Origin of the sequence: Kluyvera sp. CHPC 1.2972 (assembly GCF_036759925.1) — a bacterium.
Classification (GTDB): domain Bacteria; phylum Pseudomonadota; class Gammaproteobacteria; order Enterobacterales; family Enterobacteriaceae; genus Kluyvera.
Genome location: NZ_JAPKIB010000005.1, coordinates 115343 through 172421, shown reverse-complemented (window position 1 = coordinate 172421; position 57079 = coordinate 115343). Strand labels below are relative to the sequence as shown.

Sequence of the window (57079 nt, the reverse complement as noted above, 5' to 3'; positions counted from 1 at the left end):
CTGGATAGCGAAACGCTGGACACGGCGCTGGATGCGCTGGATACGCTCAACGCCAGCGGTAAAATCATCGGCGTGATTAGCCACGTAGAGGCGATGAAAGAGCGGATCCCGGTGCAGATTAAGGTGAAGAAGATCAACGGATTGGGGTATAGCCGATTGGATAAAACGTTTAGCGTGGAGTGAGATTTCCCCTCACCCCGGCCCTCTCCCGGAGGGAGAGGGCGAAAAGCGGTCCCGAACGGTACCCTCTCCCTCTGGGAGAGGGTTAGGGTGAGGGCCAAATCACGCTGGCCACAACCACGCCGCCCCACGTACCCCGCTGGAGTCCCCGTGCAGCGCCTTGCGAATCGGTGTTTCACACTCGCCGCCGAATACCCACTCTTTCACCAGCTCCGGTACCGTCTGATATAACCGTTCAACGTTGCTCATGCCACCGCCCAACACAATCACGTCAGGGTCGAGAATATTCACCACGTGCGCCAGCGATTTTGCCAGCCGCTGTTCGTAACGGTGAAGCGCCTGCTCGGCCAGCGCGTCGCCCTCATCAACCAAGCGCATAATCTCATTTCCCTTCAGTGCCTTACCGCTTAAACGCTGGTAGTCAGTGGCAAAGCCGGTACCGGAAATAAAGGTTTCAATACAGCCCTGCTTGCCGCAATAGCACGGCACCTCTGCCCGGAAGCGCAGCTCGTCGTCGTTCATCCACGGCAGCGGATTATGCCCCCACTCGCCCGCCGTGCCATTACCGCCGATGTGCGCACGGCCTCCTAGCGCCACGCCCGCGCCACAGCCGGTACCGATGATCACCGCGAACACCGTCTGCGCCCCCGCTGCCGCACCATCCACCGCTTCAGACACCGCCAGGCAGTTAGCATCGTTCGCCAGTCGCACCTCGCGATTAAGGCGATGGCTGAGATCTTTATCAAACGGCTGGCCGTTGAGCCAGGTCGAGTTGGCGTTTTTCACCACCCCGGTATAGGGGGAAATTGAGCCGGGAATGCCCATGCCAACCGTCCCCGTTTGCCCGGTTGCCTCTTCGGCAAGAGCAACAAGATGCGCAATATTCTCAATGGTTTGCTGATAGTCACGCGGCGTGGGTAATCGGTGGCGGTAAAGCTGCTCACCCTGGTCGCTTAGCGCGATGACTTCGGTTTTCGTTCCACCCAGATCGATACCAATTCGCATTCATAACTCCTGTTTAAAACAATGCAAGGGCGAGGACAATTCGTTATCATTGCCCGCTGATTTAACGATAACACCGTGGAAATTATCATGCTGTGGTTCAAAAATTTAATGGTTTATCGTCTCAGCCGCGACATCTCCCTGCGCGCGGATGAGATGGAAAAACAGCTCGCTGAGATGACCTTCACCCCATGCGGCAGCCAGGATATGGCAAAAACCGGCTGGGTACCGCCGATGGGTTCACACAGCGATGCGCTGACGCACACAGTTAACGGTCAGATCATCATTTGCGCTCGCAAAGAAGAGAAGATCTTGCCCTCTCCGGTGATTAAACAGGCGCTGGAAGCGAAGATCCAAAAGCTCGAGGCCGATCAGGGCCGCAAACTCAAGAAAACCGAAAAAGATTCGCTGAAGGATGAAGTCCTGCACTCTCTGCTGCCGCGCGCTTTCAGCCGCTTCAGCCAGACGATGATGTGGATCGACACCGTTAACGATCTGATTATGGTCGACTGCGCCAGCGCCAAAAAGGCGGAAGACACTCTGGCGCTGCTGCGTAAAAGCCTCGGCTCGCTGCCGGTGGTGCCACTGACGCTGGAAAATCCGATCGAACTGACCCTGACCGAATGGGTGCGTTCCGGATCGGCGGCGCAAAGTTTCCAGATTCTGGATGAAGCCGAGCTGAAAGCGATCCTCGAAGACGGCGGCGTGATCCGAGCGAAGAAACAGGATCTGGTGTGCGATGAGATCGCCTGTCATATCGAAGCCGGCAAGCTGGTGACCAAGCTGGCGCTCGACTGGCAGCAGCGTATTCAGTTCGTGATGTGCGATGACGGCTCCATTAAGCGTCTGAAGTTCTGCGACGAACTGCGCGATCAGAACGAAGATATCGACCGTGACGACTATGCTCAGCGTTTCGACGCGGACTTTATTCTGATGACCGGCGAACTGGCGGCGATGATTAAAAGCCTGGTAGAAGGGTTAGGCGGCGAAGCCCAACGTTAAGCGGGAAGTCCCCTTCCTGCCTCAGCAGGAAGGGAATGCATTACAGATAGCGGCACAGATAAGAGGTTGGCTCTGCAACCTGCAGGTTAAACTCGCTGTGGCCCGGCACGTTGAACACTTCCCCAGCGGAATAGACTTTCCATTCGATTTCACCCGGTAACAGCACGTTCAGCGCGCCGCTAATCACCGTCATCTCTTCCGGCTGCGCGGTACCGAAGGTGTATTCGCCTTCCGCCATCACGCCCACGCTGGCACGACCCGTGCTGCTGCTGGTAAAGCCAATGGATTTCACTTTTCCGTCAAAGTATTCGTTGCTCTGAAGCATAAACAGGCCCTTATTATCTCGTCATCAAAAGACCAATATAGGGTTGCGAACAGAAACCTGTCACGCGAAATCATACGCTTAACACAATAATTCTGCCGCCAGTCTGGCCACCAGCACATTCGACAATAGAACCGGCACATCCAGCGCCTTTTGTAGCAGGTCACGGTGACGCTGGTGATAGCTCAACGAGTCGAGCACCAGCACGTCGGCCCCCTGATCCAGTAACGAATTCGCGGCTGAAATCAGGTGCTGGTCGGTATCACGAAGCGGGTTAGCCAGCGCGTAGTACGGCAAATTAGACAGCATCTGCCACTTCTCCTGCTGAGCGTCGAGAATGGCTTCCACGGGGACCAACACCCCGACCTGATGTCCCTCAACGATAGAGGCGACCAACGGTGGAATAATACGCTGGGGCTCCAGCAGAATCGCATTGCGCGCCACCATACTGCGTAATTTAAACGTATTCAGTAGCAGAATGACGTCATAGGATTGATTGTCCAGCACCTCAATCACGGCCTGCAGGCTGTGCTCGACTTTCAGGCGGGAAACTTCAGCAAACTGGTTATCATTCAACAGAACCAGTAAACGTTCTTCACCGGGTTCTGGTGCATACTCTTCCATGACTTCCACACGGCTCATTTTGCCTAACAGGCTAATGTGGGTGATTTGATCTTCCCTGATGTGCTCGGTCAATAGCGGCAACACTTCACTGACGGGTACCACCCCTATCGTAAGAATCGCCATCGTTGCACTCATGTTATCTACCTTCTGCTTCTCTTATGCTCGCTTTACACATAGCCACCTGGATGGATGAAAAATACCGCTCAAAAGCGTAGCAGTTCATCCGCCGGGCAGAATGTAAAGATTCCCGTTATTTCCAGTACTCTCCTGATAAAGCTTTATTTTAACGATTCTATAACATTAATAATAAGCCAAAAATGTGACTTACGCACAATATAACCACGAAATAAAAGTGGTTATATCGGCCGTCAGAAGCAAAATCTGAGGAGGAGAAAAGGAAGAATAAAGAGGGAGAGCGGACGAGCCCTGCTAGCTGACCGTGGCCAGATGCAGAGCGTCAAGAATCAATGTGACAACGCGCTCTGGCGCAGCAGAGGCATCAACAACGTAGTGGGCGGTTTCGCGGTACAGCGCATCTCGCTGCGCCAGCACTTCCGCCACTTCTTCGCTAATCGGTTTACCGGTCAGCGTCGGGCGCTGGGATTCTTCTGGAAAGGCTTCCAGACGACGCGCCAGAACCGGTACTGGAGCGTTCAAATAGATAACCACACCGTTCTGGCGCATAAATTCGCGGTTTACCGACGCAAGAATAATACCGCCGCCCGTAGCCACCACGGTACCAGGCTGGGTGACCGACATCAGCGTCTGGGTCTCTCTGGCGCGAAATCCTTCCCAACCTTCGAGGTCAACAATCTCCGCCACGCTCATGCCCGACTGCTGCTGTAACGCCAGGTCAGTATCAACAAAGTGAAAATGGCAGGCATGGGTAAGCGCTTGGCCTATTGTCGTTTTTCCGCAGCCTCGGGCTCCGATTAGAAAAATAGGCAGTGTCATGACCTGGAATTCCCCCTGATGACGCGTGAATGCGGGATGTATGAATGAAGCGACAATGATATCACCAAACTAGTACGCAAGTAAGTGTAAACCTTGTGTTACATCAAGATATAATCTGAGATCTATTTCATCGCCATGTGCTGCTGTAGGGAGTAATTCAAGCGTAAAAAAAACATGCCACAAAGCGTGTCGCTAACAGTACATGAAAGTGTCTTGCTTTGACAAGCCGGATATCGCGGCAAAAGGTAGCACATTTATGTGACAGAAATCACGTCAACCACGTTTGACCGCCAGCAGCCATTTATCCAGCTCAGCAGCAAACAGCTGGCGATCGCGCTGGGAGAGCGCTGCAGGCCCGCCGGTCTGAATACCGCTGGAGCGCATGGTGTCCATAAAATCACGCAGGGTTAAGCGCTCCTTGATGGTCGCCTCGCTGTAGCGTTCACCGCGAGGATTCAGCGCCGCGCCGCCCTTTTCCAACACCTCAGCCGCCAGCGGGATATCGGCAGTGATCACCAGATCGCCGGGCTCACAGAGGCGAACGATTTCGTTATCGGCCACGTCGAACCCTTTTGGTACCACCATCGCACGGATAAAACGCGACGGCGGCACGCGCAGATACTGGTTAGCGACCAGTACCAGCTCAATCTGCGTGCGGTCTGCGGCACGAAACAACACCTCTTTAATCACGTTCGGACAAGCGTCCGCATCAACCCAAATGGTCATCGATACTCCAGAGTGAATATTATTGCAAAGCGTGATTATACAGAGAGCCGGGGCGCGTACGTAATAATTGCCAGCTGAATGATAAAAGTAGGTTACCCATCGCCGGGAATCGCCTATAACAGTAAACTACGAAAAAAACAGACAGAGGGAGAGAGAAATGGAGAAGAAGATTGGCTTCATTGGCTGCGGCAACATGGGGAAAGCCATTCTTGGTGGCCTGATTGCCAGCGGCCAGGTACTTCCTGGGCAGATTTGGGTTTACACGCCGTCACCGGATAAAGTGGCCGCGCTGCGCGACGAGTTCGGCATAAACGCGGCACAAAGCCCGCAGGAAGTGGCTCAGGTTACCGACATCGTCTTTGGTGCCGTGAAGCCGGGCATTATGGTTAAAGTGCTGAGTGATATCGCTTCCAGCCTGAATAAAGACTCACTGGTGGTCTCCATCGCGGCGGGCGTAACCCTGGAGCAACTGGCGCGCGCGCTGGGTCACGATCGTAAAATCGTACGTGCCATGCCCAATACCCCATCGCTGGTGAATGCGGGGATGACCTCCGTCACCCCGAACGCGCTGGTGACGCCGGAAGATATCGCCGATGTGCTGAATATCTTCCGCTGCTTCGGCGCGGCTGAAGAGATTGCTGAAGCGATGATCCACCCGGTGGTAGGCGTCAGCGGCTCGGCGCCAGCCTACGTCTTTATGTTTATCGAAGCGATGGCCGATGCCGCCGTGCTGGGCGGTATGCCACGCGCTCAGGCCTATAAGTTTGCCGCACAGGCGGTCATGGGCTCAGCGAAGATGGTGCTGGAAACCGGTAAGCATCCGGGTGAGCTGAAGGATATGGTCTGCTCCCCTGGCGGCACCACCATTGAAGCCGTGCGCGTGCTGGAAGAGAAAGGCTTCCGCTCTGCGGTCATCGAAGCGATGGCCAAATGCATGGAAAAATCAGAGAAGATGAGTAAATCATAAGTAGCAGGCCCGGCATCCCGCCGGGCCTGATTTTCTTGCCATAAAAAAAGCGCCCACGGCGCCGTTAGTTATTTGTTTTTCAGACAGGTACTCATAAAGGTTTTACGTTCGTCGCCCTTTAAGGTTTTGGTGGCTGCCTGCGCGTTACAGTCCTTCATTTTTTGCTGCTGCGGGGTCAGTTTTTTGCCATCAGCGGCCGCACTTTCCCCCTTCAGACAGCTGCTCATAAAGGTTTTACGCTCATCACCTTTCAGGGTTTTTGACGCGGCTTCATGATTACACGTGCTCATGCGCTGCTGCTGCGGCGTCAGGGTTTTCTCCGGCGCAGCCGCCGTCGTTGCCGCAGACACGGCGCCCGCCGTAAACAGACCACACAGTAGGGTAACCAGTAATGTTGTTTTCATTGCACCATCCTTTTGTGAGTAGAACTCCGTAAGTCTGGTCGCTGGAAGGAATATTACCAACCCGACGACAAAATTTTGCCGTCGGGCGGGTGTCAGGGCTTAAAGCCCCAGCGCCGCTTTCATGGTGTAGTAGAGGTCCGTCTGGTCGGTCAGGCCAACCACGTTCGCCGCGTGCGGGCCGTAGGCCGCGATGCGCAGCTGGGTGCCGGTATGTTCCATCGACTCTTCTTCCGAGTTGCCGTAGCTCATCACCATCACCGAACCATCTTTGGTGTTCAGCGCCTGCGTCAGGCCAGGAGCCTTCGTTTCTGGTGGGATAATCTGGCTGGAATGGGCATGGTCAGCGGTGACGATCACCAGCGTATTGCCGTCCTTTTTCGCAAATTCCAGCGCTTTCTGTACCGCTTCATCCAGATCGACCGTTTCGCCAATCTGGCCGCACGGGTTTGCCGCGTGGTCCTGTTTATCAATCGATGCGCCTTCTACCTGCAGGAAGAACCCTTTTTCGCTGGTGCTCAGCAGAGAGATGGCTTTATCGGTCATCTGGGCGAGGGTCGGCACGCTGGCATCGCGTTTCGTATTCGGCGCACAGGTCACAACAGGTTTATCAAGATTGCCGTGGAAGGAGGCTTTCGGCCCTTCCCAGCGTACCGGCATGTTGCCGTCGGAGAACAGGCCCAGCAGCGGTTTATCCTGGTTAGCCTGGGTAATGGCCGCCAGCGTCGTGGCGTTATCAACGAGCTGATAACCTCGTGCCTGCGCCTGTTCACGCAGCGTTTTCCCCTGCCATTCTCCCGCCGTCGCGGTTTCCGCAAAGGTCTTCGCGCCGCCGCCTAGCGTCACGTCTGCACGCGCATTCAGCAGTTGTTCGGTGATGGAGCCCTTGCCGCCTTTCTCCAGCGCATTGGTTGGGCATTTTTCGCTGGTCACGCTCGGACCGTAGCATTTACGCGAAGTGACATGCGATACCAGCGCAGCAGGCGTCGCGTCCTGCAGTTCAGCGGTAGAAACGTTACCCGTTGCCAGGCCAGCCGCTTTTGCTAACTCGAGAATGGTCTGGTGATCTTTTTCGTGGATGTCCACGCCCAGCGCACCGTTATAGGTTTTCACCCCAGTACTCCAGGCCGTTGCAGACGCCGCAGAATCGGTGACATAGTCCGGCTTGCCGGTTTTTTTATTCAGTGCGTAGTGCGTGTACTGCCCTGTCAATGGCAGCGCATCGATACCTTTGAAATAGCCACCTGCCCCTTCGGCATAGTTACGCGCGGCGGTAATTTCAGAATCGCCCATCCCATCACCAATCAGCAGAATAACGTTTTTGGCCTGCTTATTATTCAAAGAGGCGCGAATGGCTTCGGTTTGATCGGCAGATAAACGACGAGCACCGCCCGGCTGGGTAATATCCCCTTGCGCGGCGCGGTTATCCAGAATGGCAGTTGATGTGTCCGCGTGTGCGGCAGATAAACCCAGCAGAGGTAATAATGCGGCAAAAATAGCACTGTATTTCACGTTAGTTTCTCCATGTAAAAAATACTTAAAAAATGAAACATGGAGACTGTAAGAAAAGTGCGTGACATTTTAATGACACCCAAAATGATGCCATTACCTACTAATTTTAGGGATGTAGAAATAACCGTTTAACGTGGTTATATAAGAGTTCGCTATTATGGTCGTCGGCGTGTTCTGCAGGCGCGAGCTTATTCAACGTCGCGGCTATTTCGTCCTCCAGCACTGGGCCAGAACCCTGCTGTACATGCTGTAAAAGCGTGGTCACTACCACCTCAAGTGCATCGACCTGAATACGTAACGCGTTTGCTTCATCTTCCTTTTCGGCCAGCTTGACCAGCAGTTCTGCAATGAAATTTTTCATCGCGCGTTTTCCTTGTATGACGGCGTGGGCAGGACTCAAGCCCTGAAAAAATAAATAGACCGCAAAACCTTACGGCGCTATTCCCCCTTCAGCAACATCGAATAGAATTACAATATATTACGTATTCTGCAATAGCCCATGGCAAAAATATAATCCCCACCAATATCATGGAATTACTTGCTCACAATATCAGCGAAACGTTTCTCTCATTAAATAACGCGAGGAGCAAAGAGGTAATACGAAGATTGTATCGCGGTCATCAGGGAATAAACGCCGCCACGTTTATTCCCTCTCATTGGCGGTATTACTGACGTACAGGTTGCGCCCGACGCAGCATCACCGCCAATTGCCATAGGTTAATCAGCACAATCACCGCGGTAACAATAAATACCCAGCGGAAACCGGCCATCGCTGAAATGGAGGCACCTATTAACGGACCCGCCACGTTACCCAGATACATAAAGGACTGGTTATAGCCAAAAATACGCCCGGTGACGCGCTCGCTAATATACTTCAGCAGCAGCGTTTGTACCGCAGGCAGCATCGCGCCATCGGCAAAGCCGAGAATAAAGCGCAGAACGCCCAATTGGAACGGCGTGGTGACAAACGACATGGCAAAGAACAGCACTACCGCAAACGTCAGCGTACCCAGCAGTATGCGACCCGTACCGATACGGTCGCCCAGCTTACCCAACCTCGGTGCCGAAATAAGCGCTGATACGCCAGGAACGGCAGCAATCATACCGCTTAAGAAGGCGATATTGTTGCTGTCCGGCGACATCGATTTAATAAACAGCGCCAGAATCGGGCTGATAGACCCGTTACATAACTGAATAACCATGGTGGTGACAAACAGGCTAATTACCAGCCCCGGATAAGGCAGCGTCGCAAATACCGCCTTCCCGCTGAGCTTCTCCCCTTTATTGAACTGCGGGCGCGGGCCCTCTTTAATCAGGAACAGCGTCACCAGGAAACTCACCAGCAGCAGAAACGCGGTGATGTAAAAGACCATTCTCAGGCCAACGTGGTCGGCCAGGAAGCCGCCAAGCAGTGGCCCGCCAATAACGCCGGTGATTTGCGCCGTGGACAGCGTACTGAGTGCCCAGCCGCTGCGCTCGCGCGGTACCTGAGAGGCCACCAGCGCCATCGCGTTAGGAATATAGCCTGAGGTTAAGCCCATTACCGCACGCAGGAAAAAGAGCTGCCAGACGTTGGTTGCAAAAGCCTGCAGCAGGATAGCAATCGCCATCCCCAACGAGGCGCGCAGCAGCATAAGCTTGCGGCCTTTACGGTCGGCCAGGCTGCCCCACATTGGCGAAACGATAGCAGAAACCAGGAAGGTGACGCTGAAGGTTAACCCGGACCACATGGAGAGAGATTCATGGGAGGTGACGCCCAACTGCGCCACGTAAAGCGGCAAAAACGGCAAGATCTGGCTGATAGCCAACCCGGTGAAAAAACAACCGAGCCAAACAGAAATAAGATTAACCTTCCAGGATTCCATAACTACACGTATTCGTTCTTTTTGTGAGGACAAGTAAACAGGTTAGCAAGTTGCGCTTTGCGCCGTATTGTCAGAGATGCTTAATGCATTATTTCAGAACAATATCAGCCACTCAGCGTTTTTGTGTGATAAATATCACGCTTCATACGCTATTACGTAGTCACTTATTCTTAAGCCTTGCCTGTGATTTACGCTGTTTGGTATGGAAAAGGCAGATGCCTCACCACGCCCGTGGTATGTTATGTGCTTTGCGTTTGGAATGGATGGAATTTGAGATGGCAAAGTTGCGGGTTGGGATTGTTTTTGGCGGCAAATCAGCGGAGCACGAAGTCTCCCTACAGTCTGCTAAAAATATCGTAGAAGCGATTGATAAGACGCGTTTTGAGGTCGTTCTGCTGGGGATCGATAAGCAGGGGCAGTGGCACATCAGCGATGCGCAAAACTACCTGTTAAATGCCCACGACCCGGCCCATATCGCGCTGCGTCCTTCCGATATCACACTGGCCCATATCCCTGGCAAAGAGCATCAACAGATGATCAATGCCGCAAGCGGTCAGCCGCTGGATGCCATTGACGTGATTTTCCCGATAGTTCATGGCACCCTGGGTGAAGATGGCTCGCTGCAGGGCATGTTGCGTATGGCAAACCTGCCGTTCGTCGGCTCTGACGTTCTGGGCTCCGCCGCCTGCATGGATAAAGATGTCACCAAGCGTCTGCTGCGCGATGCCGGGCTCTCTATCGCCCCGTTTGTGACGTTAACCCGCCGCACCCGCGACAGCTTCTCGTTCGATGAGATTAAAGCAAAGCTCGGTCTGCCGCTGTTCGTGAAACCGGCAAACCAGGGGTCGTCCGTCGGTGTCAGCAAAGTCAACAGCGCCGAGCAGTATCAGCAAGCCGTGGCCCTGGCCTTTGAATTTGACCACAAAGTGGTGGTTGAACAGGGCATTAAAGGGCGTGAAATTGAGTGCGCGGTGCTCGGCAACGATGACCCGCAGGCCAGCACCTGTGGCGAAATCATCCTGAACAGCGAGTTCTACGCCTACGACACCAAGTACATTGACGATAACGGTGCGAAAGTGGTGGTGCCGGCGGCGATCTCCGCCGAAGTGAACGACAAAATTCGTCACGTTGCGATTGAAGCTTACCAGACCTTAGGCTGCAGCGGGATGGCGCGCGTTGACGTGTTCCTGACCGAAAATAACGACGTGGTGATTAACGAAATCAACACCCTGCCAGGTTTCACCAATATCAGCATGTATCCAAAACTGTGGCAGGCCAGCGGTCTGGATTACACCTCGCTGATTACGCGCTTGATTGAGCTGGCGCTGGAACGTCATCAGGCCGATAAGGCGCTGAAAACGTCGATGAACGGGTAAGATTTTCCACGGCGTCGCTGCGCTCGGCTGGGCTACCGGTCGTGCAGCGACGCCGAAAATGCATTTGTAGAATGAATTATTCTTCCCGACGGCGAATAATAAAACCAGCCAGCCAGAAGCTAATCACCCAGGTCACCATCCCCACGGCGTAGGTTTGCCAGCCCTTAGCGTCGAACCCGAGCAGCCCAACAATCCCATTCAAAATAAAGATCAGACCGATAGCAAAGGCATAGTAATGCCAGTCACGGCGAATTTTTGCAGGCAGTTTCATAGCGGCTCCAGCAGAAAAAAACGATGATGCCATAAACCCGTGCCAGCGTCTGTGGTGTAAACATCAATTCGCAAATGTTAAATCGATTAACGTCAAACCGAAAACGGAAAATCGATAAGTCAGAGTGATATTCCAGGATTATTCCTGCTCAAAATTTACCATAAATCCGATATTGACAATCCCTTTCTGCTGCCACACTCACCCCAGTATCACGAAACGATCGGCATTTACGTTATCCTGGAGGTCTCAATGACAGATTTCACGTTGTCAAAACTCATGTTCAGTGGGAAAAAGAGGGACTCCTCCGCCTCAGGCAATCTGGCCTACGCGCTTTTCGTTCTGCTCTGCTTTTCGGTTGGCGCGCAGCTGTTGACTCTGGTGGTTCACGCACCCGGTGTCTATGAACACCTGATGCAAATGCAGGACAGTGGCCGTCCGCGCGTTGAAATTGGCCTTGGCGTGAGTACGCTATTTGGCGTGGTGCCGTTCCTGGCAGGCTGCGCTATTCTGGGCGTTGTCTCCCTTGTGCGCCGCCTGCGCCACCACGATTAATTGATGGCCATGCATTTGGCCCGACGCTCATCCACCCGTTTTGCAAACCACGCCGTGGTTAACTTACGGGTGATTTTCGGGCTTTCAAGCTGAATCCCCGGCAGCATCTCTTTTGCCAGTGGTTTACCCGCCCTCTGCTCCGCAATTTTATAAACCCCTTTATAGAGCGCCGTAGTTTCAAACGCCTGGCTATCGCCCTTTTGCAGTTGATGATGAATATCGCTATTACTGAGCGACAGCTTACTGGCAAGCTTTCTGACTGCCATTTCCGTGCTGCCTGGTTCATCGCTACCGTAGAGAATCACATCGCCATCGAGCGCTAATTTCACGCCGGTGGCCTTGCTCACCGCGTACTGGAATGCTGCATTACGGCTGGCGTACCAGCCGGCGTTAAAGTCGGCGAAACGATAAATCGGTGCCGTGTAATTAGCCGGATAGTTCAGCAAGTGATAGGTGCCGAACCAGACGCCGCCGCGCAGGGTAAAGACCTCCTGGCGCACGGTGCCGTCCATCTTCCACGGATAACCGTTCTGATGCTGCTCGGCAAAGGCGATACTCACCTGCATCGGCCCTCCGGTATGTACCGGGTTGAGTGAGCCAAATAGTTTCTGCCCCATCGGCACCATACCGATAAAGTCATCAAAAATAGCGCTAAGCTGTTTTTCCGTTTTGACCGCGTCAAGCCGTTCACTGTAGCTCTTGCCCGTAGGCGAATTGATTTTCAGCGCTGTGTGCACCAGGAAGACTGGGATATGCATCTTCTCGGCACGACGATCGATCTCCTGCCAGGCAATTTTGCTGAGCCCCGGCACCGCCGGGTCAGCCTGATAGTTAGACTCCTGCTGCGCCACCGCCAGCACCGAACAGATATTATCCTCGGTTGGTGCAAGCTTCTGGCTTTCGAACGTTTTCGCCAGCGCCTGCGCCCAGGCATCGCGGTCCTTCACGCTGGCCGGCATTTTTTGCCGCACGACGCTTGCCACATCTACCGGCTTTTCTCCCGCCTTCATCGTGGGTGCCTGCTGGCTGGTACAGGCGCTGAGCAGTGCCGCCAGAAAAGGCAGTGGGAGCGTAAGGTAGCGCGATGCAGCAATCGCCATAAGATATCCTTATAAAATTAAACCGTTTTTCTTAAGCCTGCGGTTGAGCAACCTCATCCGGTAACGCTTTATTATCCAGTTCTCGCTCAAAGCTGCGCAGACGTTTGTAGATGGACATCAGTTCCACCAGCGTGGTCCAGGAGCTAATCAGGTACTGGAATGAACCACGTACCTGACCGAAAACGTTGGTAATCTGCGTCATCAGGCCGAGCGTAATCGTACCGGCAACAATCGACGGAAACAGCAGGAACAACCCGAAAACGTTATCCACCTGCAGATATAAAATACGGGCGATATTGAAGTACATGTAGTGGAAGTAAAGGCGGAAGTAGTTCTGACGTACCGCGCTAAACAGTTCTCGCACGGTTGGCGGCGTCGCACGACTCGCATCATCTTCACCGTACACCAGCTCTTTACGATAAGCCGCTTCGACACGCTGGTTTTTAAAGTTCAGCCCCGGCAGTTTGATCCCCACCACGGCCAGCATCCCGGTCCCCATCAGCGACCAGACGATGGCCGCAATCACCAGACCATAAGGCACATGGCCAATAATCGGTAGATCAGGAACGTGTGCCGAGAGCGTTACCAGCACCGGCAGGAAGGCAATCAGCGTCATGATGGCGTTGATAAAGCTGGTGCCCATGTCTTCCAGCGTCGAGGCAAAGCGCATCGTATCTTCCTGCACACGCTGCGCGGCACCTTCGATATGACGCAGATGCTGCCAGTGCGTCATATAGTGTTCGTTCATCGCCGTACGCCAGCGGAAGACATAATGGCTGACAAAGAAGTTATTCAGCACCCCAATGACCACGGCGATAAGCGCAATCCCCAGGAAAATACCGATCTCCTGGTAAAACTGGTTAATTGAGACTTTGTTCGGCGTCGCCAATGCGGTCTGGATGAGGTCGTAGAACGGCGCATACCAGGCGTTAATTGCCACGCCGACTTCCACCATAAACCAGGTGACGAAGATGATGAGCGCGGTGCCTAGTATGGACCAGTACTGCCAGCGATGCGGGCTGCGAATAAACCAATAGCCTGCAAACAGACCAACGCACACAAAATAGTAGGCATAAAAGATCAGGTAGTTCATCGACCAGAAGCGTGCAGCGCTGATCGGAACATCGTTACTCGCGCCCGTCAGGCGAAGTAGCCAACTGCCGCCGCCCACTTGCCAGAAAATGACCGCTACCATTGCCCAAATAAATGCCGAGAGAAAAAAAGGCCCCGGCTTAGGGAAAAAAGACTTAAACATAGTGCTCTCCTGCTAACTTCTTATGATTCTGCTTTGTGCTGTGACAACAGAATACCGCTACGGATCATTTTCACCGTAAAGAGGTATTAGGTAATGTAACTGTGCAATCAGACCTGAAAAATTCGATAGAGTTCGCCAGACGATATCCATAGGTATCATACGCGCCGGATCACAAAAGCGTGCATTGGCCCGGGTGAATAATCATCGCATTTACTCCCGGTTACGTTTTTCCCGCTATCATACCGTTTAATGGCCCTGTGCCTGATGCCGATTCATTGTATTTTTAGTATAAATACGCATTACTTCCCCATTTCTATTTATGGATGCATCCGTTGAAACGTAGTCTGCTTTTTTCTGCCACGCTCTGCGTAGCGTCATTGACCTCAGTGCAGGCCGCACAGCCTCTTACCACCCCCGCGTTTGCTTCTGATATCGTAGACCGTTACGCCAATCATATTTACTACGGCAGCGGCGCAACCGGTATGGCCCTGGTGGTTATCGATGGAAATCAGCGCGTATTCCGTAGCTTTGGCGAGACTCGGCCAGGCAACAACGTGCATCCCCAGCTCGACTCCGTCATCCGCATTGCCTCACTCAGTAAGCTAATGACCAGTGAGATGCTGGTAAAACTGCTCGATCAGGGCGTGGTGAAGCTTGACGATCCACTCAGCAAATATGCCCCGCCGGGTTCACGCGTGCCGACCTATAACGGCACACCGATAACACTGGTGAATCTGGCAACCCATACCAGCAGCCTGCCGCGCGAAATGCCGGGCGGCGCGGCTAATCGCCCGGTGTTCGTCTGGCCGACGCAATCTCAGCGCTGGAGCTATCTCTCCACGGCAAAACTGCATGCCGCACCAGGCTCACAGGCGAGCTATTCGAACCTGGCGTTCGACCTGCTGGCGGATGCGCTGGGCAATGCAACCCATAAACCTTATCCACAGCTATTTGAAGAGCAGATCACCCGGCCCCTGGGAATGAAAGACACGACCTTTACCCCATCGCCGGATCAATGTGGTCGTTTGATGGTGGCAGAAAAGGGGGCAAGCCCGTGCAATAACACGCTCGCAGCAATGGGTAGCGGCGGTGTTTATTCCACCCCTGGCGATATGATGCGCTGGATGCAGCAGTATCTTTCATCGGATTTCTATCATCGCAGCAGCCAGGCTGACCGTATGCAAACTCTGGTTTACAAACGTAATCAGCTCACTCGCGTGGTAGGCATGGACGTTCCTGGCCATGCTGATGCGTTAGGATTGGGCTGGGTTTATATGGCGCCGAAAAATGGTCGCCCAGGCATTATCCAGAAAACCGGCGGCGGCGGTGGTTTCATCACCTATATGGCAATGATTCCCCAGGCTAACGTGGGCGCATTTGTGGTGGTCACCCGCTCTCCTCTCACCCGTTTTGTGAACATGAGTGACGGTATCAACGAGCTGGTAACCGAGCTGAGCGGCAACAAAGCTGCCGTCATTCCGGCGTCTTAATAGTGAGTAGGCAAACGCGCGATGCTAACGAGTTTGCCTTTTTTCATCTCGATGTATGCCCCTTTGCGTAACGCAGCGAGCACTTCAGCAATGACCGAACGTGAGATTCGCGTACGCTGCTGAATATAGTTCAGCACGCCAATTCTCAAGCGGATCTCCTCATCCCAGTCAATCATCGTCAGCAACGTTGAGCGTATCTGATGGTAATGATTGGTACCAATAAGCTGCATATCACGCATTTCCAGCATCCGGGTTTGCCATGCCATCCAGTAAAACGCTTCTCGCCATAGCTGATAGCGATCCAGGCATTTGAGCGTTTCCCGTGAAGGAAGGTAGAAACCACGACAATCACTTTCTGCGATCAGCGTGTAATCATTACGAATAGTATTAGCGGCAGCAGCGAGTCCAAAAATCGATGGGCTTTGTAGAATGCCATAAAGCACATGGCCTTCATTGCGATGTAGTGAAACCACACCCTGCTGAACGACAACCGTGACATCGTTCATCGTGTAATTGGCGGGCAGAATCAACTCCCCGGCAGTAATCTGGAAGCGCGTCCCCGTTTGAGACAGCTTTTTATCAAGGGCCAAAAACTCACTGAGCGGCTTACTTGAAGAAGGCATGTTATGCAATCCCTGCAAAAAAGCCCATCATCATGACGGGCGTTGGTTAAAGCGTAAAACACCGGGAAGTTTCCCTCCCGGTGTTGTGAGGATTACCAGGTGTATTTCACACCGGCGTTAGCCGCCCAATCCTGATCAACATCGCCGCCGCCGAGGTAGTTCACACCGGTGTAAGCGCTGAAGTTCTTGGTGAAGCTAACCTGGCTACCCAGACCAACGCGAACCGCTGAACCTTTCACGCCGTTATCGATGCTGTCGCCGTTAACGGTGGCATCATTGCTGGAATCGTCATAGACGTAGGCCAGTTTGAAGTACGGAGATACAGCCTGATCGCCGAAGTTGAAGCTGTAACCCGCATCGAAGCCGAGCTCATAACGCATGCTGTCGTAGTCCTGACCACGAACTTTCATGTCATTGCTCAGACGGTAGTGATCACCAGACTGGAACAGACCAGAAATTGCACCGTACGGAGTTACGTAGCCAGCGTCGTTGATTTTCCAGTCGTAACCCATTTTCAGACCGAAGCCCCATGCATTTGCAGTGGAGTTGCCATCAACATAGGTACCGTTGCTCATGGTGGCGGTCAGATCGTTGTTGAAACGGCTGTAGTTCAGGTTGCCATCAACAAAGATATTGTTCGCGAAACGAGCGCTGGAGTAGAGGTAGGCAGACTGGCTGTCCTGGTCAACCTGACCGGAACGATCGTTCATGTCGCCTTTTGCAAAGCCTGCTGCGGCACCGACGATCCACTGAGCGTTGTTGCCGTCGATCTTAGAGTCCACACCAACCATGATGCCGTTAACATCCTGGTCGTAGCTGATGACGTCGTTGTCGCCATTGAAGCTACCGCCGAAGTAGCTCACCCATGCACCACCGTTATCAGTGAAGCCGTGACGAGCGGTATTCAGACGGGTGTTCAGGGCGTCCTGCTGCAGGTTCCAGATGTTGGTGTTAGCAGAAGGAATGCTCAGCGCCATGTTGGCGTAGTCGGTCAGACGAGTCTGTTCCATCACCACGGTGTTGCCAACTTGCTTAGCCTGATAGGTGTAGGCACCCAGATCGGCTTTGTTAGCAGCAGAGAAGGTTGCAGTGCTGTTCTGATCGTTAACGTAGATAAGCTCATTGCCTTTGTAATCAGCAACGGAACCTTTACCGGTGGCGTTATCGATACGAACTTTATAGTTACCGCTAGCCGCTGCAACGCTATCGCCAGCGTTGTCCACTTCAGACAGGTCGGAAGAGGTATCTGAATCGCCGTTACCGTTGATGGTCAGGTGACCGTCAGAGTTCATCGCGATAACACCGTAGCCATAGTTAGACTTGGTGGTGTCGTTGGTACGGTCGTTGGTCAGGTCAGCATTCAGCACGAAGTTGTTGCTGTGAATATCGAATACACCAGCCTTAACTTTACCATCAGAGTTAGTGGTGCTGGTCAGGTTCAGAGTATCGGTCTGCAGCGCATACGCAGTGCTGTTACCTACATCCAGCACGCCGCTGTTGGTGACGTTGATGGTGTTGGCATACAGTGCCGCATCGCCTACGCCCCAACCCGCAGCAGCATCATCAGCAATCGTGACGGTACTGTTATTGATGGTCAGTTCATCAGTCGCAACGTGGCCATCTTCTTTAATGTTCAGCGCAGAACCGCCGGTCAGAGAGATGGTGTCAGAAACCAGGCTAGAATCAGCGACATTGACAACGGAACCGCTGTTAATGCTCAGGGTATCGATCAGAGAAGATTTAGTCGTGTCCCACTGCGAACCATTTTTCAGGGTCACGTTGAACAGGCCGCTCTGGTAAACTTTCTTACCAACCACGTGACCATTTTCGTCATACGCTGTATTGCTGTTATCAACACCATAGGTTGACCATGGCCACAGGCTGTTCGCCGCAACGTCAGTCAGCGTAGCAGTAGCTTCAGTACCTTTCTTATAGCTGTCGTAAACGCCATCACCATCGGTATCGACCTGGTGCGCAGAGATTGCTGCACCGACCCACTTGCTGCCGTTATCCAGAGTAACGTCCATACGATCGGTGCCATCCCAACCGTTAGTATCTACGGTGGAATCGGTATCACGATAGCTGTCAGCGCCGTTAGGGAAGAAGTTCTCGTCGAAGTTGCTGGAGAAGAAGATATCGCCGTTCAGGGTAGAGTTGCTGAGGTTAACGGTGGTCTGCATTGCGTTATCAGCATATGGGTTAGCAATAGCAGAAATTGCAACATCATCAGCGGTGAAGCTGGAGCCATTGTAATCGCTGGCATTGCTGTTATTGCCGAACCAACCGGAGGTACCTTCATCAGACCATGAGCCAGAGGTCACGGTAGAATCAGTCACGTTGATAGTGTTGTTAAACACTTCGCTGCTGTTTACGCCGGTGCTAACGGTATTATCGTCAACATCGCTCCACTCATAGCCCTGGGTCAGGGAAATACCGGCAACGCGAGAGTTATTTTTAATAACCAGATCAACTTCTTGATCCAGAGTGATCGCAGTGCCCAGGTTATATACGTTAACAACGTGAGTATCTGCAGTGCCATCGGTATACGTACCATTATAAGTATAATGTTCGTAGTTATCATCGATGGTGGAGTTATCAACGGTCAGCGCCAAACGGTCGTAAACATAACCCGTTGCGTCACGATCCGCGCAATCTGTGGTCATGCACTCAGAGGTGATCATACCGTGAATGGTGCTGTTTTTAATGGTCAGGCTGTTGGTATTGGTGTTGGTAGAAAGACCATCATCCAGATAATAGGTAGAAATCACGCCGTTAACGGTCGCGTTATTGATTACCGGATAGATATTGCCGTTATAAACGCTATCGGTCGCGTAGTTGTTCCAGCCAGCATAACCGTTAAAGTAAACGCCATCAGAATAAGTTGAGTCGTTATAGTGGTTGAAAGTGGTGTAGGTGGTGCCAGAGATATCAGTAGAAGCATTTGCCTGAGAAGCGATCGCCAAAGTGCAGGCCAATGCTAATTGTGATACTACAAGTTTCTTTTTCCAGGAGTGCATTTGTCATCCCTCCTCAGGGATATATATGTTGGTCCATCAATTAACAATTGCAATAAAACATTTCTATGTATGCGGAGAGAATTATGCGACGCGCATGACAAATGGTTCAATTATAGTTTATGCATAGTTCGAATCCACACACAAGAACAGAAAAAGACACTTATCAAAAAATAAATAAAAACAGTGAAATCAAAAAGATAAAAACAAAATACAAAACAAATTCAAATAAATATAATATTTTTAATTCAACAAATGAATAAATAAATCCCTGCAAAAACCCTACACAATGAAACACCTAAAAATAACATCTATAAATAAAACAAAACCACACAAATTATATATACCTTAAAAATATAAAACACCGGTAAATATTATCAATTCTGATTATTATTAATTCATGCATTACATTCACTGAAAACCCTGTCTCCGTCGATCGCATAAGCACCACTTTGGTAAAACATCTTCCCCCTGATTCGGTTACAATAGCGTTCCTTGTTTCACAAACATCAGGCATACCATGACAGACTTACTCCATCGCCCCCGCCGCCTGCGCAAATCACCTGCGCTGCGCGCTATGTTTGAAGAGACAACACTGAGCTTAAATGACCTGGTGTTGCCGATCTTTGTTGAAGAAGAAATCAACGATTACAAAGCCATCGAGGCGATGCCCGGCGTAATGCGCATTCCAGAAAAACATCTGGCACGCGAGATTGAACGCATTGCTAACGCCGGCATCCGCTCGGTAATGACCTTTGGGATCTCCCACCACACCGACGACACCGGCAGCGATGCCTGGAAAGAAGACGGCCTGGTGGCGCGTATGTCACGTATCTGCAAGCAGACCGTACCGGAAATGATCGTGATGTCCGATACTTGCTTCTGCGAATACACCTCTCACGGTCACTGCGGCGTGCTATGCGATCACGGCGTCGATAACGATCTCACCCTTGCCAATCTCGGCAAACAGGCCGTGGTTGCCGCAGCAGCAGGCGCGGACTTTATCGCCCCTTCCGCGGCAATGGATGGTCAGGTGCAGGCGATTCGCCAGGCGCTGGATGCAGCGGGCTTCACCGATACCGCTATCATGTCCTATTCCACCAAATTTGCCTCCTCCTTCTACGGCCCGTTCCGTGAAGCGGCTGGCACTGCGTTGAAGGGCGATCGTAAGACCTATCAGATGAACCCAATGAACCGCCGCGAGGCGATTCGCGAGTCGCTGCTGGATGAAGCTCAAGGCGCTGACTGTCTGATGGTGAAACCGGCGGGCGCGTACCTCGATATCCTGCGTGATATCCGCGAGCGTACCGAGCTGCCGATTGGCGCCTACCAGGTGAGCGGTGAGTATGCGATGATTAAATTCGCCGCGCAGGCCGGGGCGATTGATGAAGAAAAAGTGGTTCTGGAAAGCCTGGGCGCAATTAAACGCGCGGGCGCAGACCTCATCTTTAGCTACTTCGCGCTCGATTTAGCCGAGAAGAAAATCCTGCGTTAATTACGCGCTGGATTTCCCGGCGGCGCTGCGCTTGTGCAGGTAGCCCGGACGAGGCGTTTACGCCGACTCCGGGTTTCCCGGTGGCGCTGCGCTTGGCCGGGCTACATTTCAATGCCCCTCAAAACGTCACCAAACCGCCATACAACCGACATATCCCCCTTCTACTGTCACTGCATGACGGAGGAGGAGCCACCATGTTTAGTCTCGACAACGTTCTCGATGACCTGTGGCCTCAGGCGAGGCCCGCCCCCTGGCAGAAGAAAGTCCTGAAGAAGTTGCTGCATGAGGAAGAGTTTCAACAGTTTGCCGCACGCCATCGTCACCTGAAAGGGCTGGATACCGTCGAACAGGTGCTGGAACATCTCAATATTCACTGCGCCGTTCCGGTGCGCAGTCTGGAACAAATCCCCGAAAATGGCCCACTGGTTATCGTTGCCAATCATCCCACCGGTACGCTGGATGGACTGGCCCTGCTCTACGCCGTTTCCCGCGTTCGTCGCGATGTGAAAGTCGTTACCAACCGTATGCTTACCCACCTTGAACCGCTCAGCTCGCTGTTTATTCCGGTCGATAATATTAACGGTCGCACGTCAAAAACGGCTCTCCAGCAGATGGATGCACAGCTGCAAAACGGTGGCGTACTGATTTTCTTCCCTGCGGGCGAAGTGTCACGGCTGACGCGCCGGGGGATCCGCGATAAAAAATGGCATTCCGGCTTTATTAAGCTCGCGGCTAAATACCGCGCGCCGCTGCTGCCCGCATGGATAGATGCACACAATAGCGCACTGTTTTATGCCAGCACGCTGGTATCGCAGCATCTGCCGCTACTGCTATTAATGCAACAGATGTTCCGCCGCCGTAACAGCAGCCTGCCGGTGACGATTGGCGAGCAGATTGCGTGGTCCGCATGGTTTAACCCGCAGGCTACACCGCGGGAAATGACCGAGAAATGCTATCGCCACGTCCATCGGTTGGGTAAAGGACTGCCGGGAATATTTAAAACCGAATGCGCTATCGCTCGCCCGGAAGCCCGCGCCTTGATTAAGCGCGAACTGAGCCTGGCAGAGTGTATGGGACGCACAGCGGACGGCAAAGTAATTTATCTGTGGCAGCGCAACGGACAGGAGGACGCGCCGCTGCTACGCGAACTGGGTCGTCTGCGTGAAATCGCCTTCCGGGCAGTGGGAGAAGGGAGCGGCAAGCGGCGGGATGTTGATGGCTATGATGATGACTATCTGCATCTGATTCTTTGGGATGAAGAGGATCTTGAAATCGTCGGCGCCTATCGTTTTATGCCTACCGCCATGCAGTTAGAAAAGCGCGGGCTGGACGGTATTTACAGCTACAGCCTGTTCCATTACGACGCACGAATGGACGACATTCTGCAGCACGGCATTGAACTAGGGCGCAGCTTTATTCAGCCGCGCTACTGGGGCCGCCGCGGGCTGGATTATTTGTGGTCCGGTATCGGTGCCTATCTGGCGCGTTATCCGCACTATCGCTATCTGTTTGGCCCAGTCTCCATCTCCGGTGGCCTGCCGCCGTCGGCAAGGGATTTGCTAGTTGCTTTTTATCGCCTGTGGTTCCCGGCCACGCATCCGCTGGCGGAGTCACGCAGACCATATCCCGCTTCGCTTCCCGATGTGCTGGCGCAGTTTGGCGGTGAGGATTACAGCGAAGATCTGACGCGGCTAAAATCGCTGCTCGGCAACCTCGGCTGCGGTATTCCACCGCTCTATAAGCAGTATTCGGAAGTGTGCGAACCCGGCGGCGTGCAGTTTATCGACTTTGGCAGCGACCCGGAGTTTAACAACTGCGTGGATGGGCTGGTGTTAGTGGATTTGACCTATCTGAAGGCGAATCGGTATCAGCGGTATATCGGGGCGCATTTGGATACCCCAGAGTCGGCGTAAACGCCTCGTCCGGGCTACGGTTCTGTAGCCCGGACGAACGCAGTGACCCCAGGATCTCAAGGCGCACGATAAAACGGCTTATCCCCCAGAATCGTCGCCCGATGCATAATCCGCCGCTGCGGCAGATAATCTGCATTCGCATAGTGCTGCGTCACTCGGTTATCCCAAATCGCCACATCGTTCGGCTGCCAGCGCCAGCGCACCTGAAACTCCGGCTTGGTGACGTGAGTAAACAGGAAGCTCAGCAACGCCTCGCTCTCTTTTTCCGTTACGTCGACAATGCGGGTAGTGAATCCTTCGTTAACGAACAGCGCCTGCTTACCGGTCACCGGATGAGTACGCACCACCGGGTGTAGTAGCGGTGGATTTTTGGCGACCGCTTCCTGCCAGCGCTGGTGCTCCTCTCCGGTTTTGCGGTACTTATATTCCTGGAACGATTTACGGAAATCGTGCTCGGCACGCAGGCCGCTTAACAGCGCCTTAAACGGCTCGGAGAGCGCATCATAGGCCGCAATGCCGCTGGTCCACAGCGTATCGCCGCCGGTAGACGGCAACTCTTTCGCCGCCAGAATGGCCCCGGCAGGCGGCGTCTCAATAAAGGTGACATCGGTATGCCAGTTGTCATTATCCGGTGGATTATTGTCGTGAGTGTCCAGCACGATAATCTCGTCCACCCCCGGCGCATGCGGATAAACCGGATGGATGTGCAGGTCGCCAAAGCGCAACGCCAGTTCACGCTGCTGCTCCGGGGTAATCAGTTGTTCGCGAAGGAACACCACCTGGTGGCGAAGCACCGCGTGATACAGCTGTTCAAATTGGTTATCGCTCAGTGGACGGGTCAGGTCCGCGCCGGAAATCTGCGCGCCGATATACGGCCCCAGCGGGGTTATTGCCAGACGTTCACTCATTGTATTTCTCCATGCCAGGGGGTCAGACGGCGCTGAAGCGCACGCAGCCCTAATTCCAGACTAAAAGCGATAATCGCGATCACCGCGATGCCCGCCAGCACCACGTCGGTGGCCAGAAACTCCCCGGCGGACTGCACCATAAAACCTAAACCTCGGGTTGCCGCGATGAGCTCGGCGGCCACCAGCGTCGACCAACCCACGCCCAAACCAATACGCAACCCGGTTAAAATCTCCGGCAGCGCGCCGGGTAAAATCACCAGCCACAGCACCTGGGCACGGCTGGCACCGAGAGACTGAGCGGCGCGAATACGCACCTGCTGCGCGCTTTTCACCCCTGCCAGCGCCGACATCGCCACCGGGGCGAAAATCGCCAGATAGATCAGCAGGATCTTCGAGGTTTCGCCGATCCCAAACCAGATAACCATCAGCGGCAGATAGGCCAGCGGCGGCACCGGGCGATAGAGTTCAATTAATGGGTCGAGGATCCCGCGCACCGTCGAGCTCAGGCCCATGGCGATCCCCACCGGAATACCGATTATCGTTGCCGCCAGTAGCGCCACGACGATACGTCCGAGGCTCGCCGCCAGATGCTGCCACAGCGTGGCATCCATAAACCCCTGGGGACTGGCGATAGTCAGCAGCTTATTCAGCACCTGCCCCGGCGCCGGCAAAAACAGCGGGCTAACCCAGTGTGCTGCCGCGACCGCCCACCAGATAACCAACAGCACCGCCAGCGTGGCGAGGCTCAACGTCAGGTGGCGCGAGAGCGGCCAGCGCAGCTTCAGCGTGCGCGTCCACGGTTTATCGTTAATCACCACGCTCATGAGAACGCCTCCCGTTGTTCAAACACCCGGCTCAGCACGTATTCACGCTGAGCAATAAACTGCGGGTCAGACTTGATGCTGCGGCACGACTCTCCCGCCACAAACCGACGGGCAAAATCGAGGGATAAACGCTCCAGCACGCGACCTGGCCCCGGTGACAGCAGAACCAGTTCGGTTGCCATAAACACCGCTTCTTCGATGTCATGGGTAATCAGCAGCACCTTTTTGCCGGTTTCATGCCACAGCTTGAGCAACAAGGTTTGCATCTGCTCGCGGGTAAAAGCATCAAGCGCGCCGAACGGCTCATCCAGCAGCAGCAACTGCGGGTTCGCCGCCAGCGCGCGGGCAATGCCCACTCGCTGACGCTGTCCGCCGGAAAGCTGCCAGATAAAACGTTTCTCGGCCCCCTCCAGCCCCACCTTTTTCAGCATCAGCGCGGCAATATCCCGACGCTCGGTTTTGTTCACCCCGGCCAGCTGCAGCCCCAACGCGACGTTATCCTGCACGTTGCGCCACGGCAGCAATCCTTCGTTCTGAAAGACCACACCGCGCTCGGCGCCTGGGCCATCAACGTGTTTTCCATCAAGGATGATGCTGCCGTGCTGATACGGCACGAATCCGGCAATCAGATTCAGCAGCGTGGTTTTACCGCAGCCAGAAGGCCCCAGCACCACCAGAAGTTCGCCACTGTCCAGCGTGAGATTGATATCCGCCAGCGCCGGTTTACCGCCGTAGTCGGCTGACAGATGCGAGATTTGCAGCATCATGGCCTCCTTACTTCACGAAACGGTCAGTAACGTACTGGCTGTAGTCAGTGGCGACCGCCGGTACTTTGCCCTGCTCTTTGAGGAACTGCGCGGTATCGACAATCGCCTTATTCACCGGGCCGTTAAGCGCCTGCGCCTGCTGTTCGGCGGTGAGATAGGTATTTCCCTTCACCAGCCCCGGAACGTCCGCTTCAGGAACGCCGCTCAGGCGCGCCAGCTTGCTGATGTTCTCCGGCTGGGCCAACCATTTGTCAGGGTTATCGATATAGCCGCGCTGGGCCTCAATCGCGCTTTTGGCAAAGGCTTTCACCACCTCAGGATGTTTGTCGGCAAAGTCTTTGCGCACGACCCAGACATCGAGCGTTGGCGCGCCCCACTCACCGACTTTGGACGAGTCAGTCAGCACGGTGCCGTCTTTTTCCAGCTCATTCACCGCCGGTGCCCATACGTAGGCACCGTCAATATCACCGCGCTGCCAGGCGGCAATAATCGCCGGCGGCTGCAGGTTCAGGATCTGTACCTGACCCGGCTTAATGCCCCAGTGTTTGAGCGCCGCCAGCAGGCTGTAGTGGGTGGTAGAGATAAACGGTACGGCAATGCGTTTGCCAATCAGGTCTTCAGGCTTGGTGATGGTTTTTTTCACCACCAGCGCTTCGGAGTTGCCGAGCTGTGAAGCCAGCAGGAAAACTTCAATCGGCACCTGCTGACTGGCGGCAACCGCCAGTGGGCTAGAACCGAGGTTACCAATCTGCACGTCGCCGGAGGCCAGCGCACGCACGATGCTCGCGCCGCTGTCAAACTTGCGCCAGTCCGGTTTTGCCCCGCTCAGTTTTTCGAAAGTATTGTCCGCCTGCGCCACTTTGGCAGGCTCGGCGGAGGTTTGATAGGCGATGGTGACGTCCACGGCCTGCGCCTGGAATGCCAACAGTGCCAGCGTAGCGGCGATAACGGTGAAACGCGATGCGATTGCCATAATGTCCTGCTCCCATGTCTTGTTATGTGGGCAGTATTTCCGGCGCAGGGTATTTGATAAAGGAATCAAAAATGCTTGTTAATTCCAATTCGTTTTTAGAAGAAAAGTGGCAAAAGATAGTTGGAGGGTGGGATTTCCCCGTGGTCGCTGGCGCTTGCCCGGGCTACCGATGATTCGTAGCCCGGCCGAACGCAGTGACGCCGGGAAAACTCAGGTTCAGCAGTGCGCCTTCAGCGCCGCAATATCCTTCGGCGTGGTCCGGCAGCAGCCGCCAATCAGCTTCGCCCCAGCCGCCAACCACTGCGGCAGATAGCCTTCCAGCGTGGCGCAGGCTTCGCCGTGGTGATGCCAGGTTTTACTTACCGCATCGTAGTGCTCGCCGGAGTTGGGATAGACCACCAGCGGCAGCGGCGTCAGATTATGCAGATATGCCAGCGCCTCAACGGTATTTTCCAGCGCGATACAGTTAATGCCCACCGCCAGAATCTGCGGATAGTCCGCCAGCAGCGCCAGCACATCGCGCAGCGGCGTGCCGTCGCTCAGGTGCTGAGCATCACGCAGGGTAAACGAGAACCATGCTTGCGCTACCGGGTACTCATCGAGCAGTTGCGCCAGCGCACGAATTTCAGCGAACGATGGCAGGGTCTCGCAGGCCAGCAGGTCAACGCCCGCCTCCAGCAAGGCTTCAACACGCGGGCGATGGAAATCCTGGAACACCTGCGCACTGCGCTGGTAGTCGCCACGATACTCCGAACCATCCGCCAGGTAAGCCCCATACGGCCCCACGGAACCCGCAATCAACAACCCTTTTGCCGACGGGTTTTCCGCACGGTACGAGTCGCGAGCCTGCTTCGCCAGCTCCACGCTTTTGGCAATCAGCGAGCGGGCCTGCGCTTCATTGAGCCCACGTGCGGCAAAGCCGTCCGGCGTCGCCTGATAGCTGGCGGTGATCGCTACCTGCGCCCCGGCGCGGAAGTAGTCGAGATGAACGTCATAAATCAGCTGCGGGTTTTCCATCAGCACTTTCGCCGACCATAGACTGTCGGCCAGGTCGCAACCGCGCGCCTCTAGCTCGGTCGCCATCGCGCCGTCGAGCAGTACAAAGGGATGGTCGGTCAGAATTGAGGTTAAGGGATTATTCTGCGGCATGCTGCGGCGCCTCCTCGGTCGGGCGTGAACGTGTGAGATAGTAGGCACCATAGCACAGCGCCACAAACGGGATCCCGCACCACAGCGCAATCCGCTGCGAGGGGTCAAAGGCCAGCCCAAGACAGGCCACCACGCAGAGCACAAAGCCCAGCACCGGCACCAGCGGATACCACGGCGCGCGATAGTGCAGCTCGCTCAGCGCTTTCCCCTGCTGCAGATGGCGGCGGCGGAACATAAAGTGCGAGGCGCAGATGCTTATCCACACCGCCACCACCGCAAAACCGGAAATCGCCGACAGCGCGACAAACACGGTATCCGGCGCGACGATGCTGGAGAACAGCGCCAGCAGCCCACCGAGCATACTCACCGACAGCGCCACCAGCGGCACGCCGTTTTTGGTCAGCTGCGAGAAGCAGCGCGGCAGCGTACGTTCGTTAGAGAGCGACCACAGCATGCGGCCTGAGGCATACAGCCCGGAGTTCGCCGCCGACAGAATCGCCGTCAGAATCACGAAGTTGAAAATGTCCGCCGCATACGGAATCCCCACTTTCTCAAATACCAGCACGAACGGGCTCTTTTCCACGCCAGCCTGCTGCATCGGGATCAGCGCCGCTAGCACAAACACAGTACCGATAAAGAAGATAATCAGCCGCGCAATGGTGGTGCGAATGGCGACCGGAATCACCTTGTGCGGGTTCTCGGTTTCCCCTGCGGCAATACCAATCAGTTCGGTACCCGAGAAAGCAAAGTTCACCGCCACCATAGTCATCAGGATAGGCAGCCCGCCGTGTGGGAACCAGCCCTCAGCGGTAATGTTCGACAGCCCCGGTGCGGGCGAGCCGTCCTGCATGGGAATAAAGCCAAAGATAGCCGCGCCGCCAAGGATGATAAATGCCACGATGGTGATGACCTTTACCAGCGAGAACCAGAACTCGCCTTCGGCAAAGAAGCGAGTCGAAATGACGTTAAGGCCGAAAATGAGTACGCAAAATAGCAGACACCAGATCCACACCGGCACCTGCGGGAACCAGTACTGCATACAGAACCCGGCGGCAGTAAAGCTCGAACCGAGCGCCACCGTCCAGGTGAGCCAGTAGAGCCACGCCACGGTGTAACCGGTGGCCGGGCCGAGGTAGCGTGAGGCGTAAAGGTGAAACGCGCCGGTTTCCGGCATCGCCACCGACAGTTCACCGAGACACTGCATCACCAGCCAGACGACCAGCGCGCCAATCAGATAGGCCAGCAGCGTACCCGCCGCGCCGGTGGTGGAGATGATATAGCCGGTATTGAAAAACAGCCCTGTGCCAATAACACCACCCAGCGACAACATAATCAGGTGGCGGGTTTTCATGGTGCGCTTTAACTGCCCACCTTGTTGTTGTGTTGTGTTTTGCATTATTACCTTCTAAACGTATGGACATCTAAACATCCAAACCAGAAGAAGGTTATACAACGATTGGTAAGCAATTGCAAAGCGGGGGGATCACCAGAAATGAGGGAGGGTGCGGGTTTTCCTCCCTCTCCCTTCCAGGGAGAGGGCCGGGGTGAGGGTACAACGCGCCCCCCCCACCACCTACTCGTCGAAGAACCAGTACCCCTGATTAATCAACGCCGTCAGCTCCACCACAAACGCAGGATTATGCAGTGCTTCGCCGAGCAGCGCGCTATTCACTTCGGTATAGCGGCTCAGCACGTCCATCGCCTGTGGCGCGCAGGTTTCTACCCGCTCGCTGTTAATAAAGAAGCAGCCGCCGATATTCAGCACCCGCAGGCCGTTCAGACGACGCAGGGTGTCACCGCCTTCCAGCGCGGCAGCCACCTCTTCCGGTTCGTACGGCGGCTCGGCTGGCGCCAGATCCAGCTCATGGCGCGGCGTGCTGATAAAACTGCCGAACCACTGCTTAAAATCATCCGGCTGACGGAGCATATCGATCATCATGGTGCGCAGGCGCTCCAGCTCATGATCTTCCACTTTCCCCGCATGTTCGCGGCAGGTCAGATCTGGATCGGTGTAATACTTCTCGCCCAGATCGTTTTCCAGCGCATAGTCCGCAAAGCTGCTGATCAGCTCGCGGCCGTTTGGCCCGCGGAAACCGACGGAGTAGTTCAGCGTCGCTTCGAAGGTATAACCATCGTGCGGGAATCCTGGTGGAATATAGAGAATATCGCCGGGGTTCATCTCGACTTCGATAATCGGCGTAAAGGGTTCGACATGCAGCAACGCCGGGTGCGGGCAGTGCTGTTTTAATGGCAGTGCATCACCCACGCGCCAGCGACGGCGGCCCATGCCCTGGATAATAAATACGTCGTACGGGTCAATGTGTGGCCCCACGCCACCGCCCGGCACCGAGAAGGAGATCATCAGGTCGTCCAACCGCCAATCCGGCAGCACGCGGAACGGACGCACCAGTTCGGCGGAAGGTTCATGCCAGTGGTTCACCGCCTGCGCCAGCAGCGACCAGTTTTCCTCGCCCAGATGGTCAAAATCTTCAAACGGGCCGTTGCTGGCCTGCCATTTGCCGTCGGCGTGGCTGACCAGACGGCTGTCGACTTCCATCTCCATTGCCAGACCGGCCAGTTCATCCGGGGTGATCGGGTCAACGAAGTTCGGGAACGCGTTCTTCAGGACGACCGGTTGCTTCTGCCAGTATTTTTCTAAAAATTCCGGCCAGTTGAGGTTCAGTTGATAAGCCATGTTGCTTTACCATCACAGTAGAGGAGTAGGCCCGATTATAAAGAGGCCCGCAGTGGGCCTCTTTGTGGTGAATCAATTGCCGAGCCTTCTGCTTACACCGCGACGACGCGGTTACGCCCCTGCTGTTTGGCACGATAAAGCGCCGCATCGCTGCTATGGATAAGCTCGGCACCAATATCCGCCGGGCTCTGGATGCTGCAAACGTACAGCGGCGCATCCCAGGTCATCACGCCAAGGCTGATGGTCAGCACGCCGCCAAGCGGGCTGGTTTCATGCTCAATATTCAGGTCCATCACCCGTTCGCGCAGACGTTCGGCCACCGCTCGCGCCCCCTCTGCGCTGGTATCCGGCAGCATGATTAAAAACTCTTCGCCGCCATAGCGGCTGACGCTATCGTCCGGCCTCAGCCCGCCCTTCAACGCGTCCGCCACGGCCTTCAGCACGCGGTCGCCCGCCTGATGGCCGTAGGTATCGTTATAGCGTTTGAAAAAATCGAGGTCGGCCATACAGAGTGAAAGTGATGACCCTTCGCGCTGGGCGCGGGTGATTTCATAGTTCAGCCGTTCGTCCATGTAGCGGCGGTTGAACAATCCGGTCAGATGGTCCCGCTCGGCGTACTGCAACAGTACCTGGTTAGCGCTGGCGAGCTGTTGCTCCGCCAGTTTGCGGTCGGTAATGTCCATCCACGCGGAGGAGATCCCTGCCACGTTACCGCCCGCGTCATACACCGGCATTGGCTTAATATAGAAGTAACGTCCGTAGAGGAAAACTTCTTTGCTGGTGATTTCCTCTCCGGCATCAAGTCGAATAAAATCCTGCTGAAACAACAGATTCCATTCTGGCATGATATCCCGCAGGCACTGGCCAATCAGCGCATCTTCCGGCTGCCCGAGCAGCTCGCCCATCGCTTTATTCGCTTTGGTGAGCTGTCCAAAACGGTTAATCACACACAGCGCCAGCGGCGTGCTCTGGTAGATAGACTCCAGTTGCAACACCCGTTCGCCAAGCTGGGAGATATCGCGGTCGGTGCCGCGATAGCCGGTTAACTCTCCCTCGGCATCAAAAAGCGGAATACCGCTGGTTTCGATGATCACCACGCTGCCATCTGCCCGACGGTTGCGGTTAATCATGCCGTTAAAAGGCTGCTGAGACGCCAGCACATGACCAAAGAATTTCTGCACCCGCTCCGATTCTGCCGGTTCCATAAAATCAAACGGCGCGCGGCCAAGCACCTCTTCAGGTGCGTACCCCAGCAGGTTATTCACCACGTTGGACACCCACACGTAGCGCCCCTGCGCGTCAACTTCCCAGATCCAATCCGTGTTGTGGTTGAGAAGATCCGCGAGCTTATCGGCTTCGCTCATACTCCCCTGCGCAAATTGCTTATCCATTGCATCTCATCCTTTTCCGTTAGCGCTCCACTCGCCTTATTGCGCGGTCAAAAAACAACCTCTCCATCAACCAATACATAATGAGTGGCTATTAAATAATCATGAACGCTTTAACAATATGTGCCATTGTTCTATTTTATAGCAAAAATAAAGGAGGTCGCGTTGTGATTTTAATTAAATATTCATGCCCTAAATGTAACCATACAACAGAACTTGCCGATGTTGAAAAAATAACGAACTCCTCCGATGAATATCCTTTATGCTGCGCCGGCTGCGGCCAGCATTTTAGCAAAGCTACGCTGACAAAATTCGCCCGCCAGCGAGCGGAAGAGATGATAAAGCGCGCATTATCACGATTAAAAAAGCATACCTCGCAATAACATTGCCATACGTGCTTAGATTGATTAATAGTACTAATTAATTATCTATTGCAATAAATAACGTCAGACTAATACAAAATAAATTCGAATAACTTCTGATTATTAATCCATTCAATATTTAAAAAACGTCCCCTGCCCGCCGTTCATTCCATCACCACACATTATCAGCCCAACCACGGTCAACATCGAAGGTCGTCTCCCCCACCAATCCCACAAAATCCGATCCGCGATCGCATTTCTCAATTATACAAATGCAAAACAATTGATCATTATCAAACTCATTGCTAGCTTGCATAGCAACTGACCAGAAAATGGCCGTCGGTGGTAAACGGAGAACGTCATGTCAAATGTTAAAGAATTACACTGTGATCTATTGGTCGTCGGTACGGGCGCGGCGGGGATGTCTGCCGCCGTAACGGCGGCACATCAGGGGCTCGATGTACTAATGATTGAAAAACGTGACCGCTTCGGCGGCACGGCAGCGCGGTCAGGCGGATGGCTGTGGATCCCCTGCACGAAGCTGGCACAAGCCTACGGCCACGATGATTCACCGGAGGCGGTGAAAACCTATCTGCGCCACGAAGGTGGATCGAGCTACAACGAAGCGCGCGTCTCGGCCTTCTTGCAGCACGGCCCGCAGGCGGTGGACTTCTTCTTGCAAAACACGGCGGTCGATTTTGAAATGCCGCTGACCTTCCCCGACTATCACGCAGAAGCACCAGGGGCAATGCAGGGCGGGCGCTCGATGGTGGCAAAACCGTTCGATGCTCGTGAACTGGGTGACAACCTCAAACACCTGGAGCCTGCGCTGCCCGAGCTGACGGTGTTCGGCATGATGATTGGCTCTGGCAAAGATATTCGCCATCTGATGAACGCGACTCGCTCGCTGCAGTCAGCGGTCTACGCCGCGAAGCGCCTATCGAAGCATTTCTGGGAAACCCTGACGTTAGGCCGCGGGATGCTGCTGACCAACGGCAATGCGCTGATGGGCCGTCTGGCAAAATCCGCATTGGATAAAAACATTCCTATCTGGCGCCACTCACCGATTCAGACGCTGCTCTATGAAAACGGGCGCGTGGTCGGGGCAAAGGTTAAAAAAGACAATGAAATCATTACCGTCTACGCGAATAAAGGGGTGGTGCTGGCCGCCGGTGGGTTCTCGCATGACGTCGAGCGCCGTAAAGCCAACTATCGCCACGCGCCTACCGGTAAAGAGCACTGGAGCCCAACGGTGGAGTCCAACACCGGCGATACCTTCAGGCTATTTGAGGCGATCGGCGGCAAGATTGATAGCCATCTGGCGAATGCCGCCGCGTGGTCTCCGGTCTCACTGACAACACGCGCCGACGGCAGCCAGGGCGTGATGCCGCACTTTATTGACCGTGCCAAGCCCGGCGTGATTGCGGTCACCGCCAGGGGTCAGCGTTTTACCAATGAGGCCAATTCCTACCACGACTACGTGCAGGCGATGATCAAAGCCTGTGAAGGGGAAGGCGAAACCTGCTCGTGGCTTATCTGCGATCACCCTACCCTGCGCCGCTACGGTTTAGGCAGCGTCGCCCCCTTCCCGCTGCCGATAGGCCGCCATCTAAAATCAGGTTATTTATTGAAAGGAGCGACGTTGGAAGCGCTGGCAAGCCAGGCCGGAATTGACGCGCAGGGGCTAGGCAAAACGGTCGCCGCCTTTAATCAGGGCGCTATCAGCGGTCATGACCCAGCGTTCGGTAAAGGCTCGAAAGCCTACAACCGCTATCAGGGCGATGCCCTACACCAGCCGAACCCATGCCTGAAGGCTATCGAACGAGGGCCGTTCTATGCGGTGAAAATTCATCCGGGGGATATTGGCACCTACAACGGGATTCCGGTTGACGAACACTGCCGGGCGCTGGCCGAAGACGGTACGCCTATTGCCGGGCTGTATGCCATCGGCAACGACGCCACCAGCATTATGGGCGGCAACTATCCCGGCGCAGGGATAACCCTCGGCCCGGCGTTAACCTTTGGCTACGCCGTCGCGAAGTACATTGCCGGGCAGACGGTTGCCGGTGCAGAGCCTGTCATCAAAAAAGCGTCATAGCCGAGGAGCAGAAACGATGAATAGCGAGTTTAGCCTGAACGATAAATTGGTATTAATTACCGGTGCGGCACGCGGCAACGGTGCGGCGATGGCGGAAGGAATGGCGAAGGCCGGCGCGCGCGTGGTGCTGGTCGACGTGGACAGCGCGGCGGTCGAAGAGACGGCGGCGGCACTGCGTCATCAGGGCGCGAAGGTCTGGAGCTTTGGCGTGGACGTCAGCGATATTGAGCGCTGCGAAGAGCTGGCCGAAGAGGTGACGGCCAATATTGGTCACCTCGACGTGCTGGTGAATAATGCCGGAATTTTAAAGCGCATCCCATTTGATTCTGACGATGCCCACGAGGCGCTGCACCTGACGCTGTCGGTGAACGTGCTGGGGCCGTTTAATATGTGCAAGGCGTTCTTATCGTCGCTGATTGCCAGTAAAGGCAATATTATCAACGTCGCCTCGATTCAATCCTTCGTAGCGGCCCCTACCGCGTTTTCTTACGCCGTTTCCAAAGGCGGCCTGGCGCAGCTGACCCGTACGCTGGCGGCGGAGTTGGCCGAGCACGGCATTCGTGTAAACGCCATCGCGCCGGGGGTAGTGAATACCGATATGACCACCACCACGCGGGAAAATAAAAGCACGCTTGAAAGCTATTTAACCCACATCCCGCTGCGGCGCGTGGCGTCGCCGCAGGAACTGGTGGGGCCGGTGACTTTCCTTGCTTCCAACGCCGCAAGCTATGTGACCGGCGTGGTGCTGCCGGTGGATGGAGGCTATTTAGTCAGCTAACGTGCCCTCCCGGCGTCGCGTTGCTCGGCCGAGCGACGCGACGCGACGCGACGCCGGGAAACTCCCTCCTCTCCGATGACTATGCTAGAGTACCTATCCTCTTCTTTCAGAAGCCAATCTGGAGCGCAGCGTCATCATGAAGTCGGAACAACGAGGGATTCAGAGCGTTGAGGTCGCCGGGCACATTCTGCGGATGATGGTCGAACAGTCCGCGCCGATGAGCCTGACCGAAATCGCCGAACGGGTCGACTCCGCCCCCGCCCAGATTTTCAGCTATCTGGTGAGTCTGGAACGCACCGGCATGCTCAAGCGTGACCCGGTGACGCAAAAGTATGAGCCCGGTTCGCTGTCGCTGCGTCTGGGGATCAACGCGCTGTACGCCGCGCCAAAAGTAAAATCGGCAATTGCCGCCGTCGAACGTCTGGGCCAGCAGCACCAGTTGAACGTCTTTGTCGCCGTCTGGACGCGCTTTGGCCCGGTGGTCATTTTCTACCGCGAATACGGCATGGTGATGAACCTCGGCTTTAAGCAGGGCTCGGCCCTGTCGCTAACCCGCACCGCCACCGGCAAGCTGTTTGCCGCCCTGATGCCTGAAGCCGCGTGCGACGAGATTATCCGGGCGCAAACCTTCACCCGCGATGACCGCCAGCTGTTTAGCCGCGACGACTTCCAGCAGGCGCTGGCCCATATCCGCGAGCAGGGCCTGTCGATTTCCCGCAGCGTCCCCACCCCCTCCGTCTCGGCGCTCTCAGCCCCAGTACTGGACGGTAACGGCAACCTACAGCTGGCAATCAGCGCCTTCTCGGCCTCTCATCAGCTGGATGAACAGAAACTCGTGACGATCGGCAACCTGCTAAAAGCGGAAGCCCTGGCCCTAAGCGGAGACGCCCAATGAGCGAAAAATCACAGCGTCGGGTACAGTCGGTGGAAGTTGCCGCCGATATTCTGGAATCGCTTATCGCCAGCGGTACTCACAAAAGCCTCAAAGAGATTGCCAGCACCGCACAGATGAGCTCGGCCAAAGTCTTCCCCTACCTGATTAGCCTGGTGCGCGCGGGTCTGGTGAGCAAAGACGAGCAGAGTGGCCTGTACAGCGCCGGTTCGCTGTCGCAGGAGCTGGGGATTTTAGGGCTGCACTATCTGAATCCGCAGCGCGAAGGGGAACGCGTTACCCGACTGCTTGCTGAAAGCACCGGGCACGGCGTGGCCTTAAGCGTGTGGGGCAACCACGGCCCGACGGTGATTAGCTTTACCGAGCCGCGCCATACGCTGTATAGCGAAATTCGTCTTGGGTCAGTGATGTCACTCCCGTCGTCGTCCATCGGGCGCACCTTCTGCGCCTGGATGCCTGACGATATCATTGCTAATGCCTATAAAAACGCGACCGGTCAGGCGCTGAGTCAGGCGAAACGTGAAGAGTTTCCGCGGATCCGCGCGTCCGGCCTGGATATGCAGCATGACGCACCGGTGCCGGGCATTAGCTCGGTCAGCGCACCGGTATTTGAACTGAGCGGCGCTATCTATTTTGCGCTGACGCTGTTTGATGAGACGCAGATACTGAACCTCGATGCCGACAGCCCTACCCTTGCCCTGCTTCGCCAGCAGGCGGCTGCGCTTTCCGAAAGCCTCGGCTTTAAACCGTAACGGCGTTCGGCCGGGCTACCCTCAAATCGTAGCCCGGCCGAGGCGTGTGAGCGCCGATGCCGGAGAATCGACGGAACCCTTAAGCCAGGGCTTCCGCTTCCATCATCACCGGATGAAAACGGCGTTTGAAATAGATAAGCCCGTGGCTCTCCGCTTCCCCTAATGCAATGTTCTGAATCTCCACCAGATAGACCAGATGGCTACCGATGCTCTGCACCTGACGAATTTCGCCCTCCAGGCTTGCCAGCGACCCTTTCAGCACCGGTTGTTCCAGCACGCCGCGCTGCCAGCCGGAAAGCCCGAAGCGCTCGTCCATCGCCATACCGGTCATCCCGGCGAAGTGGCGGGCCATGATCTCCTGCTCATGGTTGAGCACGTTGATGCATAGCTTGCCGTTGCCCTGGAATACCGGGTTCATCGCACTGTTAGCGTTGATACAGACCATCACCGACGGCGGTGAATCCGTGACCGAGCAGACAGCGGTGGCGGTGATCCCGCAGCGGCCCGCTTCCCCTTCGGTGGTGACGACGTTAACGGCGGCCGACAGGCTGGCCATGGCATCGCGAAAACGCAGACGTTGTTCATCTAATTGCATTGTGACCTCCCGCTGCGAATTACTTCAGCAGCTTATCCAGCAGATTAATATCAGCGTTGTTGTGCAGGTGTGGCACCGTCCAGCCGTTCTGGTCGTATTCAGACAGGCAGCGATCGACCATCGCCATCATTTTGTCCATGTTGCCGGAGGTCTGCGCCTGACGCAGACACTGCAGGCGAATTTCATCCTGGCTACCGGAGTAGTTAATTTCATACAGCTCGTGACGGCCGCCGAATTCGCTGCCGATCGCATCCCACATCAGTTTTAAGATCTTGATACGCTCGACGTGATCCATCCCGTTGGAGCCGCGCACATACTTCGCCAGGTACTGGTCGATCTGCGGGTTGTTCAGGTCGCGGGCGCTCGACGGCAGATAGATCAGGCCGCTGGTGACGTTGCGTTCAATGATGTTTTTGATCTTGGCGTAGGCCATCGGCGCCATCACGCGGTAGGTTTGCAGCGCCGCGTGATCCGGCAGGTACGCGCCGTTAACCCACGGGGTCGCTTCAGAACACATGGAGTCGCTCTGCGCCCAGAACATGTTGCGCCATGCCACCACTTCACCGAGATCCGCCTGCACGCCACGGAACTCAGAAGTGCCTGTACACTCCAGCGATTTCTTCAGCAGGCCGGTAATGAAGTCGAGCTTCACCGCCAGACGTACGCACGCCTGCAACGGATACATACGGGCGAAACCGCCTTCCATCGTCCAGCGACGGCAGCGATCGAAATCGCGGTAGATCAGCACGTTTTCCCACGGGATCAGCACTTTATCCATTACCAGGATCGCATCGTTCTCGTCAAAGCGGCTGGAGAGCGGATAGTCGTACGGTGAGCCGGTTGCGCCCGCCACCAGCTCGTAGGAAGCGCGGGAAATCAGCTTCACGCCTTCGGCATCCATCGGCGCGACGAACATCAGCGCGAAGTCCGGGTTTTCGCCCATCACCTGCGCGGAGCCGAAGCCAATCATGTTGTAGTGGGTCAGCGCCGAGTTGGTCGCCACCACTTTCGCGCCGCTGACGATAATCCCGGCATCGGTCTCTTTTTCCAGCTTGATGTAAACGTCTTTCACTTCATCCGCTGGCTTGTGACGGTCGATGGGCGGGTTGACGATCGCATGGTTGAAGTACAGGCCGGTTTCCTGAATGCGCGAGTACCAGTGGCGGGCATTCTGCTCGAACTGGCCGTAGAACGCCGGGTTCGCGCCCAGCGCGCTGCCGAAGGCCGCTTTGTAGTCCGGGGTGCGCCCCATCCAGCCGTAGGAGAGACGTGACCACTCGGCGATGGCGTCGCGCTGCTGGCGCAGGTCGTCGGCACTTTTCGCCACGCGGAAGAATTTGTGGGTGTAGCCGCCGCTGCCGGTATCGGTGTTCCAGCACAGCGTGTCCTGCATTTCCGGTTTGTGCAGCGCATCGTACAGTTGGCCCACGGAGGCCGCCGCGTTGCGGAACGCAGGGTGGGTGGTGACATCTTTGACGCGTTCGCCGTAGATGTAGATCTCACGGCCGTCCTGCAGGCTTTTCAGGTACTCTTCACCGGTTAACGGGCGTTTGGTGTCTGCGCGGAAATCTTCAGGTTTCATTCGGGTACACTCCAGTATTCATCGGATTTGTTAAATTTATGTTTTGTTCTTGTTTCGTAATTGAAGCGTTTAAAGGGCAGGCGGTGAAGAGACTTTTGGGTCAACGGCTGGTACTTTTCGGGCGAGGGGTGGTTCTGTGATCTGGGTAGGGTTTGTGCGGTTCCCGGCGGCGCTTCGCTTGGCCGGGCTACACGCATATGTAGCCCGGCCAAGCGAAGCGCCGCCGGGGAAAAATCACGACACCGGTACTTTCTGCGCGCGAAACGCGCTCGGCGAACACCCCACTAAGCGGTTAAAAAAGCGGGCAAAATAGGCCGGGTCCTTAAACCCAAGCTGCCAGGCTATCTCGCTCACCGCGCTGTCGGAAAACAGCAGCAGGCGCTTGGCCTCACGCAGTTGCCTATCGAATATCAACCGCTTCGGCGGCCGGTTAGCGAAGCGGCGGCAGATATCCGTCAGCCGGGATTCGGTCAGATGCAATTCGCTGGCGTAGTCCGGTACCGTCCAGTGACGGTGGTAGTGGGTATCAATCATCTGGTTAAAGCGCTGGAACAGCTTCAGCTCGCCGCGTACGCCGCTGGCCGCGTGGTCGTCCAGCGGCGCGTTGCGCAGCAGCAGCGTGAACACCGCCTGCGCCAGCAGCACCAGCGTGTGCTCTCGCCCCGCCAGGTCGGACGTCGACTCGCGCTGAATCAGCCGCCAGTAGTGCGCCAGTGCCGCCAGCTCTTCAGGCTTGTCCGCCAGCGACAGGCACATCCCCGGCAGGCCGAACGCCTCGCGGGTGCCGGGATACAGCACCTCCAGCAGCGGCCAGACCAAATCTTCGCGAACCGTCAGCACGTGGCCGTCGCTATCTGACTCGGTGATAAACGCGTGCGGTACCGACGGCGGCGTCAGCACGAACAGCGGTGCCTGCACCGAATAGCGATGATCGTCGAGCTGCAGCTCAATCTGCCCGGTATCAAGAAAGTGCATCTGGAAAAACTGATCGTGTCGATGCGCCTGCATATCGCGGCCAAAAAACGCCGCCATACGAGCAAACGACTGATAGTGCACATCCTTGCTGCCGAGACTCTCCTCATACTCGGTGCTGATATCGATATTGGTAATCGCACGCTGGCACATAGCGGCGGCTCCTTACGGCGTGGCGCGCGGGCGCGAGGATTTCATCGGGATCGCCCAGATAATCACCGAACCCAGCACCAGTAGCGCGGCGACAAACCACAATCCGCTGTTAAAGCTGCCGGTCACATCTTTCAGCCAGCCGATCATAAACGGGCTCATCGCCGAGCCAATGTTGCCGGTGGCGTTGATCACCGCAATGCCGATCGCGCGAGCGCGCAGACTGATGGACTGATCCGGCGTGGTCCAGAAGATCGCCATCGCGCTAAAGGAACCGGTTGAAGCCATCACGATCCCCAACAGCTGGATCAGGCTATGGTTGGTGGCCGAGGCCAGCAGCCAGCCGGCGGCGGCAAACAGGAACGGCAGCGCCGTGTGGTGCTTACGTTCCTGGTACTTATCCGAATGGCGGCTCCAGTAGATCATGCCAAGAATAGTGCACACCTGCGGGATCGCCGCCAGCAGGCCGATGGTGATGTTACTGCTGCCCTCGTTAAAGCTCTTGAGGATCTGCGGCGTCCAGATGCTGATGGCACTCAGGGTATTGGTCAGGCAGAAGTAGGCCAGCGTGTACATCAGGACGATCGGCGTAAACACTTCGCGCCACAGGCTGCGCTGCTGCATGGCGCGGTGGCTAATCGCGCCCTCCGGCTGCACCAGCGTCAGATGGTCTTTATCCATCATCTCCTGCAGGCACTTTTTATCCTCGTCGGTCAGCCATTTGGCCTTCGCCGGGGAGTCATCAAGCCAGTACCAGACCATCACGCCAAGCAGCACTGCCGGGAAGCCTTCCAGCAGGAACAACCACTGCCAGCCGTGCATGTTCAGCAGACCGTCCATCGACAGAATATAGCCCGAGACAATCGAACCCAGCGCGGTGGTCACCGGCATGGCAATCATAAACAGGGCGTTGGCGCGGGCGCGGAAAAACGCCGGGAACCAGTAGGTTAAGTACAGCAGAATGCCGGGCAGGAACCCGGCTTCGGTAATGCCCACCAACATGCGCAGCACGTAGAGGCTTTTTGGCCCGACGGCGAACATGGTGGCGGTAGAGGCGATGCCCCACAGCACCATAATGGTGGCAATCCAGCGCCGCGCGCCGACGATGCTCAGCATGATGTTGCTGGGAATACCGAAAATCACGTAGGTGGCGTAGAACAGCGTGGTGGCGAGGCCGAACATGGTGGCGTTGAGGCCAAGATCCGCCCCCATCGTCAGCCCGGCAAAGCCGATATTAATGCGGTCTAAGAATGAGAAGATAAACAGCACAAACAAAAACAGAACCAGACGACGAAACAGTTTATTGATAACCGATTGTTGGCCCGCCGTCAGTTGCTTGTGCTGGTCGGCCGGGTTGAGTTGCTCCGGGATTGCAGGTGATGTGTCGCTCATTATCCTTTCCTCTGATGGGAATTTGCGTAGGGTGAAGCAGGTTTTGCCCGGGGCGCTGCGCTTGCCGGGCCTACGGGTAGGTCGGATAAGCGCAGCGCCATCCGGCAGGGGTTAATACACGCCGGACGAACCCAGCGAGGTTTTCTCCGCGCCAAAGCGCGCCGCCAGCGCTTCTGCGCCGCGGGCCAGCAGCGTGGTATCAACGCCGACGGCGACAAACAGCGCCCCCAGCTCCAGATAGCGCTTCGCCAGCGGTTCGTTGGCCATCAGAATGCCCGGCGCTTTCCCCGCCGCACGAATCTGCACGATGGCTTTTTCAATCGTCGCCTGCACTTCCGGGTGCTGCGGATTACCGGCAAAGCCCATATCGGCGCTGAGATCCGCCGGGCCGATAAATACGCCATCTACACCGTCGACGTCGAGGATCTGCGCCAGGTTGCTGACCGCTTCACGGGTTTCAATCTGCACCAGCACGCACATCGTGTCGTTAGCCTGATGGATATAGTCCGGCATACGGTTCCAGCGCGATGCACGCGCCAGCGCACTGCCCACACCGCGAATGCCCTGCGGCGGGTAACGGGTCGCGGCAACCGCCGCCCGCGCTTCATCGGCGTTCTGCACCATCGGCACCAGCAGGGTCTGGGCGCCCACGTCGAGCAGCTGTTTAATCTGCACCGCGTCGTTCCACGACGGGCGCACCACCGGCTGGCTTGGGTATGGCGCAATCGCCTGTAGCTGGGTCAGCACGGTCTGAACGTTGTTCGGCGCATGTTCGCCGTCAATCAGCAGCCAGTCGAAGCCCGCTCCCGCCAGCAGTTCGGCGCTGTAGCTGCTGGAGAGCCCCAGCCACAGGCCAATCTGCGGCTGGCCGGCTTTCAGCGCGTCTTTAAAACTGTTCTTCATCATCGTTTTTTCCTTTTATACGAACCGGCAGGTGATCGCGCCCATGTTGCCGTAGTCGACGTGGAAGGTGTCACCCTTACGCGCCGGAACCGGGCGAGTGAAGGAGCCGCCGAGGATAATCTGCCCCGCTTCCAGCTGAACGTCGTACGGCGCCAGCTTGTTCGCCAGCCACGCCACGCCGTTGGCCGGGTGGTTGAGTACGCCAGCGGCAACGCCGGTCTCTTCAATCACGCCGTTGCGGTAGAGCAGCGCGGAGATCCAGCGCAGATCCAGTTCGTCGGGCTTAATCGGCCGACCACCGAGGATCACCCCCGCATTGGCAGCGTTGTCGGAGATGGTGTCGAACACCTTGCGCGGGCGCTGGGTTACCGGGTCCACGTTGTGGCTGCGGGCGTCAATCAGCTCCAGCGCCGGGATCACGTAGTCGGTGGCATTGTAAACATCGAACAGCGTGCAGTTCGGTCCGCGCAGCGGTTTTGCCAGCACGAACGCCAGTTCAACTTCAATACGCGGTACGATAAAGCGGTCGGTCGGAATGTCGCTGCCGTCGTGGAAGAACATGTCGTCGAGCAGCGCGCCGTAGTCCGGTTCGCTAATCTGCGAGCTGGCCTGCATCGCTTTTGAGGTCAGGCCAATTTTGTGGCCTTTGAGCGTGCGCCCTTCAGCAATTTTCATCTCGACCCATTCGCGCTGTACGGCGTAGGCGTCTTCGATGGTGATGTCCGGGTAATCCAGCGAGACGGCACGGATCTGCTCACGCTGTTTTTCAGCCTGATTCAGCCGTTGGGCAATCAGGGTACGGGTTTGTTTATCGAGCATAGTGATTCCTGTGGCATACGGCAGCTCGGCGTAAACCCCGGGGTCGGCGTGAACGCCTCGCCCGGGCTACGTATTGGTAGCCCGGCCAAGCGCAGCGCCGCCGGGGATTGCGCGGGGCAATTAGCGCGTTATTTAAATAACGCGTGCACGTTGTTCTGTTTGTAATTCAGCGTCGGGTGCAGCTCGTCCATCTCAAACGACAGCGCCAGATAGCGGCTGTCCATCAGCGTGGCGAAGTGGGCTTTAATCAGCCCGAACAACATTTCGCCCACCTCCTGGCGACTCTCCAGGCTGCGCCCGGTGCCGATTTTCAGCGTCATATGCACAAACGCGTAGTCGTGCTTACCGTCGGCCATCTGCCAGGTATCCAGCCAGTGGGCGCGGCTGCGGATGCCGCCGATCGGGAAAATCCCGGTGGCGGCCAGCGCCTCGTTCACCTTGCCAAACAGGCCCGGCAGGTCGGCCTGTTCGCGGATGTTGGTGGTGCATTCAGCAATAAAGTGCGGCATGGTTGTTCCTCACGCGGGCAGCGGGAATACGGCGTTCACCTGCCCGGTACCGGAGCTGGCGAACAGGTCGGTGATAAACTCCACTTTGCCGTCGTACTTATCCCAGCCCAGCATCCCCAGCAGCATCACGGTGTCGTGCATATTGCCTTCGCCGTAGCAGTAATCGGCGTACTCCGGCAGCATGGTGCAGAACTCTTTGAACTTGCCTTCGCGCCACAGCTTGACCACGCGCTCGTCCATCTGATGGTCGAACTCGCGGGTGTAGCTGTTCATCCCCTCTTCCGCACGCTGGTCGTCGATAAATCGGTGCGACAGCGAGCCGCTGGCAAACACCGCCACCGTACCGTCGTATTTCTCGATGGCTTTGAGGATCGCCTCGCCCAGCCTGCGGCTGTCGGCAAAGTCGTGTACAGTACAGAACGCCGAAATAGAGACCACTTTGAAGTGCTTATCGGCGTTCATATAGCGCATAGGCACCAGCGTGCCGTACTCCAGCTTCAGGCTCGGAATGTTGTGCGCTTTGGCGCGCACGCCCAGCGCCACGGCTTCATCGGCAATCAACTGACCCAGTTCCGGGTTACCGTCATAGTCGTAGGTCATGTCGCGGATAAAGTGCGGCAGCTCGTTGCTGGTGTAGATGCCCTTAAAGCTCTCCGCGCAATTGATGTGGTAGGCGCTGTTCACCAGCCAGTGGGTATCGAACACGATAATGGTGTCGACGCCCATCTCGCGGCAGCGTTTACCAATCTCTTTGTGGCCATCAATGGCACTCTGACGGCAGCCGAAGTTTTTCCCCGGAATTTCAGAAAGGTACATCGACGGCACGTGCGTGATTTTTGCTGCTAACGCTAACTTACCCATATCAGACTCCCCATTTCGGGATGGGATGGTCACCCATCGAGATACAGACGTTTTTCATTTCTGCGAACACTTCGAAGCTGTACTCGCCGCCCTCGCGGCCGGTACCGGAGGCCTTTACGCCGCCGAACGGCTGGCGCAGGTCGCGCACGTTCTGGGTGTTGACGAACACCATCCCGGCTTCGATACCGCGCGCCAGACGCAGCACTTTGCTGATGTCCTGGGTCCAGATATAAGAGGCCAGGCCGTACTCAATGTCGTTCGCCAGGCGCAGACCTTCCGCCTCGTCTTTGAACGGCAGCAGGCAGGCTACCGGACCAAAAATCTCTTCCTGGGCCACGCGCATGCGGTTATCGACGTCCGCCAGCACCGTTGGGCGCAGGAAGTTGCCGTTCTTAAGATGCGCAGGCAGGTCGGTCGGTTTTTCCGGGCCACCGGCCAGCAGGGTCGCGCCCTCTTCGATGCCAAGACGGATATAGCCGGAGACTTTTTCCCAGTGCTGCTGGCTAATCAGCGCGCCGACCTGAGTATTCGGGTCGTTCGGGTCACCGACGCGCAGACGGTTGGCACGCTCGGCAAAACGTTTGACGAACTCCGGGTAGATGCTCTGCTGGATAAAGATGCGCGAACCGGCGGTGCAGCGTTCACCGTTGATGGAGAAGATGGTGAACAGCGCGGCGTCCAGCGCCCGTTCAATATCGGCGTCTTCAAAAATCAGCACCGGCGATTTGCCGCCCAGCTCCATGGAATACTTCTTCAGCCCGGCGTTTTTCATGATGTTGCGCCCGGTGGCGGTGCCGCCGGTAAAGGAGACGGCGCGTACATCGTGATGACGCACCAGCGCATCACCGGCGCTGGCGCCGTAGCCCTGCACCACGTTCAGTACGCCCGCCGGAATACCGGCTTCCAGCGCCAGCTCGCCCAGACGGTCGGCGGTCAGCGGCGACAGTTCGGACATTTTCAGCACCGCGGTGTTACCCAGCGCCAGACACGGCGCGACCTTCCAGGTGGCGGTCATAAACGGCACGTTCCACGGCGATACCAGCGCACACACCCCCACCGGCTGCACGAGGGTGTAGTTGAGCATCTTGTCATCAACCGGGTAGGTTTTGCCGTTCATCTGCTGGCACACTTCAGCGAAGAACTCGAAGTTATGCGACGCGCGTGGGATCAACACGTTTTTGGTCTGGTGAATCGGCAGGCCGGTGTCGGCGGTTTCCATCGCCGCAATTTCCGGCACGTTCTGGTCAATCAGGTCACCCAGACGACGCATCAGGCGCGCGCGCTCTTTCATCGGCAGGTTAGCCCACTTCGGGAAAGCCTCTTTCGCCGCCGCGACCGCCTGGTTCACTTCCGCTTCACCGCCGGAGGCGACTTCTGCCAGCACCTCGCCGGTTGCCGGGTTGGTGGTGTGGAAATAGTCCTGACCGGCGACGTTTTTGCCGTTGATCCAATGGTTAATCTTTTTCATTTTGCAGACTCCTCGCTGACAATCCGGTTCACCAGGCGACCCACGCCCTCAACTTCCACCACCACTTCATCGCCCGGCACCACGTCGGACAGCCCTTTCGGCGTGCCGGTGGCGATCATGTCGCCCGGTTGCAGGGTCATAAATTCGCTGAGGTATGAGACCAGGAACGGCACGCTGAAGATCAGATCTGCGGTGGTGCCTTCCTGGCGCAGCTCGCCGTTGACGTAGGTGCGCAGGGTGAGGTTATGCGGGTCGGGAATCGCCGCTTTTGGCACCACGTTAGGGGAAATCGGCGTCAGCCCATCGCGGCTTTTTACCCGCAGGTTCGGGCGGTAGTAGTTTTCCAGGTAGTCGCGGATGGCGTAGTCGTTGCAGACCGTATAGCCCGCGACGTAGTCCATGGCGTCCGCTTCGCTCACCTTGTGCGCGGTTTTACCCATCACCACCACCAGCTCAGACTCGTAGTGCATGTACTCGACGTTATCCGGGCGCACCGAAGTCTGGTTGTCGCCATTGAAAGTGTTAGGCGCTTTGATAAATACCAGCGGCTCTTCCGGCGGCTTAAAGTCCAGCTCGCTGGCGTGGTCAGCGTAGTTCAGCCCCAGCGCGAACAGTGTGCCGTGATCGTGCGGGCGCGGCACCGGACGGGCGTCCGCTTCGGCAACCACCGGGTTTTCCAGCGGCGGGAAGCCTTCCGCCAGCACGCGTACCTGATCACCGAGGCGCAGCGCAACGCGGCTATGAGGGGTACCTATCAGAATGGCATCGCCTGGGTTCAGGGTGGCGAAATCGCTCAGCGCGCTCAGCAACTCGGCGGCGCTGCGATTAAGGTCAGCGGTGCTCCACTGGTCAGCATGACGACCGTTGATTTCGGTAATGATGGTCAGGTTGTCAACGTTATCAACGCTCACCACCTCACCCAGCGGGCAGAAGCCGTCGCGGCATTTGGCTTTAATCGCCGGGCGGTAGAAGCTCTCTTCCGGCAGGCTGACTTCGTTTGCCAGCGCGTAACCGGCGATATAGTCAGCGGCCTCTTCGACGCGGACTTTACGGGCCGTTTTGCCCACCACCAGCGCCACCGTCGCGCCGCTTAATACCGTTTCACCCTCTGGGAACGGGATCGGCTGACCGGCTTCGGTAACGGTATTGTGCGGTTTGATAAACCAGACGGCGGTTTTAGGCGGTGCCTTGTAGGGGGCCTGCTCGAACGCGTCGCGCCAGGCATCAAGCTGGCTGCGGTGGTTGAGCGCCACGGCGAAAACGGTACCTTTCATTTACAGCTCCTCAGAGACGACGAACAATTCATTAATATGTTAATGATGTGTTTTATGCTTCCGCCGCTCATTTAGCAAACACAAGTCAATTTTTTGTGACTTGATTAACAATAATTTCACATAAAATAAATACACCTCATATTTATCAATTAGTTATAAAAACAACATTGCGTTAACGTCAGGTTTCGGTAAAAATCAGCTGTAGATAAAAGCAACATTGCTATATTGTTCATATATTAATGATGAGAAGGCTGGAGTGGCAGAATGCACGATTCTTTAACCATCGCCCTGATGCAGGCGCGGGAAGTGGCGATGACCTATTTTCGGCCGATCGTAAAGCAGCATAATTTGACAGAGCAGCAGTGGCGCATTGTCCGCGTGCTGGTCGATAACCCATCGATGGATTTCCACGACCTGGCCGCCGCTACCTGTATTTTGCGCCCCAGTCTGACCGGGATCCTCACGCGTATGGAGCGCGATGGCCTGGTGCTGCGCTTAAAGCCGGTGAACGATCAGCGCAAGCTTTATGTGTCGCTAACGAAAGAAGGGTATGCGCTATATGAGCGCGCACAGGCGAAAGTGGAAGAGGCCTATCAGCAGATTGAAAAACAGTTCACGCCTGAAAAAATGAAGCAGCTCACCGCCCTGCTGCACGAGTTCATCTCCCTGCAAAAATAGTTTCCAAAATCTGCCTGTTTATTGATGTAAATCAGGCAGCATCCCGCTCTCTTCACGCCTCATTACGCCGTTACTTACCTTGATACACTTAGGTGGTACGTCATCTTAATAATTTTGAATTAGATCACAAAAATTTCTGAAACATGAGTTTAGTATTCGGAAAAAATGTGACACGGATTCACTAAATCTCATAAATGGACCGCAGTGCGTTGCTCCCGCCTCTTTTTGGCCCAGCAAATTATCTTCTCTCTGTATGACCGTAGTTGTGCCTGTCCACCCAACACAGGCCGTTTCACATTCTAAGAAGTAAAGGAAAGTTTTATGCGCACCACTGGTCATAAGCGCTGGTTTATGGTGGCTCTAGTCACGCTTGGCACAATCCTGTGTTATTTAACCCGCAATACTATTTCGGCCGCCGCGCCTACGCTGCAGAGCAATCTCCACATCACAACCCAGCAATATTCCTGGATTGTGGCCACCTTCTCCGCCTGTTACACCATCGCACAGCCTATCGCGGGTTATGTGCTGGATACCCTTGGCACCAAAGTTGGCTACACCCTGTTCGGCGGCATGTGGGCCATCTTCTGCATTGGCGCGGCCTTCACCAACAGCTGGCAGGGTCTGGCGCTGTGCCGCGGCCTGGGCGGCTTCGCCGAGAGTGCGATGATCCCTGCCGGTCTGAAGTCCGTTACCGAATGGTTCCCGGATAACGAACGTTCCGTTGCCGTCGGCTATTTCAACGTCGGCTCTTCCATGGGGGCAATTATTGCGCCACCGCTGGTCGCATGGGCCATCTTCATTCACAGCTGGCGTCTGGCATTTATCATCGTCGGGATTGCCAGCATGGTCTGGGCGCTGGGCTGGTATCTGGTTTATAACCGCCCAGGGCAGTGCAAAAGCCTGAGCAAAGAGGAATTCGACTACATCACCGACGGCCAGCCGGAACGTAAGGTGGTGGATAAGGTGCATATCGGTCAGCTGCTGCGCCAGCGTAAATTCTGGGGTATCGCCCTGCCGCGCTTCCTTGCCGAACCAGCATGGGGGACGTTCAACGCGTGGATCCCGCTGTTTATGGTGCACACCTACGGCTTTAACCTGAAAGATATCGCCATGTTCGCATGGATCCCGATGCTGTTCGCCGATATGGGCTGCATCATCGGTGGCTATCTGCCGGGGATCTTCCAGCGCGTCTTTGGCGTGAATATCGTGGTATCCCGCAAACTGGTGGTGACCATGGGCGCAGCGCTGATGATCCTGCCTGGCATGGTCGGCCTGTTCAGCAGTCCGTTCGTCGCCATCGCCCTGCTGTGCGTCGGCGGCTTTGCTCATCAGTCGCTGTCTGGCGCGCTGATTACACTCTCTTCCGATATGTTCGATCCGGGCGAAGTGGCCACCGCCAACGGTTTTACCGGCATGGCGGCGTGGACGGCGAGCACGCTGTTCGCCTTAGTGGTTGGCGCCCTGGCTGACACCTTAGGCTTCAGCCCGCTGTTCGCGGTGCTGGCGGCGTTTGACGTGATTGGGGCGATTATTCTGTGGGCGCTGCTGCGTTCGCCGGAACCTGAGCTGGAAGTGAATCCAGCCAGTTGACCTCCCCCCGGCGGCGCTACGCTTGGCCGGGCTACATGAACGGTAGCCCGGGCGAGGCGCTAGCCGACCCCGGGGTGGCTCGCCGATTTACTCAAGATTCAACAGCTGACTCACCAGCACAATATGGGTCTTAATCCCCACCGCCAGCGCATCTTCATCAATGCGGAAATGCGGGTTATGCACGTTCCACGTCGCCCCTTTCTCCTTATTGCCGCAGCCAATAAACAGGAACGCCCCCGGAATTTTCTCCTGATATGAGGAGAAATCTTCGCTGCCAAACAGCGCCTTCTCTTCCAGCTTCAGCGTGCCCGCCGGGAAGTGGCGGCCAATCGCCTCACGAGCAATCGCGTTGGTGATCTCATGGTTGTTGCCCACCGCGTAGCCTTTCTGCCACTGGATATCGCAACCTGCGCCGTGCGCTGCCGCAATACCGTTCACAATGCGCGACATCAGCCCCGGTACCGCTTCCCGCACCTGTTGATTATGGGTACGCAGCGTACCCGCCAGACGCGCGCTGTCGGGGATAACGTTATAGCTATCGCCTGCCTGGAAAGTGGCGATGGTTAGCACCGGCGCGGTGCCGGGGTCGATATTGCGGGCCACAATCTGCTGTAATGCGCCGACCATTTCAGCGCCAATGGTTACCGGGTCGATACAGTGCTGCGGCATCGAACCGTGGCCACCTTTACCGCGAATGGTGATATCAAAGTTGTCGCTGGAGGCCACATACACGCCCTCTTTTAAGGCGATGGTTCCTACCGGGCTGGTCGGGAAAACGTGCAGACCGAAAATATGTTCCACATCGTCCACCACGCCCAGTTCAACCAGCTCGCGCGCACCGCCCGGCGGCACCTCTTCGGCTGGCTGGAAGATAAACTTAATGCTGCCGTGCAACTGGTCGCGCAGTTGGCAGAGCACTTTGACCGCCCCCATCAGCATCGCCGCATGGGCATCGTGACCGCAGGCGTGCATCACGCCGGGCACGGTTGAACAGAAGCTTTCCCCGCTCTCTTCCTGTAGCGGCAGGGCGTCGATATCGGCGCGCAGCGCCCACATTGGCCCCGGATGCGCGCCGCGCAGCACGGCAATCACGCAGTTTTCCACCGGGCGGCTGATTTCCAGACCGGCAAACGACGCCAGCTCGCGGGCGATATAGTCCGCCGTTGGCTTCTCCTGAAACGATAAATCCGGGTGGGCGTGAATATGACGACGCCAGCGCAGCGCATCTTCAAAGGCCGCGGAGATTAACTGTTCAGTGGTGTGATTCATCAGATTTTCCTTCTACTCAACAACAGGCAGGCTGGCGACGGTGCGGCGCTTCATCAGCGGCAGCACCGCCAGGGCGGAGCAGACCATCGCCAGTGACAGAAACGTAAACGCGCTGGCATAACCGTGGGTGTTCTCCACCAGGTAGCCAATCACGATAGGTGAGACAAAGCCGCCCAGCGTGCCGCCGGTATTAATCAGGCCAATCGCCGAGCCCATCATATTTTCCGGCAGCCGCTTCATCGGCAGCGTAAAGGCGGTGACAAACGTCGCCATCAGGAAGACCTCGCCGACGAACAGCAGCAGGCTGGCGGTCAGCGGCGTGGCCGCATGGAAGATGGCGAAAATCGCCACGGCGCTCAGCAGCGCGCTGATGGCAATCACCAGCGGTTCACGATTGAGGAAGTATTTGCCCACCAGCCAGCCGGTGCCGAGCGAAGAGATCCAGATCCCTAATCCGCCCGCCGCTACCACATAGCCGGAAGCCGACAGCGACATCCCCATATGCTGGACGAAGAATTTTGGCAGCCACGCCATCAGGCCGTAGCTGGGGATGTTGACGCAGAAAATCGACAGAAACAGCAGGATAACCGTCGGGTTACGCCACAGCGCCGCGCCGGAGACGGACTGCTTTTTCACGCTCGGCGTCACCTGCTGGCGCGGCACGCGCAGGGCAATCAGCGCAGCAATCACGCAGACCATCACCCCCAGTACGGTAAATGAGGTGTGCCAGCCCATCATCGCCAATGCGTTCACCGCGATAATCGGCCCGATGGTCATCGCCAGCCCTGCGGAAGAGAGCAAAATCGACTGGGCGAAAGTGCGCTTCTCGACGCTGAAATTACTGACTACCGCCTTGGCGCACGAGCACGGGTAGCCGGAATGGCCCACCCCCGCCAGAAAACGAAACAGCAGCAGCAGGCCGAAACTCGCGCCCAGCGCGCCAAAGCAGAGGGCGAAAATGCCCAGCGCCGCCAGCGACAGCACCAGCATGGTTTTGTAACCAATGCGGTCGTTCAGCCAGCCGGCAGGCACCTGAAACAGTGAATAGGCGAGGAAGAAGATCCCAGTTATATAGCCCAGTTGCTCAGCGTTAAGGCCGAACTCTTTTTCGATCGGCAATAAAGCAAAGCCGGTCACGGTCTTGTCGATGTAGACAAATACGTAGCCAATAAACAGCAAAAAGATCATTTGAGACTGACTTTTCATTATTTTTCCGCCTTGTGTCTCATGAAGATAGATGTTGTGTGAGGACGATTGCCCCTACGTATCCTGGCGCTTTACCCGAAAGGCGGGAAGATGTAATTTTTCTATAGGTGATGCTTTTTTCTGATAGGGGTAAGCGGTGAAATATTTACCAAAAGTGAACCAGCTGCAGGCGTTAAAGCAGGTGGCGCGCAGCGGCAGCATCCGTGCGGCCGCCCGCGAATTAGGGCAGTCTCAGCCCGCGCTCAGCCGCACGTTGCGTGAGCTGGAGCAAACCCTGGGGACGCAACTTTTACTGCGCAGCAAAGAAGGTATCACCCTGACCGAAGCAGGCGGCGCGTTTTCGCAGCGCGCGGAGTGGGTGCTGGAGGAGCTGCGCCGCGCTGCCGATGAGGTAGAGCAGATAAACCATGCCACTCACGGGCGGCTGACCATCGGCTACTCGTCGCTCATCGCGCTAACGGTGTTTCCCGCCGTCGCCGACGCCTTTAAGCAGGCGCTGCCGCAGGTGGCGCTCACCCTCAAAGAGGGGCAGCTCTCTTCGCTGCTGCCCGGCGTGCGCAGCGGTGAGATAGACCTGGCCGTCGGATCCATCGACCCGATGCACCCACCGGAAGGGGTGATGATTGAACCGCTGTTCACCACCCCGTTTTGCGTGGTGGCGCGTCACGGGCATCCGCTGGCGAATGAGGGAGATTTGATGGCGCTGCGGCGGGCAAAATGGCTGCTGCCGGAGTCGCCGATGGGCTACTACCAGCAGCTACAGAATGAACTCGCCCACTTCTATCGCCAGCTGGCCATTGCGCCGCTGCGTACCGATTCGGTGATAACCGGGCTGAATATGGTGCTGGAATCCGACTACCTGACCATCGTCGCCCGCGCCATGAGCCAGCCGCTTAAACTGGAAGGGAAAATCGTCACGCTGCCGGTCTCTACCCTTCCCGCCGCGCAGTATTGCGCGGTCTGGTCGCAGAAATCAGCGCTCACGGCTAACGCCCAGCAGTTTTTATCGCGGCTGCGCGGGGCATGTCAGGGGTATAGCTGGTAGCTCGCAGCCATCCCGACGGCGCTTCGCTTGGCCGGGCTACCTTTCCTTATCCCGGTGTTATATCGCCACTAACTGGCGAACGCCCTGCGCCTCCATTTCGTCGCCGCGCCCACGTTGAATAATTGTGCCGCGCGACATCACCAGGTAGCTGTCCGCCAGCTCGGCGGCAAAATCATAAAACTGCTCCACCAGCAGGATCGCCATATCGCCACGGTTGGCGAGGCTGCGAATCACCGCGCCGATCTCTTTGATCACCGACGGCTGGATCCCTTCGGTTGGCTCGTCGAGGATCAACAGCTGCGGCCTGCACGCCAGCGCTCGGCCGATCGCCAGCTGTTGCTGCTGCCCGCCCGAGAGATCCCCGCCCCGCCGCTGCTTCATCTCACGCAGCACCGGGAATAGCGCGTAAATCTCCTCCGGCACGCTTTTGGCCTGCGAGCCAGAAAAGCGCGACAGCCCCATCAGCAGGTTTTCTTCCACCGTGAGACGCGGAAAAATCTCGCGCCCCTGCGGCACGTAGGCAATCCCCTGCTGCACCCGCTGGTGCGGCTTACAGTGGTTAATCAGCTTGCCCTGCCAGTGCAGCGTGCCGGATTTCGCCGGGATGATGCCCATCAGGCATTTCAGCAGCGTGGTTTTGCCCACGCCGTTGCGCCCCAGCAGGCAGGTAATCTCGCCCGGCGTGGTCTCAAACGACAGGCCGCGCAGAATATGGCTGCCGCCGTAATACTGATTTAACTCATTCACCTGTAACATATTAGCGCCCCAGATAGACGTCGATAACCTGCTCGTTGGCCTGCACGTCGCGCAGAGAGCCCTCGGCCAACACCTGCCCCTGATGCAGCACGGTGACGTGGTCGGCAATGGTCTCAACAAAGCCCATATCGTGCTCCACCACCATCAGCGAGTGCTTGCCCGCCAGCCCGCGAAACAACTCAGCAATATAGTCCGTTTCCGCATCGGTCAGCCCGGCGGCGGGTTCATCAAGCAGCAGCAGGTGCGGCTCCTGCACCAGCAGCATGCCGATCTCCAGAAACTGCTTTTGCCCGTGGGAAAGCAGCCCGGACGGACGATGGCGATGCGCGGTGAGCCGCAGCAGCTCCAGCACTTCATCAATGCGATCCCGCTGGCTGCCGTTGAGCGTGGCGCGCAGGCAGGTCCAGACCGATTTATCCATCTTCAGGGCGATTTCGAGGTTTTCCATCACGCTCAGCGCCTCAAACACCGTTGGCTTCTGGAATTTGCGGCCAATACCCGCGCGGGCAATCTCCACCGACGACAGCCCCATCAGGTCGACGTTCTGGTCGTAGGTCACCTTGCCGCTGTCCGGCCGCGTTTTGCCGGTGATCACATCCATCAGCGTGGTTTTTCCCGCGCCGTTAGGGCCAATGACGCAGCGCAGTTCGCCGACGCCAATCGACAGTGACAGGTCGGTCAACGCACGAAACGAGTCGAAGCTGACGTTGATATTTTCCAGCTGCAGCACCGGGTCAGTGGTGTCGCGATAGCGGTCCTGCGGCTGCGGCTGGGTGAACAGGAAATCAGTCATGCTTCCTCCTTTTGAGCAGGCCAATCACGCCGCGCGGCAGGAACAGGGTGACGAGAATAAACATCAGGCCGAGGAAAAAGAGCCAGAAGTCCGGGAAGGCGACGGTGAAGAAGCTTTTCGCCCCGTTGACGATCCCCGCGCCGAGGATTGGGCCAATCAGCGTGCCACGCCCGCCGAGCGCCACCCAGATGGCGGCTTCAATCGAGTTGGTTGGCGACATTTCGCTGGGGTTAATAATCCCCACCTGCGGCACGTACAGCGCCCCCGCCAGCCCGCACAGCACGGCGGAGAGCGTCCAGACGAACAGCTTGAAGCCTTTTGGGTCGTAGCCGCAGAACATCAGGCGGTTTTCCGCATCGCGCACGGCGGTCAGCACCCGGCCAAACTTGCTGCGGGTGAGCATCAGGCCAATCGCCAGCGAGCCCGCCAGCAGCAGCACGGTGGCGACAAACAGCGCGATGCGCGTGCCGGTCGCCGATACCGGGAAGCCCAGCAGCGTGGTGAAACCGGTAAAGCCGTTGTTGCCGCCAAAGCCGGTTTCGTTGCGGAAAAACAGCAGCATCCCGGCGTAGGTCAGCGCCTGGGTCATGATCGAGAAGTAGACGTCCTTAATGCGCGAGCGGAAGGCAAAATAGCCAAACACCAGCGCCAGCAGGCCGGGAACGAGGATAATCAGGCACAGCGCCCAGGCAAAATGCTGGGTGCCCGCCCAGAACCACGGCAGTTCGCTCCACGACAGGAACGACATAAACGCCGGCAGGCCGTCGCCCGACGCCTGACGCATCAGGTACATGCCCATCGCATAACCGCCGAGGGCAAAGAACAGCCCGTGCCCCAGCGACAGCAGCCCGGCGTAGCCCCAAACCAGATCCAGCGCCACCGCCACCACCGCATAGCAGAGGATCTTGCCCATCAGCGTCAGCGTGTAGGTGGAGATAGCCAGCGGGTTCTCCGCTGGCAGCAGCGCCAGAAACGGCAGCACCAGCAGAACCACCAGCGCCAGCGCCGCCAGCGAGCAGGTCAATCGCGGCGCACGCCGCGCGAGAGTTAACGTAATAGGTTGGCTCATCAGTCAATTACCCGCCCTTTGAATGCGAACAACCCCTGCGGCCGTTTCTGAATAAACAGCACGATCAGGACCAGAATGGCAATTTTGCCCAGCACCGCGCCAATCTGCGGCTCCAGCACTTTGTTCAGCACGCCCAGCCCCAGTGCGGCCACCACGGTGCCTGCCAGTTGCCCCACGCCGCCGGTCACCACCACCAGGAAGGAGTCGATGATGTACCCCTGCCCCAGCTCCGGGCCGACGTTGCCAAGCTGCGATAGCGCCACGCCGCCCAGCCCAGCAATGCCGGAACCGAGGCCAAACGCCAGCATATCCACGCGCCCGGTGGGCACCCCGCAGCAGTCCGCCATGCGGCGGTTTTGCGTCACCGCCCGCACGTTCATGCCGAGGCGGGTTTTGTTGAGCAGCAGCCAGGTCAGCACCAGCACGCCAATCACGAAGAGGATCACCGCAATACGGTTGTACGGCAGCACCAGGTTTGGCAGTACGTTCCAGCCGCCGGAAAGCCAGGAAGGGTTCGCCACCTCAAGGTTCTGCGTGCCGAACAGCACGCGCACCAGTTGGATAAGCATCAGACTGATACCCCAGGTCGCCAGCAGCGTCTCCAGCGGGCGGCCATAGAGGTGGCGGATAATGGTACGTTCCAGCAGCATCCCGACCGCCGCGGTCATAAAGAAGGCCACCGGCAGCGCCACCAGCGGGTAAAGCGCTAGCCACTCCGGCGCCAGGCGTTGGAACGCGTCCTGCACCATCCAGGTGGCGTAAGCACCAAGCATCAGCATCTCGCCGTGGGCCATATTGATAACGCCCAGCAGGCCGTAGGTGATCGCCAGCCCCAGCGCGGCAAGCAGCAGAATGGAGCCGAGTGAAATGCCGCTAAATGCCTGCCCTAGCCAGTCGCCCCACTTCAGGCGCTGCTGTACCTGCTTGAGGCTTTCGGCGGCGGCGGCGCGTACCGCCGGGTCGGGTTCATTTTGCGGCTGCGTCAGTCGGCTGAGGCTCGCCTGCACCTGCGGGTCGCTGGCTTCACCCAACAGCTTCACGGCGTTGAGACGCTGGTCTGCACGGCTATCAGAGAGCTGTAAATTAGCGACGGCAATCGCCAGCGCGGTGTGCACACCGGCATCCGCTTCCACTGCCAGACGCTGGCGGAGCATCGGCAGTTGGTCCTGCTGGGCACTGTTTTGCAAGGTCAGCGCCGCGTTCAGGCGCACCTTCACGTCGTTGCTGACCAGTTGATGCGAGGCCAGTGCGCTCGCGACCAGCCCGCGGATGCGGTTATTCATAAACACTTTTTTGGTGCTGCCAGCAGGCGCAGCGCTCCCTTCCAGCGGTGTTAGCTGGCCATTTTTTTCCGTAAACAGCCGGCCCTCAGCATCGCTGACCACCGTTTCCTGGCTCAGCGCCTGCAGCAGCGGCAGACGGTCAGCCTGCGGGGCAGCAGCCCACGCCTGAAGCAGCTGCGCCTGCTCGGTACGGCTGGCATGACCATAATCGGCCGCCGCGCCGGCTCGCGCCGGAAGGCTGGTCAACAGGCCACTGAAAAGGAGAAACAGCAAGGCGGGGAAGTACAGCGCCGCGCGTTGTCTCATCATTATGTTCATCGTTGAATTCCTGTTGGTATACAAGATGGAATTCAATTAGCAACGCGCGTGCCAAATATATAACCAGCTGATTTTAATCATATTAAAATAAAAACAATATCGTCATTCAATATTCTGCCGCACCGCCACAGCACATCCGCGCACGGTAATAGCGCAGTTCGTCATAGGGGAAATAAATAGGTTAAGCCGCGGATCAAAATAATTATTTATGTCCATCGCATGGCTTATTCCATGTTATTTCCGTGGTTATTTCAGGACGAAAAAAAATTATTCAAAGTGTGAAGAAATATGCAACTATCAAAATCAGTTATTGATAA

At 56.5% G+C, this 57079-nt stretch carries 54 protein-coding genes (1 of these 54 only partly in view); 16 read left to right on the top strand and 38 right to left on the bottom strand.

Going from position 1 to position 57079, the window contains the following annotated elements:
• Positions 1-183 carry the 3' end of an exonuclease subunit SbcC gene (sbcC, locus tag V6944_RS10990; RefSeq protein ID WP_333498976.1) on the top strand. It extends 2958 nt beyond the left edge of the window, so 183 of the gene's 3141 nt are visible here — the last part of the coding sequence; its start codon lies off the left edge, out of view; its stop codon occupies positions 181-183.
• A 99-nt stretch (positions 184-282) separates the two neighbouring features.
• Here sbcC and mak read toward each other — a convergent pair whose 3' ends face one another.
• Positions 283-1185 carry a fructokinase gene (gene mak, locus V6944_RS10985; RefSeq protein ID WP_333498975.1) on the bottom strand — a complete coding sequence of 301 codons (903 nt, stop codon included), beginning with the start codon at positions 1183-1185 and terminating at the stop codon, positions 283-285.
• Between the two features lie 87 nt (positions 1186-1272).
• Here mak and rdgC point away from each other — a divergent pair, with 87 nt between their 5' ends.
• Positions 1273-2184: a recombination-associated protein RdgC gene (gene rdgC, locus V6944_RS10980; RefSeq protein WP_333498974.1), complete on the top strand. Its 912-nt coding sequence runs from the start codon at positions 1273-1275 to the stop codon at positions 2182-2184.
• A gap of 40 nt (positions 2185-2224) precedes the next feature.
• Here rdgC and ppnP read toward each other — a convergent pair whose 3' ends face one another.
• The 4 genes from ppnP to V6944_RS10960 all read right to left on the bottom strand — a co-directional run bounded on the left by ppnP (position 2225) and on the right by V6944_RS10960 (position 4810).
• The gene (gene ppnP / locus V6944_RS10975; protein WP_333495188.1) at positions 2225-2509 is read right to left on the bottom strand and encodes a pyrimidine/purine nucleoside phosphorylase; all 285 of its coding nucleotides are present in this window, start codon (positions 2507-2509) and stop codon (positions 2225-2227) included.
• 78 nt (positions 2510-2587) lie between these two features.
• A complete protein-coding gene (locus V6944_RS10970) occupies positions 2588-3265 on the bottom strand; it encodes an AroM family protein (RefSeq protein WP_333498973.1) in 678 nt (225 codons plus the stop codon).
• A gap of 294 nt (positions 3266-3559) precedes the next feature.
• Positions 3560-4084, bottom strand: a complete 525-nt coding sequence (aroL, locus tag V6944_RS10965; protein ID WP_333498972.1) for a shikimate kinase AroL — start codon at positions 4082-4084, stop codon at positions 3560-3562.
• A gap of 273 nt (positions 4085-4357) precedes the next feature.
• Positions 4358-4810, bottom strand: a complete 453-nt coding sequence (locus tag V6944_RS10960) for a YaiI/YqxD family protein (protein ID WP_333498971.1) — start codon at positions 4808-4810, stop codon at positions 4358-4360.
• A gap of 157 nt (positions 4811-4967) precedes the next feature.
• On the opposite strand from V6944_RS10960, the gene proC reads away from it, so the two are divergent.
• On the top strand, positions 4968-5777 hold the full coding sequence (gene proC / locus V6944_RS10955) for a pyrroline-5-carboxylate reductase (protein WP_333498970.1): 810 nt from the start codon (positions 4968-4970) through the stop codon (positions 5775-5777).
• Positions 5778-5845: 68 nt separating this feature from the next.
• Here proC and V6944_RS10950 read toward each other — a convergent pair whose 3' ends face one another.
• The 4 genes from V6944_RS10950 to V6944_RS10935 all read right to left on the bottom strand — a co-directional run bounded on the left by V6944_RS10950 (position 5846) and on the right by V6944_RS10935 (position 9555).
• Positions 5846-6181 (bottom strand): PsiF family protein, encoded by a 336-nt coding sequence (locus V6944_RS10950; protein WP_185667199.1) that lies wholly within the window; start codon positions 6179-6181, stop codon positions 5846-5848.
• A gap of 99 nt (positions 6182-6280) precedes the next feature.
• Positions 6281-7690, bottom strand: coding sequence for an alkaline phosphatase (phoA, locus tag V6944_RS10945; protein WP_333498969.1), 1410 nt, complete (start codon positions 7688-7690; stop codon positions 6281-6283).
• A gap of 106 nt (positions 7691-7796) precedes the next feature.
• Positions 7797-8051 (bottom strand): sigma-S stabilization anti-adapter protein IraP, encoded by a 255-nt coding sequence (locus V6944_RS10940; RefSeq protein WP_333498968.1) that lies wholly within the window; start codon positions 8049-8051, stop codon positions 7797-7799.
• Between the two features lie 304 nt (positions 8052-8355).
• Positions 8356-9555 carry a multidrug efflux MFS transporter gene (locus V6944_RS10935; protein ID WP_333498967.1) on the bottom strand — a complete coding sequence of 400 codons (1200 nt, stop codon included), beginning with the start codon at positions 9553-9555 and terminating at the stop codon, positions 8356-8358.
• Between the two features lie 275 nt (positions 9556-9830).
• Here V6944_RS10935 and ddlA point away from each other — a divergent pair, with 275 nt between their 5' ends.
• A complete protein-coding gene (gene ddlA / locus V6944_RS10930; RefSeq protein ID WP_333498966.1) occupies positions 9831-10931 on the top strand; it encodes a D-alanine--D-alanine ligase in 1101 nt (366 codons plus the stop codon).
• Between the two features lie 76 nt (positions 10932-11007).
• Here ddlA and V6944_RS10925 read toward each other — a convergent pair whose 3' ends face one another.
• Positions 11008-11202: a DUF2754 family protein gene (locus V6944_RS10925; protein ID WP_333498965.1), complete on the bottom strand. Its 195-nt coding sequence runs from the start codon at positions 11200-11202 to the stop codon at positions 11008-11010.
• Positions 11203-11451: 249 nt separating this feature from the next.
• On the opposite strand from V6944_RS10925, the gene V6944_RS10920 reads away from it, so the two are divergent.
• Positions 11452-11754: a DUF2755 family protein gene (locus V6944_RS10920; RefSeq protein WP_185667205.1), complete on the top strand. Its 303-nt coding sequence runs from the start codon at positions 11452-11454 to the stop codon at positions 11752-11754.
• Here the strand turns inward: V6944_RS10920 and V6944_RS10915 are convergent.
• Complete coding sequence (locus tag V6944_RS10915; protein ID WP_333498964.1) at positions 11751-12854, bottom strand: DUF1615 domain-containing protein; 1104 nt, start codon at positions 12852-12854, stop codon at positions 11751-11753. The genes V6944_RS10920 and V6944_RS10915 overlap by 4 nt on opposite strands.
• 31 nt (positions 12855-12885) lie before the next feature.
• Positions 12886-14109, bottom strand: coding sequence for a peptide antibiotic transporter SbmA (gene sbmA / locus V6944_RS10910; RefSeq protein ID WP_333498963.1), 1224 nt, complete (start codon positions 14107-14109; stop codon positions 12886-12888).
• A 332-nt stretch (positions 14110-14441) separates the two neighbouring features.
• Between sbmA and ampH the strand changes: the two genes are divergently transcribed.
• Positions 14442-15599, top strand: coding sequence for a D-alanyl-D-alanine-carboxypeptidase/endopeptidase AmpH (ampH, locus tag V6944_RS10905; protein ID WP_333498962.1), 1158 nt, complete (start codon positions 14442-14444; stop codon positions 15597-15599).
• Here ampH and V6944_RS10900 read toward each other — a convergent pair.
• Together V6944_RS10900 and ehaB are read right to left on the bottom strand one after the other, a co-directional pair.
• A complete protein-coding gene (locus V6944_RS10900) occupies positions 15596-16222 on the bottom strand; it encodes a helix-turn-helix domain-containing protein (RefSeq protein WP_333498961.1) in 627 nt (208 codons plus the stop codon). The two genes, ampH and V6944_RS10900, sit on opposite strands and share 4 nt — an antisense overlap.
• 92 nt (positions 16223-16314) lie before the next feature.
• Positions 16315-19239: an autotransporter adhesin EhaB gene (ehaB, locus tag V6944_RS10895; RefSeq protein WP_333498960.1), complete on the bottom strand. Its 2925-nt coding sequence runs from the start codon at positions 19237-19239 to the stop codon at positions 16315-16317.
• Positions 19240-19756: 517 nt separating this feature from the next.
• Here ehaB and hemB point away from each other — a divergent pair.
• Both hemB and V6944_RS10885 read left to right on the top strand, forming a co-directional pair.
• The gene (gene hemB, locus V6944_RS10890) at positions 19757-20731 is read left to right on the top strand and encodes a porphobilinogen synthase (RefSeq protein ID WP_035895610.1); all 975 of its coding nucleotides are present in this window, start codon (positions 19757-19759) and stop codon (positions 20729-20731) included.
• Positions 20732-20925: 194 nt separating this feature from the next.
• A complete protein-coding gene (locus V6944_RS10885) occupies positions 20926-22644 on the top strand; it encodes a lysophospholipid acyltransferase family protein (RefSeq protein WP_333498959.1) in 1719 nt (572 codons plus the stop codon).
• Between the two features lie 56 nt (positions 22645-22700).
• On the opposite strand, the gene tauD is transcribed toward V6944_RS10885, so the two are convergent.
• From tauD to V6944_RS10845, 8 genes are all read right to left on the bottom strand, one after another.
• On the bottom strand, positions 22701-23552 hold the full coding sequence (gene tauD / locus V6944_RS10880) for a taurine dioxygenase (protein ID WP_333498958.1): 852 nt from the start codon (positions 23550-23552) through the stop codon (positions 22701-22703).
• The gene (tauC, locus tag V6944_RS10875) at positions 23549-24376 is read right to left on the bottom strand and encodes a taurine ABC transporter permease TauC (protein ID WP_333498957.1); all 828 of its coding nucleotides are present in this window, start codon (positions 24374-24376) and stop codon (positions 23549-23551) included. Before tauC ends, tauD begins: the two co-directional genes overlap by 4 nt.
• Positions 24373-25140 (bottom strand): taurine ABC transporter ATP-binding subunit, encoded by a 768-nt coding sequence (gene tauB / locus V6944_RS10870; RefSeq protein WP_123650125.1) that lies wholly within the window; start codon positions 25138-25140, stop codon positions 24373-24375. Before tauB ends, tauC begins: the two co-directional genes overlap by 4 nt.
• A gap of 10 nt (positions 25141-25150) precedes the next feature.
• Positions 25151-26116: a taurine ABC transporter substrate-binding protein gene (tauA, locus tag V6944_RS10865; protein ID WP_333498956.1), complete on the bottom strand. Its 966-nt coding sequence runs from the start codon at positions 26114-26116 to the stop codon at positions 25151-25153.
• 216 nt (positions 26117-26332) lie between these two features.
• Positions 26333-27265: a homocysteine S-methyltransferase gene (gene mmuM / locus V6944_RS10860; protein WP_333498955.1), complete on the bottom strand. Its 933-nt coding sequence runs from the start codon at positions 27263-27265 to the stop codon at positions 26333-26335.
• A complete protein-coding gene (mmuP, locus tag V6944_RS10855) occupies positions 27252-28661 on the bottom strand; it encodes an S-methylmethionine permease (RefSeq protein WP_185667216.1) in 1410 nt (469 codons plus the stop codon). Before mmuP ends, mmuM begins: the two co-directional genes overlap by 14 nt.
• A gap of 177 nt (positions 28662-28838) precedes the next feature.
• The gene (locus V6944_RS10850) at positions 28839-29960 is read right to left on the bottom strand and encodes a ribosomal protein uL16 3-hydroxylase (protein WP_333498954.1); all 1122 of its coding nucleotides are present in this window, start codon (positions 29958-29960) and stop codon (positions 28839-28841) included.
• A 92-nt stretch (positions 29961-30052) separates the two neighbouring features.
• Positions 30053-31351, bottom strand: a complete 1299-nt coding sequence (locus V6944_RS10845; protein ID WP_333498953.1) for a sensor domain-containing diguanylate cyclase — start codon at positions 31349-31351, stop codon at positions 30053-30055.
• A 164-nt stretch (positions 31352-31515) separates the two neighbouring features.
• On the opposite strand from V6944_RS10845, the gene V6944_RS10840 reads away from it, so the two are divergent.
• From V6944_RS10840 to V6944_RS10820, 5 genes are all read left to right on the top strand, one after another.
• Positions 31516-31731 carry an ECs_2282 family putative zinc-binding protein gene (locus V6944_RS10840; protein WP_333498952.1) on the top strand — a complete coding sequence of 72 codons (216 nt, stop codon included), beginning with the start codon at positions 31516-31518 and terminating at the stop codon, positions 31729-31731.
• A 340-nt stretch (positions 31732-32071) separates the two neighbouring features.
• Positions 32072-33808: an FAD-dependent oxidoreductase gene (locus tag V6944_RS10835; protein WP_333498951.1), complete on the top strand. Its 1737-nt coding sequence runs from the start codon at positions 32072-32074 to the stop codon at positions 33806-33808.
• Between the two features lie 16 nt (positions 33809-33824).
• Positions 33825-34586, top strand: a complete 762-nt coding sequence (locus tag V6944_RS10830; protein WP_333498950.1) for an SDR family NAD(P)-dependent oxidoreductase — start codon at positions 33825-33827, stop codon at positions 34584-34586.
• 136 nt (positions 34587-34722) lie between these two features.
• Positions 34723-35481, top strand: coding sequence for an IclR family transcriptional regulator (locus V6944_RS10825; protein ID WP_333498949.1), 759 nt, complete (start codon positions 34723-34725; stop codon positions 35479-35481).
• Complete coding sequence (locus V6944_RS10820) at positions 35478-36230, top strand: IclR family transcriptional regulator (RefSeq protein ID WP_333498948.1); 753 nt, start codon at positions 35478-35480, stop codon at positions 36228-36230. The genes V6944_RS10825 and V6944_RS10820 overlap by 4 nt, the downstream gene beginning before the upstream one ends.
• A gap of 79 nt (positions 36231-36309) precedes the next feature.
• On the opposite strand, the gene V6944_RS10815 is transcribed toward V6944_RS10820, so the two are convergent.
• From V6944_RS10815 to hpaG, 10 genes are all read right to left on the bottom strand, one after another.
• The gene (locus V6944_RS10815) at positions 36310-36825 is read right to left on the bottom strand and encodes a 4-hydroxyphenylacetate 3-monooxygenase reductase subunit (protein ID WP_333498947.1); all 516 of its coding nucleotides are present in this window, start codon (positions 36823-36825) and stop codon (positions 36310-36312) included.
• A 19-nt stretch (positions 36826-36844) separates the two neighbouring features.
• A complete protein-coding gene (hpaB, locus tag V6944_RS10810; protein ID WP_333498946.1) occupies positions 36845-38407 on the bottom strand; it encodes a 4-hydroxyphenylacetate 3-monooxygenase, oxygenase component in 1563 nt (520 codons plus the stop codon).
• A 234-nt stretch (positions 38408-38641) separates the two neighbouring features.
• A complete protein-coding gene (gene hpaA / locus V6944_RS10805; RefSeq protein ID WP_333498945.1) occupies positions 38642-39532 on the bottom strand; it encodes a 4-hydroxyphenylacetate catabolism regulatory protein HpaA in 891 nt (296 codons plus the stop codon).
• 12 nt (positions 39533-39544) lie between these two features.
• The gene (gene hpaX / locus V6944_RS10800; protein ID WP_333498944.1) at positions 39545-40921 is read right to left on the bottom strand and encodes a 4-hydroxyphenylacetate permease; all 1377 of its coding nucleotides are present in this window, start codon (positions 40919-40921) and stop codon (positions 39545-39547) included.
• 111 nt (positions 40922-41032) lie between these two features.
• Entirely contained in the window at positions 41033-41824 is a 792-nt protein-coding gene (gene hpaI / locus V6944_RS10795; RefSeq protein ID WP_333499052.1) for a 4-hydroxy-2-oxoheptanedioate aldolase, read from the bottom strand.
• Positions 41825-41839: 15 nt separating this feature from the next.
• On the bottom strand, positions 41840-42643 hold the full coding sequence (gene hpaH, locus V6944_RS10790; protein ID WP_220440524.1) for a 2-oxo-hept-4-ene-1,7-dioate hydratase: 804 nt from the start codon (positions 42641-42643) through the stop codon (positions 41840-41842).
• Positions 42644-42771: 128 nt separating this feature from the next.
• The gene (locus V6944_RS10785; protein ID WP_185667223.1) at positions 42772-43152 is read right to left on the bottom strand and encodes a 5-carboxymethyl-2-hydroxymuconate Delta-isomerase; all 381 of its coding nucleotides are present in this window, start codon (positions 43150-43152) and stop codon (positions 42772-42774) included.
• A gap of 9 nt (positions 43153-43161) precedes the next feature.
• Positions 43162-44013, bottom strand: a complete 852-nt coding sequence (hpaD, locus tag V6944_RS10780) for a 3,4-dihydroxyphenylacetate 2,3-dioxygenase (protein ID WP_035896717.1) — start codon at positions 44011-44013, stop codon at positions 43162-43164.
• A gap of 1 nt (position 44014) precedes the next feature.
• Positions 44015-45481 (bottom strand): 5-carboxymethyl-2-hydroxymuconate semialdehyde dehydrogenase, encoded by a 1467-nt coding sequence (gene hpaE, locus V6944_RS10775; protein WP_185667225.1) that lies wholly within the window; start codon positions 45479-45481, stop codon positions 44015-44017.
• Entirely contained in the window at positions 45478-46755 is a 1278-nt protein-coding gene (gene hpaG / locus V6944_RS10770; protein ID WP_333498943.1) for a 4-hydroxyphenylacetate degradation bifunctional isomerase/decarboxylase, read from the bottom strand. The genes hpaE and hpaG overlap by 4 nt, the downstream gene beginning before the upstream one ends.
• Positions 46756-47019: 264 nt before the next feature.
• On the opposite strand from hpaG, the gene hpaR reads away from it, so the two are divergent.
• Complete coding sequence (gene hpaR, locus V6944_RS10765) at positions 47020-47433, top strand: homoprotocatechuate degradation operon regulator HpaR (protein WP_185667227.1); 414 nt, start codon at positions 47020-47022, stop codon at positions 47431-47433.
• Positions 47434-47754: 321 nt separating this feature from the next.
• The gene (locus tag V6944_RS10760; RefSeq protein ID WP_333498942.1) at positions 47755-49023 is read left to right on the top strand and encodes an MFS transporter; all 1269 of its coding nucleotides are present in this window, start codon (positions 47755-47757) and stop codon (positions 49021-49023) included.
• An 87-nt stretch (positions 49024-49110) separates the two neighbouring features.
• Here the strand turns inward: V6944_RS10760 and V6944_RS10755 are convergent, their stop codons facing one another.
• Both V6944_RS10755 and V6944_RS10750 read right to left on the bottom strand, forming a co-directional pair.
• The gene (locus tag V6944_RS10755) at positions 49111-50292 is read right to left on the bottom strand and encodes an amidohydrolase (protein WP_333498941.1); all 1182 of its coding nucleotides are present in this window, start codon (positions 50290-50292) and stop codon (positions 49111-49113) included.
• Positions 50293-50304: 12 nt separating this feature from the next.
• Positions 50305-51498 (bottom strand): MFS transporter, encoded by a 1194-nt coding sequence (locus V6944_RS10750; protein WP_220440520.1) that lies wholly within the window; start codon positions 51496-51498, stop codon positions 50305-50307.
• Between the two features lie 136 nt (positions 51499-51634).
• Between V6944_RS10750 and V6944_RS10745 the strand changes: the two genes are divergently transcribed.
• Positions 51635-52543, top strand: coding sequence for a LysR substrate-binding domain-containing protein (locus V6944_RS10745; protein ID WP_333498940.1), 909 nt, complete (start codon positions 51635-51637; stop codon positions 52541-52543).
• 57 nt (positions 52544-52600) lie between these two features.
• On the opposite strand, the gene urtE is transcribed toward V6944_RS10745, so the two are convergent.
• Genes urtE through urtB form a run of 4 tightly spaced genes read right to left on the bottom strand, consistent with a single transcriptional unit; the run spans position 52601 to position 56753 of the window.
• Positions 52601-53299, bottom strand: coding sequence for an urea ABC transporter ATP-binding subunit UrtE (gene urtE, locus V6944_RS10740; RefSeq protein WP_333498939.1), 699 nt, complete (start codon positions 53297-53299; stop codon positions 52601-52603).
• A 1-nt stretch (position 53300) separates the two neighbouring features.
• The gene (gene urtD / locus V6944_RS10735) at positions 53301-54092 is read right to left on the bottom strand and encodes an urea ABC transporter ATP-binding protein UrtD (protein ID WP_333498938.1); all 792 of its coding nucleotides are present in this window, start codon (positions 54090-54092) and stop codon (positions 53301-53303) included.
• Entirely contained in the window at positions 54085-55161 is a 1077-nt protein-coding gene (gene urtC, locus V6944_RS10730; RefSeq protein ID WP_333498937.1) for an urea ABC transporter permease subunit UrtC, read from the bottom strand. Before urtC ends, urtD begins: the two co-directional genes overlap by 8 nt.
• Positions 55161-56753 (bottom strand): urea ABC transporter permease subunit UrtB, encoded by a 1593-nt coding sequence (gene urtB, locus V6944_RS10725; protein WP_442910735.1) that lies wholly within the window; start codon positions 56751-56753, stop codon positions 55161-55163. Before urtB ends, urtC begins: the two co-directional genes overlap by 1 nt.
• Positions 56754-57079 lie beyond the last annotated feature (326 nt).

Excerpts from the sequence above, each read along its gene's own strand:
- ddlA (WP_333498966.1), top strand. The coding sequence starts at position 9,831 with ATGGCAAAGTTGCGGGTTGGGATTGTTTTTGGCGGCAAATCAGCGGAG.
- urtC (WP_333498937.1), bottom strand. The coding sequence starts at position 55,161 with ATGAGCCAACCTATTACGTTAACTCTCGCGCGGCGTGCGCCGCGATTG.
- tauD (WP_333498958.1), bottom strand. The coding sequence starts at position 23,552 with ATGAGTGAACGTCTGGCAATAACCCCGCTGGGGCCGTATATCGGCGCG.
- hemB (WP_035895610.1), top strand. The coding sequence starts at position 19,757 with ATGACAGACTTACTCCATCGCCCCCGCCGCCTGCGCAAATCACCTGCG.
- rdgC (WP_333498974.1), top strand. The coding sequence starts at position 1,273 with ATGCTGTGGTTCAAAAATTTAATGGTTTATCGTCTCAGCCGCGACATC.
- V6944_RS10785 (WP_185667223.1), bottom strand. The coding sequence starts at position 43,152 with ATGCCGCACTTTATTGCTGAATGCACCACCAACATCCGCGAACAGGCC.
- V6944_RS10820 (WP_333498948.1), top strand. The coding sequence starts at position 35,478 with ATGAGCGAAAAATCACAGCGTCGGGTACAGTCGGTGGAAGTTGCCGCC.
- V6944_RS10755 (WP_333498941.1), bottom strand. The coding sequence starts at position 50,292 with ATGAATCACACCACTGAACAGTTAATCTCCGCGGCCTTTGAAGATGCG.
- hpaX (WP_333498944.1), bottom strand. The coding sequence starts at position 40,921 with ATGAGCGACACATCACCTGCAATCCCGGAGCAACTCAACCCGGCCGAC.
- V6944_RS10845 (WP_333498953.1), bottom strand. The coding sequence starts at position 31,351 with ATGGATAAGCAATTTGCGCAGGGGAGTATGAGCGAAGCCGATAAGCTC.
- V6944_RS10885 (WP_333498959.1), top strand. The coding sequence starts at position 20,926 with ATGTTTAGTCTCGACAACGTTCTCGATGACCTGTGGCCTCAGGCGAGG.
- hpaE (WP_185667225.1), bottom strand. The coding sequence starts at position 45,481 with ATGAAAAAGATTAACCATTGGATCAACGGCAAAAACGTCGCCGGTCAG.
- urtB (WP_442910735.1), bottom strand. The coding sequence starts at position 56,753 with ATGATGAGACAACGCGCGGCGCTGTACTTCCCCGCCTTGCTGTTTCTC.
- hpaH (WP_220440524.1), bottom strand. The coding sequence starts at position 42,643 with ATGCTCGATAAACAAACCCGTACCCTGATTGCCCAACGGCTGAATCAG.
- V6944_RS10750 (WP_220440520.1), bottom strand. The coding sequence starts at position 51,498 with ATGAAAAGTCAGTCTCAAATGATCTTTTTGCTGTTTATTGGCTACGTA.
- V6944_RS10825 (WP_333498949.1), top strand. The coding sequence starts at position 34,723 with ATGAAGTCGGAACAACGAGGGATTCAGAGCGTTGAGGTCGCCGGGCAC.
- hpaB (WP_333498946.1), bottom strand. The coding sequence starts at position 38,407 with ATGAAACCTGAAGATTTCCGCGCAGACACCAAACGCCCGTTAACCGGT.
- V6944_RS10835 (WP_333498951.1), top strand. The coding sequence starts at position 32,072 with ATGTCAAATGTTAAAGAATTACACTGTGATCTATTGGTCGTCGGTACG.
- hpaG (WP_333498943.1), bottom strand. The coding sequence starts at position 46,755 with ATGAAAGGTACCGTTTTCGCCGTGGCGCTCAACCACCGCAGCCAGCTT.
- V6944_RS10915 (WP_333498964.1), bottom strand. The coding sequence starts at position 12,854 with ATGGCGATTGCTGCATCGCGCTACCTTACGCTCCCACTGCCTTTTCTG.
- tauC (WP_333498957.1), bottom strand. The coding sequence starts at position 24,376 with ATGAGCGTGGTGATTAACGATAAACCGTGGACGCGCACGCTGAAGCTG.
- aroL (WP_333498972.1), bottom strand. The coding sequence starts at position 4,084 with ATGACACTGCCTATTTTTCTAATCGGAGCCCGAGGCTGCGGAAAAACG.
- V6944_RS10950 (WP_185667199.1), bottom strand. The coding sequence starts at position 6,181 with ATGAAAACAACATTACTGGTTACCCTACTGTGTGGTCTGTTTACGGCG.
- urtE (WP_333498939.1), bottom strand. The coding sequence starts at position 53,299 with ATGTTACAGGTGAATGAGTTAAATCAGTATTACGGCGGCAGCCATATT.
- hpaD (WP_035896717.1), bottom strand. The coding sequence starts at position 44,013 with ATGGGTAAGTTAGCGTTAGCAGCAAAAATCACGCACGTGCCGTCGATG.
- V6944_RS10850 (WP_333498954.1), bottom strand. The coding sequence starts at position 29,960 with ATGGCTTATCAACTGAACCTCAACTGGCCGGAATTTTTAGAAAAATAC.
- tauA (WP_333498956.1), bottom strand. The coding sequence starts at position 26,116 with ATGGCAATCGCATCGCGTTTCACCGTTATCGCCGCTACGCTGGCACTG.
- ehaB (WP_333498960.1), bottom strand. The coding sequence starts at position 19,239 with ATGCACTCCTGGAAAAAGAAACTTGTAGTATCACAATTAGCATTGGCC.
- V6944_RS10920 (WP_185667205.1), top strand. The coding sequence starts at position 11,452 with ATGACAGATTTCACGTTGTCAAAACTCATGTTCAGTGGGAAAAAGAGG.
- hpaI (WP_333499052.1), bottom strand. The coding sequence starts at position 41,824 with ATGAAGAACAGTTTTAAAGACGCGCTGAAAGCCGGCCAGCCGCAGATT.
- urtD (WP_333498938.1), bottom strand. The coding sequence starts at position 54,092 with ATGACTGATTTCCTGTTCACCCAGCCGCAGCCGCAGGACCGCTATCGC.
- V6944_RS10935 (WP_333498967.1), bottom strand. The coding sequence starts at position 9,555 with ATGGAATCCTGGAAGGTTAATCTTATTTCTGTTTGGCTCGGTTGTTTT.
- hpaR (WP_185667227.1), top strand. The coding sequence starts at position 47,020 with ATGCACGATTCTTTAACCATCGCCCTGATGCAGGCGCGGGAAGTGGCG.
- V6944_RS10940 (WP_333498968.1), bottom strand. The coding sequence starts at position 8,051 with ATGAAAAATTTCATTGCAGAACTGCTGGTCAAGCTGGCCGAAAAGGAA.
- tauB (WP_123650125.1), bottom strand. The coding sequence starts at position 25,140 with ATGCTGCAAATCTCGCATCTGTCAGCCGACTACGGCGGTAAACCGGCG.
- proC (WP_333498970.1), top strand. The coding sequence starts at position 4,968 with ATGGAGAAGAAGATTGGCTTCATTGGCTGCGGCAACATGGGGAAAGCC.
- V6944_RS10760 (WP_333498942.1), top strand. The coding sequence starts at position 47,755 with ATGCGCACCACTGGTCATAAGCGCTGGTTTATGGTGGCTCTAGTCACG.
- V6944_RS10925 (WP_333498965.1), bottom strand. The coding sequence starts at position 11,202 with ATGAAACTGCCTGCAAAAATTCGCCGTGACTGGCATTACTATGCCTTT.
- V6944_RS10960 (WP_333498971.1), bottom strand. The coding sequence starts at position 4,810 with ATGACCATTTGGGTTGATGCGGACGCTTGTCCGAACGTGATTAAAGAG.
- mmuM (WP_333498955.1), bottom strand. The coding sequence starts at position 27,265 with ATGCCGCAGAATAATCCCTTAACCTCAATTCTGACCGACCATCCCTTT.
- ppnP (WP_333495188.1), bottom strand. The coding sequence starts at position 2,509 with ATGCTTCAGAGCAACGAATACTTTGACGGAAAAGTGAAATCCATTGGC.
- V6944_RS10830 (WP_333498950.1), top strand. The coding sequence starts at position 33,825 with ATGAATAGCGAGTTTAGCCTGAACGATAAATTGGTATTAATTACCGGT.
- V6944_RS10900 (WP_333498961.1), bottom strand. The coding sequence starts at position 16,222 with ATGCCTTCTTCAAGTAAGCCGCTCAGTGAGTTTTTGGCCCTTGATAAA.
- hpaA (WP_333498945.1), bottom strand. The coding sequence starts at position 39,532 with ATGTGCCAGCGTGCGATTACCAATATCGATATCAGCACCGAGTATGAG.
- V6944_RS10815 (WP_333498947.1), bottom strand. The coding sequence starts at position 36,825 with ATGCAATTAGATGAACAACGTCTGCGTTTTCGCGATGCCATGGCCAGC.
- sbmA (WP_333498963.1), bottom strand. The coding sequence starts at position 14,109 with ATGTTTAAGTCTTTTTTCCCTAAGCCGGGGCCTTTTTTTCTCTCGGCA.
- mak (WP_333498975.1), bottom strand. The coding sequence starts at position 1,185 with ATGCGAATTGGTATCGATCTGGGTGGAACGAAAACCGAAGTCATCGCG.
- V6944_RS10970 (WP_333498973.1), bottom strand. The coding sequence starts at position 3,265 with ATGAGTGCAACGATGGCGATTCTTACGATAGGGGTGGTACCCGTCAGT.
- mmuP (WP_185667216.1), bottom strand. The coding sequence starts at position 28,661 with ATGCAAAACACAACACAACAACAAGGTGGGCAGTTAAAGCGCACCATG.